Annotated in this window: 51 protein-coding genes and 1 tRNA gene (2 of these 52 cut by a window edge); 39 read left to right on the forward strand and 13 right to left on the reverse strand. The window is 64.0% G+C overall.

Translation table 11 applies throughout. The annotated features are described in order from the left end of the window. The 5 genes from D1Y85_RS06895 to D1Y85_RS06915 form a co-directional block, all read left to right on the forward strand. Positions 1–389, forward strand: partial view of a tryptophan--tRNA ligase gene (locus D1Y85_RS06895; protein ID WP_124150310.1) — the 3' end only. Its footprint begins 814 nt before the window's first position; 389 of the gene's 1203 nt are visible here — the last part of the coding sequence; its start codon lies off the left edge, out of view; it ends in the stop codon at positions 387–389. Between the two features lie 11 nt (positions 390–400). Then, the gene (locus tag D1Y85_RS06900) at positions 401–1048 is read left to right on the forward strand and encodes a class I SAM-dependent methyltransferase (protein ID WP_124150311.1); all 648 of its coding nucleotides are present in this window, start codon (positions 401–403) and stop codon (positions 1046–1048) included. Positions 1049–1092: 44 nt separating this feature from the next. Next, positions 1093–1998 (forward strand): 4-hydroxy-tetrahydrodipicolinate synthase, encoded by a 906-nt coding sequence (gene dapA / locus D1Y85_RS06905; protein ID WP_124150312.1) that lies wholly within the window; start codon positions 1093–1095, stop codon positions 1996–1998. A 105-nt stretch (positions 1999–2103) separates the two neighbouring features. Continuing rightward, on the forward strand, positions 2104–3246 hold the full coding sequence (gene bamC, locus D1Y85_RS06910; RefSeq protein ID WP_124150313.1) for an outer membrane protein assembly factor BamC: 1143 nt from the start codon (positions 2104–2106) through the stop codon (positions 3244–3246). A gap of 7 nt (positions 3247–3253) precedes the next feature. After that, positions 3254–4036 carry an MBL fold metallo-hydrolase gene (locus tag D1Y85_RS06915; RefSeq protein WP_124150314.1) on the forward strand — a complete coding sequence of 261 codons (783 nt, stop codon included), beginning with the start codon at positions 3254–3256 and terminating at the stop codon, positions 4034–4036. Between the two features lie 137 nt (positions 4037–4173). Here the strand turns inward: D1Y85_RS06915 and D1Y85_RS06920 are convergent, their stop codons facing one another. Beyond that, on the reverse strand, positions 4174–4872 hold the full coding sequence (locus D1Y85_RS06920; protein WP_124150315.1) for a Bax inhibitor-1/YccA family protein: 699 nt from the start codon (positions 4870–4872) through the stop codon (positions 4174–4176). A gap of 356 nt (positions 4873–5228) precedes the next feature. Between D1Y85_RS06920 and ndk the strand changes: the two genes are divergently transcribed. The 17 genes from ndk to D1Y85_RS07005 all read left to right on the forward strand — a co-directional run bounded on the left by ndk (position 5229) and on the right by D1Y85_RS07005 (position 24729). Then, complete coding sequence (gene ndk / locus D1Y85_RS06925) at positions 5229–5654, forward strand: nucleoside-diphosphate kinase (RefSeq protein ID WP_124150316.1); 426 nt, start codon at positions 5229–5231, stop codon at positions 5652–5654. Between the two features lie 169 nt (positions 5655–5823). After that, complete coding sequence (gene rlmN, locus D1Y85_RS06930; protein ID WP_124150317.1) at positions 5824–6978, forward strand: dual-specificity RNA methyltransferase RlmN; 1155 nt, start codon at positions 5824–5826, stop codon at positions 6976–6978. 195 nt (positions 6979–7173) lie between these two features. After that, positions 7174–8322, forward strand: a complete 1149-nt coding sequence (locus tag D1Y85_RS06935; RefSeq protein ID WP_124150318.1) for a helix-turn-helix domain-containing protein — start codon at positions 7174–7176, stop codon at positions 8320–8322. Between the two features lie 134 nt (positions 8323–8456). Next, positions 8457–9773, forward strand: a complete 1317-nt coding sequence (gene ispG / locus D1Y85_RS06940) for a flavodoxin-dependent (E)-4-hydroxy-3-methylbut-2-enyl-diphosphate synthase (RefSeq protein ID WP_185218925.1) — start codon at positions 8457–8459, stop codon at positions 9771–9773. A 70-nt stretch (positions 9774–9843) separates the two neighbouring features. Continuing rightward, positions 9844–11181 (forward strand): histidine--tRNA ligase, encoded by a 1338-nt coding sequence (gene hisS / locus D1Y85_RS06945; protein ID WP_124150320.1) that lies wholly within the window; start codon positions 9844–9846, stop codon positions 11179–11181. Positions 11182–11285: 104 nt separating this feature from the next. Beyond that, the gene (locus tag D1Y85_RS06950; RefSeq protein ID WP_124150321.1) at positions 11286–11915 is read left to right on the forward strand and encodes a tetratricopeptide repeat protein; all 630 of its coding nucleotides are present in this window, start codon (positions 11286–11288) and stop codon (positions 11913–11915) included. A 56-nt stretch (positions 11916–11971) separates the two neighbouring features. Next, the gene (bamB, locus tag D1Y85_RS06955) at positions 11972–13117 is read left to right on the forward strand and encodes an outer membrane protein assembly factor BamB (RefSeq protein ID WP_124150322.1); all 1146 of its coding nucleotides are present in this window, start codon (positions 11972–11974) and stop codon (positions 13115–13117) included. Between the two features lie 382 nt (positions 13118–13499). Next, positions 13500–14837 carry a ribosome biogenesis GTPase Der gene (der, locus tag D1Y85_RS06960; RefSeq protein ID WP_124150323.1) on the forward strand — a complete coding sequence of 446 codons (1338 nt, stop codon included), beginning with the start codon at positions 13500–13502 and terminating at the stop codon, positions 14835–14837. Between the two features lie 152 nt (positions 14838–14989). After that, entirely contained in the window at positions 14990–15226 is a 237-nt protein-coding gene (gene hfq, locus D1Y85_RS06965) for an RNA chaperone Hfq (RefSeq protein WP_124150324.1), read from the forward strand. A 73-nt stretch (positions 15227–15299) separates the two neighbouring features. Beyond that, positions 15300–16550, forward strand: a complete 1251-nt coding sequence (gene hflX, locus D1Y85_RS06970; RefSeq protein WP_124150325.1) for a GTPase HflX — start codon at positions 15300–15302, stop codon at positions 16548–16550. A gap of 98 nt (positions 16551–16648) precedes the next feature. Beyond that, positions 16649–18064, forward strand: coding sequence for an FtsH protease activity modulator HflK (gene hflK, locus D1Y85_RS06975; RefSeq protein WP_124150326.1), 1416 nt, complete (start codon positions 16649–16651; stop codon positions 18062–18064). 12 nt (positions 18065–18076) lie between these two features. Beyond that, a complete protein-coding gene (hflC, locus tag D1Y85_RS06980) occupies positions 18077–18982 on the forward strand; it encodes a protease modulator HflC (protein WP_124150327.1) in 906 nt (301 codons plus the stop codon). 52 nt (positions 18983–19034) lie between these two features. Next, positions 19035–19226 (forward strand): DUF2065 domain-containing protein, encoded by a 192-nt coding sequence (locus tag D1Y85_RS06985; protein WP_124150503.1) that lies wholly within the window; start codon positions 19035–19037, stop codon positions 19224–19226. A gap of 98 nt (positions 19227–19324) precedes the next feature. After that, on the forward strand, positions 19325–20476 hold the full coding sequence (locus D1Y85_RS06990) for an ATP phosphoribosyltransferase regulatory subunit (protein ID WP_124150328.1): 1152 nt from the start codon (positions 19325–19327) through the stop codon (positions 20474–20476). Positions 20477–20628: 152 nt separating this feature from the next. Then, positions 20629–21975 (forward strand): adenylosuccinate synthase, encoded by a 1347-nt coding sequence (locus D1Y85_RS06995; RefSeq protein ID WP_124150329.1) that lies wholly within the window; start codon positions 20629–20631, stop codon positions 21973–21975. Between the two features lie 13 nt (positions 21976–21988). Continuing rightward, positions 21989–22567, forward strand: a complete 579-nt coding sequence (locus D1Y85_RS07000) for a phosphoribosyltransferase (protein WP_124150330.1) — start codon at positions 21989–21991, stop codon at positions 22565–22567. A 275-nt stretch (positions 22568–22842) separates the two neighbouring features. After that, complete coding sequence (locus D1Y85_RS07005; protein ID WP_124150331.1) at positions 22843–24729, forward strand: potassium transporter Kup; 1887 nt, start codon at positions 22843–22845, stop codon at positions 24727–24729. A 125-nt stretch (positions 24730–24854) separates the two neighbouring features. Here the strand turns inward: D1Y85_RS07005 and D1Y85_RS07010 are convergent, their stop codons facing one another. Further along, positions 24855–27197, reverse strand: coding sequence for a Tex family protein (locus D1Y85_RS07010; RefSeq protein WP_124150332.1), 2343 nt, complete (start codon positions 27195–27197; stop codon positions 24855–24857). A 162-nt stretch (positions 27198–27359) separates the two neighbouring features. On the opposite strand from D1Y85_RS07010, the gene D1Y85_RS07015 reads away from it, so the two are divergent. The 3 genes from D1Y85_RS07015 to yoaA all read left to right on the forward strand — a co-directional run bounded on the left by D1Y85_RS07015 (position 27360) and on the right by yoaA (position 30967). Further along, complete coding sequence (locus D1Y85_RS07015; RefSeq protein ID WP_124150333.1) at positions 27360–28313, forward strand: colicin transporter; 954 nt, start codon at positions 27360–27362, stop codon at positions 28311–28313. Between the two features lie 80 nt (positions 28314–28393). After that, positions 28394–28627: a DUF465 domain-containing protein gene (locus D1Y85_RS07020; RefSeq protein WP_124150334.1), complete on the forward strand. Its 234-nt coding sequence runs from the start codon at positions 28394–28396 to the stop codon at positions 28625–28627. A gap of 174 nt (positions 28628–28801) precedes the next feature. Next, positions 28802–30967, forward strand: a complete 2166-nt coding sequence (gene yoaA, locus D1Y85_RS07025; protein WP_425466887.1) for a DNA repair helicase YoaA — start codon at positions 28802–28804, stop codon at positions 30965–30967. Positions 30968–31220: 253 nt separating this feature from the next. On the opposite strand, the gene D1Y85_RS27465 is transcribed toward yoaA, so the two are convergent. After that, the gene (locus tag D1Y85_RS27465; RefSeq protein ID WP_246024811.1) at positions 31221–31472 is read right to left on the reverse strand and encodes a hypothetical protein; all 252 of its coding nucleotides are present in this window, start codon (positions 31470–31472) and stop codon (positions 31221–31223) included. A gap of 230 nt (positions 31473–31702) precedes the next feature. Beyond that, positions 31703–32935 carry a cupin domain-containing protein gene (locus D1Y85_RS07040; RefSeq protein ID WP_124150337.1) on the reverse strand — a complete coding sequence of 411 codons (1233 nt, stop codon included), beginning with the start codon at positions 32933–32935 and terminating at the stop codon, positions 31703–31705. Between the two features lie 32 nt (positions 32936–32967). Here D1Y85_RS07040 and D1Y85_RS07045 point away from each other — a divergent pair, with 32 nt between their 5' ends. Further along, positions 32968–33513: an FKBP-type peptidyl-prolyl cis-trans isomerase gene (locus D1Y85_RS07045; protein WP_124150338.1), complete on the forward strand. Its 546-nt coding sequence runs from the start codon at positions 32968–32970 to the stop codon at positions 33511–33513. 88 nt (positions 33514–33601) lie between these two features. Here D1Y85_RS07045 and D1Y85_RS07050 read toward each other — a convergent pair whose 3' ends face one another. The 4 genes from D1Y85_RS07050 to D1Y85_RS07060 all read right to left on the reverse strand — a co-directional run bounded on the left by D1Y85_RS07050 (position 33602) and on the right by D1Y85_RS07060 (position 38885). After that, complete coding sequence (locus D1Y85_RS07050; RefSeq protein WP_124150339.1) at positions 33602–34921, reverse strand: hypothetical protein; 1320 nt, start codon at positions 34919–34921, stop codon at positions 33602–33604. Beyond that, positions 34887–37553, reverse strand: a complete 2667-nt coding sequence (gene mutS / locus D1Y85_RS07055; protein WP_124150340.1) for a DNA mismatch repair protein MutS — start codon at positions 37551–37553, stop codon at positions 34887–34889. The genes D1Y85_RS07050 and mutS overlap by 35 nt, the downstream gene beginning before the upstream one ends. 167 nt (positions 37554–37720) lie before the next feature. Further along, on the reverse strand, positions 37721–37852 hold the full coding sequence (locus tag D1Y85_RS27880; protein ID WP_281278267.1) for a hypothetical protein: 132 nt from the start codon (positions 37850–37852) through the stop codon (positions 37721–37723). A 235-nt stretch (positions 37853–38087) separates the two neighbouring features. After that, positions 38088–38885 (reverse strand): inositol monophosphatase family protein, encoded by a 798-nt coding sequence (locus D1Y85_RS07060; protein WP_124150341.1) that lies wholly within the window; start codon positions 38883–38885, stop codon positions 38088–38090. A 467-nt stretch (positions 38886–39352) separates the two neighbouring features. Between D1Y85_RS07060 and D1Y85_RS07065 the strand changes: the two genes are divergently transcribed. Then, positions 39353–40174, forward strand: coding sequence for an RNA methyltransferase (locus D1Y85_RS07065; protein ID WP_246024812.1), 822 nt, complete (start codon positions 39353–39355; stop codon positions 40172–40174). 245 nt (positions 40175–40419) lie between these two features. After that, on the forward strand, positions 40420–41277 hold the full coding sequence (cysE, locus tag D1Y85_RS07070; RefSeq protein WP_124150342.1) for a serine O-acetyltransferase: 858 nt from the start codon (positions 40420–40422) through the stop codon (positions 41275–41277). 54 nt (positions 41278–41331) lie between these two features. Here the strand turns inward: cysE and D1Y85_RS07075 are convergent, their stop codons facing one another. The 4 genes from D1Y85_RS07075 to D1Y85_RS07090 form a co-directional block, all read right to left on the reverse strand. Continuing rightward, on the reverse strand, positions 41332–42129 hold the full coding sequence (locus tag D1Y85_RS07075; RefSeq protein WP_124150343.1) for a UDP-2,3-diacylglucosamine diphosphatase: 798 nt from the start codon (positions 42127–42129) through the stop codon (positions 41332–41334). A gap of 24 nt (positions 42130–42153) precedes the next feature. Next, positions 42154–42648, reverse strand: coding sequence for a peptidylprolyl isomerase (locus D1Y85_RS07080; protein ID WP_124150344.1), 495 nt, complete (start codon positions 42646–42648; stop codon positions 42154–42156). A 119-nt stretch (positions 42649–42767) separates the two neighbouring features. After that, on the reverse strand, positions 42768–43349 hold the full coding sequence (locus D1Y85_RS07085; RefSeq protein WP_124150345.1) for a peptidylprolyl isomerase: 582 nt from the start codon (positions 43347–43349) through the stop codon (positions 42768–42770). 70 nt (positions 43350–43419) lie between these two features. Continuing rightward, entirely contained in the window at positions 43420–44130 is a 711-nt protein-coding gene (locus D1Y85_RS07090) for a tetratricopeptide repeat protein (protein WP_246024813.1), read from the reverse strand. Positions 44131–44393: 263 nt separating this feature from the next. Here D1Y85_RS07090 and cysS point away from each other — a divergent pair, with 263 nt between their 5' ends. From cysS to D1Y85_RS07125, 7 genes are all read left to right on the forward strand, one after another. Continuing rightward, complete coding sequence (gene cysS, locus D1Y85_RS07095) at positions 44394–45791, forward strand: cysteine--tRNA ligase (RefSeq protein ID WP_124150347.1); 1398 nt, start codon at positions 44394–44396, stop codon at positions 45789–45791. A 48-nt stretch (positions 45792–45839) separates the two neighbouring features. Further along, positions 45840–46835, forward strand: coding sequence for a DNA-3-methyladenine glycosylase family protein (locus D1Y85_RS07100; RefSeq protein WP_124150348.1), 996 nt, complete (start codon positions 45840–45842; stop codon positions 46833–46835). 171 nt (positions 46836–47006) lie between these two features. Then, positions 47007–47978 carry an acetyl-CoA carboxylase carboxyltransferase subunit alpha gene (locus D1Y85_RS07105; protein WP_124150349.1) on the forward strand — a complete coding sequence of 324 codons (972 nt, stop codon included), beginning with the start codon at positions 47007–47009 and terminating at the stop codon, positions 47976–47978. Positions 47979–48026: 48 nt separating this feature from the next. After that, positions 48027–49457, forward strand: coding sequence for a tRNA lysidine(34) synthetase TilS (gene tilS / locus D1Y85_RS07110; protein WP_124150350.1), 1431 nt, complete (start codon positions 48027–48029; stop codon positions 49455–49457). Between the two features lie 565 nt (positions 49458–50022). After that, the gene (locus D1Y85_RS07115) at positions 50023–51273 is read left to right on the forward strand and encodes an aspartate kinase (RefSeq protein WP_124150351.1); all 1251 of its coding nucleotides are present in this window, start codon (positions 50023–50025) and stop codon (positions 51271–51273) included. A 189-nt stretch (positions 51274–51462) separates the two neighbouring features. Then, positions 51463–51556, forward strand: a tRNA-Ser gene (locus tag D1Y85_RS07120). A gap of 421 nt (positions 51557–51977) precedes the next feature. After that, complete coding sequence (locus D1Y85_RS07125; RefSeq protein ID WP_124150352.1) at positions 51978–52331, forward strand: hypothetical protein; 354 nt, start codon at positions 51978–51980, stop codon at positions 52329–52331. Between the two features lie 105 nt (positions 52332–52436). Here D1Y85_RS07125 and fabI read toward each other — a convergent pair whose 3' ends face one another. After that, positions 52437–53228: an enoyl-ACP reductase FabI gene (gene fabI / locus D1Y85_RS07130; protein WP_124150353.1), complete on the reverse strand. Its 792-nt coding sequence runs from the start codon at positions 53226–53228 to the stop codon at positions 52437–52439. 109 nt (positions 53229–53337) lie between these two features. Between fabI and D1Y85_RS07135 the strand changes: the two genes are divergently transcribed. The 4 genes in view from D1Y85_RS07135 to D1Y85_RS07150 are tightly spaced (at most 42 nt apart) and all read left to right on the forward strand, a layout consistent with a single transcriptional unit that may run on beyond the window. Next, entirely contained in the window at positions 53338–55251 is a 1914-nt protein-coding gene (locus D1Y85_RS07135) for an extracellular solute-binding protein (RefSeq protein WP_124150354.1), read from the forward strand. Between the two features lie 42 nt (positions 55252–55293). Further along, complete coding sequence (locus tag D1Y85_RS07140; RefSeq protein WP_124150355.1) at positions 55294–56331, forward strand: microcin C ABC transporter permease YejB; 1038 nt, start codon at positions 55294–55296, stop codon at positions 56329–56331. 1 nt (position 56332) lies between these two features. Beyond that, positions 56333–57445 carry an ABC transporter permease gene (locus D1Y85_RS07145; RefSeq protein ID WP_124150356.1) on the forward strand — a complete coding sequence of 371 codons (1113 nt, stop codon included), beginning with the start codon at positions 56333–56335 and terminating at the stop codon, positions 57443–57445. Next, positions 57442–57671: the start of an ABC transporter ATP-binding protein gene (locus D1Y85_RS07150; RefSeq protein WP_124150357.1), read on the forward strand. It continues 1390 nt past the right edge of the window; only the first 230 of its 1620 coding nucleotides appear in the window; its start codon is at positions 57442–57444; the stop codon falls past the right edge of the window. The genes D1Y85_RS07145 and D1Y85_RS07150 overlap by 4 nt, the downstream gene beginning before the upstream one ends.

A 57671-nucleotide genomic window follows, 5' to 3' on the forward strand; every position in this document is an offset into this window, starting at 1 on the left:
ATACGATCGGCCTGCGCGAGGACGCCGAGTCGATCACGAAGAAGGTCCGCACCATGCCGACCGACCCGGCTCGCGTGCGCCGCACCGATCCGGGCGATCCGGACAAGTGCCCGGTGTGGCAGCTGCATGAGGTCTACACGGACGAAGCGACGCACGAGTGGGTGCAGAAGGGTTGCCGCTCGGCTGGCATCGGCTGCCTCGAATGCAAGCAGCCCGTGATCGAAGGCATCCTGCGCGAACAGCAGCCGATGCTCGAACGTGCGCAGAAGTACATGGACGACCCGTCGCTGTTGCGCGCGATCGTCGCCGATGGCTGCGACAAGGCGCGCAAGTTCGCGAACGAGACCATGCGCGACGTTCGCGAAGCAATGGGCCTCGCGTACAACTAACGGCGGTTGCCTTGACCACGACGCATACGTGTGCTGCCGGCGCGCCTCAGGGCGCGCTTGCCGAACCGTCGCGCTGGGTGCGCCGCTGGGCGCATCTGGTCGCGCCGGGTGGGGCGGTGCTCGACGTGGCGTCGGGGGGAGGGCGGCACGCGCGCTTCTTTGCTGAACGCGGGCATCCCGTGACCGCGCTCGATTGCGATGCGGCCGCGCTGGCGACGATGCGCGGCGTACCCGGCATCGAGACGCTCGAATGCGATCTCGAAGGCGCGCCCTGGCCGCTCGCGAACGAGCGCCTGGAATCGCGGTTTGCGGCGGTCGTCGTGACGAACTACCTGCATCGCCCACTAATGCCGCGTCTCATTGACGCGCTGGCGCCCGGCGGCGTGCTCATCTACGAAACCTTTGCGCAGGGGAACGGGACCGTCGGCAAACCGTCCAATCCCGCATTCCTGCTCGCGCCGGGCGAACTGCTGGAAGCATGTATGCCAGCGCTTCGGGTGATCGCGTACCAGGACGGATTTCTCTCACAGCCGCGTGAGGCATTTATCCAGCGGATCTGCGCAATACGCGAATCGCACAGCACGAATCCCGCTGAAATCAGCGGAAATCGAGATGCGACTCAGGTACTACCCGTACCGCGTTACGATCTGGCCGGCTAATCCGCTACAATCGCGCTTTAACGTACTCATTTTTTTGACGTTTCATGGCTAACGGCACTCAGGACGGCATTACGCTGCGCGGCAGCATCCCCGCGATCGTCACCCCCATGCATGAGGACGGCAGTCTCGATCTGCCGGCGTTCCGCAAACTGATCGACTGGCATGTAGAAGAGGGGACGGATGCCCTCGTCGTAGTCGGCACGAGCGGAGAGTCCGCCACGCTGGACGTCGAAGAACACATCCTGATGGTCAAGACGGCGGTCGAGCACGCCGCGGGCCGTTTCCCGATCATCGCAGGGTCGGGTGGCAATTCCACCGCCGAGGCGATCGAACTGACCCGTCAGGCCAAGGCCGTCGGCGCGCAGGCGTCGCTCCAGGTCGTGCCCTACTACAACAAGCCGACCCAGGAAGGGATGTACCGGCACTTCGCGAAGATCGCGGAGACGGTCGACCTGCCGGTCGTGCTGTACAACGTGCCGGGCCGCACGGTCGCGGACATGTCGAACGAGACGATCCTGCGCCTCGCGCAGGTGCCCGGCATCGTGGGCGTGAAGGAAGCGACGGGCAACATCGACCGCGCCGCGCACCTGATCAAGCACGCGCCGGAAGGCTTCAGGATTTTCAGCGGTGACGATCCCACTGCGATTGCGTTGATGCTGCTCGGCGGCCACGGCAACATTTCGGTGACCGCGAACGTGGCGCCGCGCCAGATGAGCGATTTGTGCAAGGCCGCGCTCGAAGGCGACGTGAAGACGGCGCGCGCGATTCACATGAAGCTTCTGTCGCTGCACAAGAACCTGTTCATCGAATCGAATCCGATTCCGGTGAAGTGGGCGCTGCAGGAACTCGGCCGCATCGAAGGCGGCATTCGCCTGCCGCTCACGCCGCTCGACGCGCGTTGTCACGACGCGGTTCGCACGGCGCTGCGCGAAGCTGGCCTGATCGGCTGACGCGTCCCAGATCTGCTGCCCAGCGCCCGATTTTTAACCGACGCCGCCACCCGCCCGTATCCACTACAGATCCCGGCTTTGCGTTCCAGTACCCCGAAGGTCCCCATGAAACGTTCCGCTCTTTCCCTCCACGCAACCCGCATGGCGGTGCTGGCACTGGCCATTGGCCCGCTCGCGGGCTGCGAATCGCTGAACGACTACTTCGCGTCCGACCGCGTCAACTATAAGGACACGCCGAGCGCGCCACCGCTCGCCGTGCCGCACGATCTCGCGGCGACGCCGACCGAACAGAAATACACCGCACCGCCGCCGCAACTGGCGCTGGGCGGCGCACCCAAGGGCTCGGTGACGACGGCGGGCAACACGACGCTCGGCACACCGACGGCACAAGACCCGCTCGGTATGCACGTCGAGCGCGACGGCGATCGTCGCTGGCTCGTGATCGACGGCCGCTCGCCCGACGATGTCTGGCCGATCCTGCAGGCCTTCTGGCCGGAAAACGGCTTCACGCTGTCCACCGACTCGGCGGCGACCGGCATCATGACGACCGACTGGGCGGAAAACCGCGCGAAAATTCCGGATGACTGGTTCCGCCGCACGATCGGCCGCGTGATCGACTTCGCGTACTCGTCGGGCACGCGCGACCGCTTCCGCACGCTCGTCACGCGCGGCCCGGACGGTCAGACCGACATTTCGATCACGCATGCCGCGATGGAAGAAATGCTGATGGGCCAGGACAAGACGCAATCGAAGTGGGTCGAGCGTCCGCGCGATCCGGCGCTCGAGGCGGAGTTCCTGTCGAAGCTGATGCAGAAGTTCGGTCTCACTGACGCTCAGTCGAAGCAACTGCTGACGGACGCGGGCACGTCGACGGCAGTCGCGCAACTCGACAAAGCCGCAGGCGGCGTCACGCTGGACTTGCCCGAGTCGTTCGACCGCGCGTGGCTGCGTGTGGGTATCGCGCTCGACCGCACGAATTTCACGGTCGATAACCGCGACCGCGCGAAGGGCATCTACTACGTTCGCTACGCCGACTCGATGCAGGAGCTGAAGGGCGACGGCCTGCTCGGCAAGCTGTTCTACAACCCGAAGACGGCTGCAAAGAACCAGGGGCCGGAGTTCCTCATCGCGGTTCGCGCGAAGAGCGACTCGCAAACGCAGATCGCCGTGCTCGACCACAACGGCCAGGTGGACACGTCGTCGGACGCGCAGCGCATCGTGGCTGCACTGCACGCCCAGCTCAACTGACGCGACCGTGCGCTTTGCTAGCCTCGGCAGCGGCAGTGAGGGCAATGCGCTGGTCGTAGAAGCAGGCCGCGGTGTCGGTGGTACGGGCGCCACGCGCGTGCTGCTGGACTGCGGTTTTTCGGCAAAGGAAGTCGAGCGGCGGCTGGCGCGAGCCGGTCTCGCCGCCGACACCCTCCACGCCATCCTCATCACCCACGAACACAGCGATCACATCGGCAGCGCACTCACACTCGCGCGTCGCTGGTCTATCCCGCTTTACATGAGCTGGGGCACGGCGCAGGCCGTTGGCGCCACTGATGCGGGCGTTGACCTGCGCGTCCTGTGGGGTGACGAGACGGTCGAAATCGGCGAAATCGGCGTGTTGCCCTATACGGTTCCGCACGACGCGCGCGAGCCGCTCCAGTTCGTGTTCAGTGACGGCGCGAGCAGGCTCGGCGTGCTGACCGATGTCGGCGAATCGACGCCGCACATCGCCTCGATCCTCTCCGGCTGCGACGCGCTCGTGCTGGAATGCAATCACGATCTCGCGATGCTTGCGGCGAGCCGTTATCCGCCTTCACTGAAGGCGCGCGTCGGCGGATCGCACGGGCACCTGAACAACGAAGCGGCCGCCGGCATTCTGTCGGCGCTCGATCGCTCAAAGTTGCGACACCTGGTCGCTGCGCACCTCAGTCAGCAAAACAACACGCCTGAACTGGCGCGCGCCGCGATGGCCGGTGTGATCGGCAACGCGGCGACGGAAATCGGGGTTGCATCGCAGGGCGAAGGGTTCGACTGGGTGGTGCTCTGAGCGGTCAACGCTCATAAGCAACTCAGAAGCAACTCACAAGCAGGCGCGGCGCGAAAAAAAAGCCCATGACGATTGTCATGGGCTTTTTTGTGCCAGCGGTACCGGCGAGCCGTCCGGCCCGCCGGACACGGCGGGGCTCAGTTGCGGTTGCCGCCGAAGATGCCGAGCAGCGCAAGCAGGTTCGTGAAGACGTTATAGAGGTCCAGATAGATCGCGAGCGTGGCCGAGATGTAGTTCGTCTCGCCACCGTTCACGACGCGCTGCACGTCGAACAGCATGTACGCCGAGAAGATCACGATGGCCAGGACCGAAAACGTGAGCATCAGCGCGGGCAGTTGCAGGAACATGTTCGCGACGCCGGCGAGCAGGAGCACGATCACGCCCATGAACAGCCACTTGCCGAGACCCGAGAAGTCGCGCTTGCTGACGGTGGCGATCGTGGCCATGGCCGCGAAAATCACGCCGGTGCCACCGAAAGCGAGCATGATGAGCGACGGGCCGTTCGAGAAGCCGAGGATGAATGACAGAAGCCGCGAGAGCATCAGGCCCATGAAGAACGTGAAACCGAGCAGCACGAAGACGCCGACCGAACTGTTCTTGGTGCGCTCAATGGCGAACATGAAGCCGAAGGCGATCGCGAAGAACGCGAGCAGGCTCATCGCCGGGCTGGTGGCCGCGAACAGGGAGAAACCGGTGGCGACGCCCACCCACGCTCCGAGCACCGTCGGCACCATCGACAGCGCGAGCAGCCAGTAGGTGTTGCGCAGTACGCGGTTGCGAGCCTCGGCCGAGATGACGGTGCCGCCGCGGCCGAAGTTATAGGGGTACTCGTTCATGCTTGCTCCTTGCGTGAGAGACGCGGGTTCTGATCTGGGCGCCACAGGCGGATGGGACGATCCGCACCTTCGTAAGATATGCGCGCCGCCCCGGAGTTTCAACGGGCCGACTCGCTCCTTCGCGGTCCAGTGTACTTCAGGCACCGTGCGCATCGCGCATGCCTTCAGTATTTTGGGGCCCGTGGCCGGGCTGACACCCCGCTTTGGGTCGCCTGGCGTCACTTCAGGCTGCTTTGCGCTACCTGGGGCGCTACTTTCGCGCCCGGCTAACAGGGTTCAATCGCAATCATACATGGGAACATGCTACAATTGCCGATTGTTTTAAACCTGTAACCTGTTAATTTTCTGGAGTTTTTATGGCGATCGAACGCACCCTGTCGATTATCAAGCCGGACGCAGTGGCGAAGAACGTGATCGGCCAGATCTACAGCCGCTTCGAAAACGCTGGCCTGAAGATCATTGCCTCGCGCATGGTCCACCTCTCGCGCGCCGACGCCGAGAAGTTCTATGCTGTTCACGCAGCGCGTCCGTTCTTCAAGGACCTCGTCGATTTCATGATTTCGGGCCCGGTGATGATACAAGTGCTCGAAGGCGAAGGCGCGATTCTGAAGAACCGCGATCTGATGGGCGCCACCGATCCGAAGAAGGCTGAGAAGGGCACGATCCGCGCCGACTTCGCCGACAGCATTGACGCCAACGCCGTGCACGGCTCGGACGCCGCTGAAACGGCCGCGGTCGAAGTCGCATTCTTCTTCCCGCAGGTCAACGTCTACTCGCGCTAAGCGAGTCGGCGCGAGTTGGATAAGCAGCACCCAGGTCGCGAACGGACATGGTGTTCACCGTCCACCCAGAGACTCGCTGGAGTCGCGTGGCCGGTCGGTGAACCCGCGGATCGACCAGCGGGTCGATCACGGGTAAACCGGGTTTCGCACTGAAATGGCAGGATTGACCATGACGAGCAGTTCCACCGTCAACCTTCTCGATCTCGACGCCCAAGGGCTCGTCGCCTATTGCGAGAGCCTGGGCGAGAAGCCGTTTCGCGCCAAACAGTTGCAGCGCTGGATCCATCAATACAACGCCGCCGATTTCGACGGCATGACGGATCTGGCGAAATCGCTGCGCGAAAAGCTCAAGGGGCGTGCCACCATCGGCATGCCGGGCGTCATCAGCGATCACGTCTCCGCTGACGGCACACGCAAGTGGCTCATCGATGTGGGCAACGGCAACGCCGTCGAAACCGTGTTCATTCCCGAAGAGACGCGCGGCACGCTGTGCGTGTCCTCGCAGGCGGGATGCGCGGTCAACTGCCGGTTTTGTTCGACCGGCAAGCAGGGATTCTCCCGCAACCTCACCACCGCCGAGATCATCGGCCAGCTGCGCATGGCGGAGTTCGCGTTGCGCGCTTCGCTGCTCGGCGAAGCTGGCGGCAAGGCTACCGGCGGCGACGGCAAGGGTGAGCGTGTCATTACGAACGTCGTGATGATGGGTATGGGGGAGCCACTCCTGAACTACGAAGCCGTTGTGCCGGCGATGCGCCTGATGCTCGACGACAACGCGTACGGTCTGTCGCGCCGGCGCGTCACGCTCTCGACCTCGGGCGTCGTGCCGATGATGGACCGTCTCGGCGCGGAATTGCCCGTGGCGCTGGCCGTCTCGCTGCACGCACCGAACGACGCGCTGCGCGACGAACTCGTGCCGCTGAACCGCAAGCATCCGCTGCGTGAACTGATGGCCGCATGCGAGCGATATCTGAAAGTCGCGCCGCGCGACTTCATCACGTTCGAGTACTGCATGCTCGACGGCGTCAACGACACGGAAAAGCACGCACACGAATTGCTCGCGGTTACGCGCGACGTTCCGTGCAAATTCAATCTGATACCGTTCAACCCGTTTCCCGAATCGGGACTCCTGCGCTCGAAGCCTGAGCAGATCAAGCGCTTCGCGCAGGTCCTGATGGATGCGGGCGTCGTCACGACTGTGCGCAAGACGCGCGGGGACGATATCGACGCGGCCTGCGGGCAGCTCGCAGGCGAAGTGAAGGACAGAACGCGCCTTGCTGAACGTACTGCGCGAAAGGTCATCGAGGTAAGGCCGGTGCAGCATTGACAGTGCCGGTGACGATGAGGCCAGGGCGGCTGCGCGGGGGGGCCGCGCCGTCATGGTTGTATTGGTCGGAAACGTTGCAAAGCGATCGGAAGCGGCACAGACGCCGCACATTTTGTTATAAACGGTCTGCGAATCGCGGGGCATGAAGCACCCGGGCGGTTCCAGGATTGAAAAGAAACGACGCAAGGATCACGGATGAGCGAGCCGCAGCACCCTTTCGGGACAGACACCAACGCAGGTCGTCCGGCGCCGGGCAGTGCGCCATCGCCGGTGCAACCCGTTCCCGACACGATGATCGCTGCCGGCGCGCGCCTTGCCCAGCTGCGCGAGGCGAAGGGTTGGGCGGTTGAGGACGTGTCGGCGCGGCTGAAGGTGTCGGTGCAGAAGTTGCGCTCGCTCGAAGCCGGCGATTTGACCCATCTGCCAGACACGACGTTCGCACTCGGCGTGGTGCGTAGCTACGCGAAGATGCTCGGTGCGGATCCCACTCCGTTCACGCAGGCGCTGCGCCGCGAACGCGGTATGCCGGAGCCGGATCTGTCGATGCCCGCTTCGGCCGGTTCCGACCTGCCGCGCGGCCGTGTCTCGCTCACCCTCGGCGGCAACGCTGCGCCACGCCATCGTTCGTGGCTGTGGGGCGTCGCGGCTGTGATCGTCGCGGTGATCGCGATCAGCATGTGGCATACGAACAGCGGTGAATCGTCGGCGTGGTTCGCGCGCCTGAAGTCGATGGCGAATGGCGCGCCTGCGCAACCTGGCGGGGCATCGGCGACGGTGGCCGAAGGCCAGACCGCTGGCGCTGCAGGCGCATCCACTGTAGAGGGCGATCAGGCGCAGACGAGCGCAAACGCTCAGGCGAGCGATGCCGCGGCAGGCACCGAAGCGGCCGCGCCGGCCGATGCGGCGCCTGCGGCCGCAGGCAGTGCGCCGCAGGCCGTGGCGCCGGTGGCGCCCGCCGCGGCAGCGAGCGCTCCGTCCGCTGCTGTGGTGAGCACCCCGAAAGCGCCGGCCGCAGCAACGCCGGCCGCGAGTGAGCCGGTCGCGCAGAGCGCGTCGGCGGCGCACGTTACGCCGACGGCGGATGCCTCGGGCGCGGATACATCGACGTTCGCGATCCGCGTGACACAGGACACCTGGGTCAACGTGCGGCAGAAGGACGGCAAGGAGGTGTTCTCCGGTATGGTTCGCGGCAGCGATGCGCGCGAGATCACGGGCACCGAGCCGTTGAAGATTACTGTGGGCAACAAGGCCGGCATCGAGTCGATGACGATCGACGGCCAGCCTGTCGATTCGTCGAAGTACGCGTCGGCGCGCGGGAATGTCGCGCGTTTCGTGTTGCCTTGATAGATACATGGCATGCGTTGCGGCCGGTCGTCGTTCACGTCATTCACGATTGGCCGGCCGCAACGCTTTTTAGCTTGATCAATTCGCGCGCGGTGGCGTTTTTTGTCGCGCGCGAGGCGTAAATGGGTTTCCCGATGCAAACCGAACAGCAATTTCCGTCCAGCACGTCCAGCACCAGCCAGATCTGTTCGAATGAACCGATCCTCGGCGGCCACGCGCCGCGCCGCAAGTCGCATGGCGTTCACGTTCGCTGGGGCGGCAACCTTGTGACGGTCGGCGGCGACGCACCTGTGCGCGTGCAGTCGATGACGAACACCGACACCGCTGATGCGATCGGCACCGCCATCCAGATCAAGGAACTCGCGCAGGCCGGTTCCGAACTCGTCCGGATCACCGTCAACACGCCCGAGGCGGCGGCCGCGGTTCCGGCAATCCGCGAGCAGCTCGATCGCATGGGCGTGTCGGTACCGCTCATTGGCGACTTCCACTACAACGGCCACCTGCTGTTGCGCGACTATCCGGGCTGTGCCGAGTCGCTTTCGAAATACCGGATCAACCCGGGCAACGTGGGTCAGGGCGCCAAGCGCGACACGCAATTCGCGCAGATGATCGAGGCCGCGGCGAAGTACGACAAACCGGTGCGCATCGGCGTGAACTGGGGCAGCCTCGATCAGGACCTGCTCGCGAAAATGATGGATGAGAACGGTGCGCGCAGCGAGCCGTGGGAAGCGCAAAGCGTGATGTACGAGGCGCTGATCCAGTCGGCGATCGGGTCGGCGGAACGCGCAGTCGAACTCGGCCTCGGTCGCGACAAGATCATCCTGTCGTGCAAGGTGAGTGGCGTGCAGGACCTGATCGCCGTGTACCAGCAGCTCGCGAAGCGTTGCGAATTCGCGCTGCACCTCGGGCTGACCGAGGCGGGCATGGGCTCGAAGGGCATTGTCGCGTCGACGGCGGCGCTTTCCGTGCTGCTGCAGCAAGGCATCGGCGACACGATCCGCATTTCGCTCACGCCGGAACCGGGTGCGTCGCGTACGGGCGAAGTCGTGGTCGGTCAGGAAATCCTGCAGACCATGGGCCTGCGTTCGTTCACGCCGATGGTCATCGCATGTCCGGGCTGCGGCCGCACGACGAGCACGCTGTTCCAGGAACTCGCGTCGCAGATCCAGAACTATCTGCGTGCGCAGATGCCCGTGTGGCGCTCCGAATATCCGGGCGTCGAGACGATGAACGTCGCCGTGATGGGTTGCATCGTGAACGGCCCGGGCGAATCGAAGCACGCGAACATCGGCATCAGCCTGCCCGGCTCGGGTGAGAACCCGGCTGCACCCGTGTTCATCGACGGCGAGAAAGTGAAGACGCTGCGCGGCGAGCGCATCGCTGAAGAATTTCAGCAGATTGTGAGCGACTACGTCGTGCGCAAGTACGGCAAGGCCGAAGCTACCGCCTGACGCAACCGGCCGCGAGCAAGCAGTCACGCACCGACGCCACGCACAACCGAATACCGCCAATCGTAATCAGATGACTGAACAGAAAAGAAAGCCCGAAAAGCTCACCGGCGTGAAGGGCATGAACGACATCCTGCCGCAGGAGGCAGGGCTGTGGGATTTCTTCGAAACGACCGTGAAGTCGATGCTCCGTTCGTACGGATACCAGAACATCCGCACGCCGATCCTCGAACACACACAACTTTTCACGCGCGGTATCGGTGAAGTGACCGACATCGTCGAGAAGGAAATGTACAGCTTCACCGATGCGCTGAACGGCGAGAATCTCACGCTGCGTCCGGAGAACACGGCTGCGGTCGTGCGCGCGTCGATCGAGCACAACATGCTCTACGACGGCCCGAAACGTCTGTGGTACGTCGGTCCGATGTTCCGCCACGAGCGTCCGCAGCGCGGTCGCTATCGCCAGTTCCACCAGGTCGGCGTCGAAGCGCTCGGCTTCGCGGGCCCGGATGCGGACGCGGAAATTATTCTGATGTGTCAGCGTCTGTGGGACGACCTCGGTCTCACCGGCATCAAGCTCGAAATCAACTCGCTGGGTCTCGCTGAAGAGCGTGCCGCGCATCGCGTTGAACTGATCAAGTATCTCGAGCAGCATGTCGACCTGCTCGACGAAGACGGCAAGCGCCGTCTCTACACGAATCCGCTGCGCGTGCTCGACACGAAGAACCCCGCGCTGCAGGAAATCGCGAACAACGCGCCCAAACTGATCGACTTCCTGGGCGAGCACTCGCGCGCGCACTTCGAAGGGCTGCAGCGCATCCTCAAGGCGAACAACATTCCGTTCACGATCAATCCGCGTCTCGTACGCGGTCTCGATTACTACAATCTGACCGTGTTCGAATGGATCACCGACAAGCTCGGCGCGCAGGGCACCGTCGCGGCGGGCGGCCGCTACGACCCGCTGATCGAGCAGCTGGGCGGCAAGCCGACGGCGGCTTGCGGCTGGGCGATGGGCGTCGAGCGCATCCTCGAATTGCTCAAGGAAGACGACCTCGTGCCGCAAGACGAAGGTTGCGATGTCTACGTTGTCCATCAAGGCGACGCCGCGCGCGACCAGGCGTTCATCGTGGCGGAGCGCCTGCGTGACACCGGCCTCGACGTGATCCTGCACTGCAGCGCCGACGGCCAGTCTGCGAGCTTCAAGTCGCAGATGAAGCGCGCGGACGCGAGCGGCGCTGCGTTTGCGGTGGTGCTCGGCGAGGACGAGGTGGCGAACGGCGTGGTCGGCGTGAAGCCGTTGCGCGGCGTGGCCGCCGACGCGCGCAACGAGCAGCAAACCATCGCGCTCGAAGACTTGACCGAATATCTAATCAATGCGATGGTTGCATCCGCCGAAGACGGCGACGACTGATCGCGTTCGGCAGAAAACACCTGCACAACACCCTCGGCGTGCCTGATTTGCGGATCAGGCGCGCGAGATGACAGGCTGGATAAAAGAGAAGGAATCGCTACGCGATGAGTTACCACGACGAACAGGAATCGATCGAGAGCTTCAAGGCATGGTGGGCGCAGTGGGGGAATCTCACTACGTGGATCGTGCTGATCGCTCTGCTCGCGCTCGCCGCGTGGAACGGCTGGAATTTCTGGCAGCGCCGCCAGGCGGCCGAGGCCTCGGTGCTGTACGACCAGGTGCAGCAGGCCGTGAACGGAAACGACAAGGCCATGCTCACGCGCGTCGCGTCCGACATGGAAGACCGCTTCGGCGGCACTGCATACGCGCAGATGACGGCCCTTGCGGTCGCGAAGGCGCTCTACGCAGCTGGCGACACGACGGGTGCGAAAGCGCAGCTGCAATGGGCCGCCGACCACGCGAAGGACGACGAATTCCGCATGATCGCGAAGCTGCGTCTCGCGGCGTTGCTGCTTGACGAAAAGGCCTACGACCAGGGCCTCGCACTGATTCCACAGCCTGATTCGGGTCCGTTCAAGGGCATCGTCGCGGACGGCCGCGGTGACCTGCTCGCCGCGCAGGGCAAGCGCGACGAAGCGCGCGCAGCCTACCAGCTCGCGCTCGACAACTTGCCGAAGAGCGACGCGTCCGAGCGTCAACTGATCCAGTTCAAGCTGGACGCGCTAGGCAGCTAAGGCGCACGTGCGCCGCGAATCTCACTAAACCAATACCATTCATGCTTCGCTCACCGATGAATCTGCTGAAACGATACGTTGTGCCCGCCGTCTGCGCCATGACGGTCCTTGCAATGGCGGCCTGCTCGTCGACCAAGGACGAGCGCCGCGTGCCGGTGCCGCTCACCGAGTTCAAGCCGGTGCTCAACGTCCAGCAGGTGTGGAAGGCGAGCGTCGGCAAGGCCGGCCGCTATCTCTTCTCGCCGGTTGCCGTCGGTGACGCCGTGTTTGCGGCGGGCGAGAACGGTTCGGTCGCGAAGATCGACGCGCAGACCGGCAAGGAAGTCTGGAGCACGAAGCTCAAGGGCGACCTGTCGGCCGGCGTGGGTAGTGACGGCAACTTCACCGCCGTCGGCGGCCTGAAGGGCGAGGTCTACGTGCTCGACGCCAACGGCAAGCTCTCGTGGCAAGCCACGGCGCCCGGCGAAATCATCTCGCCGCCGCTCGTCGGCAACGGGCTCGTGATCGTGCGCACCGTCGACGGTCAGATCGTCGCGTTCAACGCGCAGACCGGCGAACAGAAGTGGACCTATCGCAACCGTGCCGTGCCGCTCAATCTGCGGGTTTCCGCGGGCATGACGTTCGCCGGCGACCAGGCCGTGCTCGCGGGCTTCCCGGGCGGCGGTTTCGCGGCGATCAACCTGCAGACGGGCGACGTGTTCTGGGAAACGCCGGTGTCCTATCCGAAGGGCGTGACGGAAGTCGAGCGCATCAACGACGTGAGCGGTCCGCCCACGCTCGTCGGCGCGACGACGTGCGCGGTCACGTTCCAGGGGCAACTGGGTTGCTTCGATGCGAATTCGGGTCATCCGATGTGGACGAAGGCGTTCTCGAGCGTGAGCGGAATTGCCCAGAACGAGGACAGCGTAGTTGGCGCAGACGACTGGTCGGTTGTCCGCGCGTTTAGTGTGTCGACGGGAACGCCGACCTGGAGCACGGACAAGCTCAAGAGTCGCGATCTCAGCGTTCCGATGGTGCTCGGCCACGCGGTCGTGCTGGGCGACTATGAGGGCTATGTGCATTTCCTGTCGCTTGACGACGGCAGTTTCGTGGCGCGTGTGAAGACCGACGGCAATCCGATCACGGCTGCTCCGGTTCTGGCCGGCAATACGCTAGTCGTCCAGACGACGGGCGGTGCCTTGTACGGGCTGCGTCCGCAGTAAGCGGCGTTCGACAACGACGCCGGGCCCGCGCGGCCAGGCGTTTAGAAGGGCAGTTGTCTACGCAGAGTGTTCGAGCCCAGGTCTTACCCTTCCCGCGCGGGTGGTGGACCGGCGAGACCGTGCGGTGCCCGACCCAGGCCGGCTCATGCCGGCCGCACGCATTTTTGAGTTCACGGGATGAAAGAGAGCGTCGGCCGCTCGCCTTTGGTCCATCTGTCTGCCCGACGCGGGCTCAAGCCGTGCGGCTGCGTGCTGCACGCGTCGCCCAGGCATCGGGCGAATTTCGTGATAATTTGCAACTGACGCAACCCTGCAAACGCAGCGCGTTGCCGCGCAGTGCGCCGGACCACCGGGCGCCGCGCCTTACCGTAGAAAAGATCAGATGAAACCCGTAATCGCCCTCGTCGGGCGCCCCAATGTGGGGAAATCCACGCTGTTCAACCGGCTCACGCGCTCGCGCGATGCGCTGGTGGCCGATCTGCCCGGCCTCACTCGCGACCGCCACTACGGCGAGGGGCGCGTCGGCGATCGTCCCTATCTCGTGGTCGATACGGGCGGTTTCGAGCCCGTCGCGAAGGACGGCATCCTGCACGAGATGGCGCGTCAGACGCGCCAGGCGGTCGAAGAGTCGGACATCGTCGTGTTCATCTGCGACGGCCGCAACGGGCTTGCACCGCAGGACAAACACATCGCCGACTATCTGCGCAAGACCGGCCGCCCGATCTACCTCGTCGTCAACAAGGCCGAGGGCATGAAGTACAGCGCCGTGGCCGCTGACTTCTACGAGCTGGGCCTCGGCGACCCGCGCGCGATTTCGGCCGCGCATGGTGACGGCGTGACGGAGATGATCAACGAGGCGCTCGACAAGGCCTACGCGGATCAGCCGGAAGAAACTGAAGAGGAGGCCGAAAAGCATGGCGTGAAGATCGCGATCGTCGGGCGTCCGAACGTCGGCAAGTCGACGCTCGTGAACACGCTGCTCGGCGAAGACCGCGTGATCGCCTTCGACATGCCGGGCACCACGCGCGACTCGATCTATATCGACTTCGAGCGCGGCGGCAAGAAGTACACGCTCATCGATACGGCCGGTCTGCGTCGTCGAGGCAAGGTGTTCGAGGCCATCGAAAAGTTCTCGGTGGTGAAGACGCTGCAATCGATTTCGGACGCCAACGTCGTCATCCTGATGCTCGACGCGCAGCAGGAGATCTCCGATCAGGACGCGCACATCGCCGGTTTCGTCGTGGAGCAGGGTCGCGCGCTCGTGGTGGGCGTGAACAAGTGGGACGGTCTCGACGAACACGCACGCGAGCGCATCAAGCACAACCTCCAGCGCAAGCTGAAGTTCCTCGAATTTGCGAAGTTCCACTTCATCTCCGCGACGGAGAACTTCGGTATCGCCACGCTGATGCGCTCGGTGGATGCCGCCTATGCCGCGGCGATGGCCAAACTGCCCACACCGCGCCTTACACGTGCGCTGATCGAGGCCGTGGAGTTCCAGCAGCCGCGCCGTCGCGGCCCGGTTCGTCCGAAGCTGCGCTATGCGCACCAGGGGGGACAGAACCCGCCCATTATCGTGATCCACGGCAATGCGCTCGACGCGGTCACGGACACCTACAAGCGCTATCTGGAAAACCGCTTCCGGGAAACTTTCTCGCTGACCGGCACTCCATTGCGCATAGAGTTTCGTTCCTCGACGAACCCCTATACCGAGAAAAACTGAGCTGTGTTCGTTGCCGCGCATGCCCGTCCTGGCCGGACGGGCATGATCCTCGCGGCTGAACGAGAATCAGCTATAGTGTAGCGATTGACGCCGGATTTCTTTTTCTTCGGCGCCAGTCCGAGTTAAACCTGCAAAAAAATACGGAGTTTGCTATGAGCAACAAAGGGCAACTGTTACAAGACCCGTTTTTGAACGCGCTGCGCAAGGAGCACGTGCCTGTTTCGATCTACCTCGTTAACGGCATCAAGCTTCAGGGGAACATTGAATCGTTCGACCAGTACGTTGTGTTGCTCCGTAATACGGTTACGCAGATGGTGTACAAGCACGCCATTTCCACGGTCGTCCCTGCCCGTCCGGTGAATTTCCACCCGGATACGGAAGCGACCTGATCCACGGTGCGGCCGGTCCGGTGCGCCTCCCAGGCGAGCCGGACCGGCCGTTTCCATTTTGACATCCGCTAATTTGACCAACGCCGCACTTGTCGGCATCGATTTCGGCAAGACCGATTTCGAAGCCAGCCTCGAAGAACTCAGTCTGCTCGCACGGAGTGCGGGCGCACATCCCGCGGTCACGCTCACTGGCCGACGCTCGAGTCCCGACGCTGCCATGTTCATTGGCAGTGGCAAGGCCGATGAATTGCGCCTCGCATGCGAGGCGAACGACATCGATATCGTCATCTTCAATCACGCGCTGTCGCCTGGCCAGCAACGCAATCTGGAGCGCGCGCTGGACCGCCGCGTGGTGGATCGCACGAGCCTCATACTCGATATTTTCGCGCAGCGCGCGCGTAGCCATGAAGGCAAGCTCCAGGTCGAACTCGCGCAGCTCCAGTATCTCGCCACACGGCTCGTGCGCGCGTGGACCCACCTTGAGCGCCAGAAGGGCGGTATCGGCTTGCGTGGTCCCGGCGAAACACAGCTCGAAACCGACCGGCGGCTGATTGGCGAGCGCATCAAGATGCTGCAGGGGCGCCTTGCGAAGCTGCGTCGCCAGCACGGCACGCAGCGCCGCCAGCGGCAGCGCAACCAGACCATGTCGGTGTCGCTCGTCGGCTATACAAATGCGGGCAAGTCCACGCTCTTTAATGCGCTCACCAAGGCGCAGGCGTATGCCGCAGACCAGCTCTTCGCAACACTCGACACTACCTCACGGCGTGTCTGGCTGGGTGGAGAGATCGGGCAGATCGTGCTGTCGGACACCGTCGGCTTCATCCGCGAATTGCCGCACCAACTGGTTGCCGCGTTTCGCGCGACGCTTGAGGAAACCATTCAGGCCGACCTGTTGCTGCATGTGGTCGATGCGTCGAGCGCCGTGCGTCTCGACCAGATCGATCAGGTCAATGAAGTGTTGCGTGACATCGGCGCGGACGCGATCCGGCAGGTGCTCGTGTTCAACAAGATCGATGCCGTGCCTGAACTGGCGGCCCGCGGCGGCACGGTCGAGCGGGACGAATATGGTAATATTTCGCGCGTCTTTTTGAGCGCGCGCACGGGTGTCGGACTGGATGCGCTGCGTGCTGCCATCGCCGAAATTGCGTCTGCTGAGCCGCTTGCCGGCGAGGTACAGTCGTTAAGGCAACTGCAGCGACCGCTGGAATCGCTGCAATCGCTGCAATCGTTGAACTCGCCCGCCCCCGATTGGGACGCGGTACCCCATGAACTTCGCACGGAAATTGAATCCGGCGGGGAACAGGGCACGGACCGCGGCCACTGAGCCACGTCCGGGTCCATTCGACCGGCGCGGCTACGAGCCCGGTACCGGGCGAAAGCCGCACGCATTGACCCGCTGTCTACTCTGGTGAACGAACTCAGGTGAACGATTACAACAAGCGGACTGGCTGGCAGCGCGTGCGCGCCATTCTTTCGTTGAACGACCCACGTTGGGGTCGTGGCGACGGCAATGGCCAGCGCACGGACGAGCCGCGCCGCCCGCCGGGCAAGAACGGGAATAACGGCGGCGGGCAGGGCGACGGTCCTCCCGATCTCGACGAAATGTGGCGCGACTTCAATCGCCGCCTCTCGGCGTTGTTCGGCCGCAAGGGCAAGGGGCCGGGCGGCCTCGGTCCGCGCCCGGACAACGGTCACGGTGCGCGCGTCGGCGTCGGCATCGTGCTCGGCGTGCTCATCGCGATCTATCTCGGCAGCGGCGTTTTCGTGATTCCGGAAGGGCAAGCGGGTGTCGTGCTCCAGTTTGGGCAGTATCGTCAAACCGTCGGGCAGGGCGTCCATTGGCGTCTGCCGTATCCGTTCCAGTCGCACGAAGTCGTCAACGTCGGCCAGGTCCGCTCCGTCGAAATCGGCCGCAACAATCTCGTGCGCCCCGCCAACGTGAGGGACGCGTCCGTACTCACGCGCGACGGCGACATTCTCGATTTGCGCTTCACTGTGCAGTACCAGGTGAAGCAGCCCACCGATTACCTGTTCCGCAGCGTCGATCCCGACCTCACCGTCACCCAGGCCGCCCAGTCGGCTGTGCGTGCGGTGGCGGGTACGCACAGCACGACGGATCTCCTTTCCGCCGATCGCGAACCGATCCGTGCGCAGCTCACCGATACCATTCAGCACGCGCTAAACGACTACAAGACCGGCCTCACCGTGACCGGCGTGACGATCCAGAGTGTGCAGGTGCCCGACCAGGTGCAGGCCGCCTTCGACGACGTCACGCGCGCGCGTCATGACCGTGAGCGCGCGAAGCATGACGCACAGGCTTCCGCCGACCAGTTGCTGCCGCGCGCACAGGCCGACGCTGCACGCCTTATCGACGACGCCAAGGCCTACAGCGACCGCGTGGTTGCGCAGGCGCAAGGCGACGCCCAGCGCTTCACGCGGGTCTACGAGCAATACGCGAAGGCACCGGCGGTGATCCGCCAGCGCATGTATATGGAGACCATGCAGCACATCTACTCGACTACGACGAAGGTGTTCGTCGACAGCAAGTCCGGCAGCAACGTGATCAATCTGCCGGCCGAAACCCTGGTCGAGTCGGCGCGCCAGCGCGCGGCAGCAGGCGCGCCCGCGTCGGGCGTTCCGGGTGCTCCGGCCGCCGCTGCTGCGGGTTCCGAGGCCTCGGCTCCTGCCGCCGCGGGTGGTGGTGAGCCGTCAGGCGCGGCGCAGCCGGGCGCAGCCGCGCCGGGTCAGTCGGCCAGCGAGCCGGACGGGGCCGCGCGCGAGTCGTTCCGCTCGCGCGACGCGTTCCGCAGCCGCGGCCGCGAAAACGACACGCAGTAACGGAGCGCACCCATGAACCGAATCATTGCGCTTGTCGTTGTTGTCGTGGTCGCCGTGCTGGTTGCGTCGTCGTCGGTGTTCGTCGTCGATCCGCGTCACGTCGGCGTTGTTGCATCGTCGGGCGGCAGTCCAGCGACGCTCGCCGAACCCGGCATCCACGTGAAGCTGCCTCCGCCGTTCCAGACCGTGACGTTCGTCGATACGCGCGTCCGGGCACTCGCCAACCCAGACGCGGACCGCTATGCGACGTCCGACAAGACCGAACTGTTGGCGAGCCCGGTGATCCGCTATCGCGTCACGGATCCGCTCAAGCTTTTCGCGGCGACGAAGGGCGACCCGCAGACGCTCGCCGACCGGCTTGCGTCGCTCTCGCGCGACGCGCTCGGCGACGCGTTCTCGAAGGTCACGCTGAACGACGCGCTTGCGAAGCAGGAAACCATCGCGAGCGGTGCGCGCGACGCACTGCGCGAGGCGGCGACCCCGCTCGGTGTCGAGGTCATAGCCATCGAGTTCACGCGCCTCGACTTTCCGCCCGAACTTGCGGACACCGTCTACAAACGCATGAGTGCCGCGCACGAGCAGGCTGCGGCCGACGAGCGCGCGCAGGGCGCAGCTGAGGTCCAGCAGATCAAGGACGATGCCGCTCGCAAGCAGCAGGGTGTGCTCGCCGACGCGTACAGCCAGGCGCAGGCCATCAAGGGCGAAGGCGACGGCAAGGCCGCCGCCATTGCCGCCGAGGCGTTCGGGCGCGATCCGCAGTTCTATCAGTTCTACCAAAGCATGCAGGCGTATCGCGAAACCTTTAAGCCGGGCGATGTTGTCGTGGTCGATTCGTCGAGCGACTTCTTCCGCTTCATGCGTGGTCCGAACGGCGAAGCAGCGTCGGTTCCGGCTCCTGCCGCACCGCGCAGACACTGAACAACACGAGACGAATGAGACGCCGCGCCTCGCGCGCGGCATGTTCTTTAGCATGGACATGGCTGGAACCTTCTTGCTCGCGATTGCGCTGATGCTGATTATCGAGGGCATGTTCCCGTTTGTTTTCCCGACGGCATGGCGCGACACCTTTCGTAAAATTGCGGAACGGCCGCCACACCATATCCGGATCGGCGGACTGATCGTGATGGGACTCGGCCTCGTGCTCCTCATGCTCGCAACCTGATTGCAAACGAACGTACGCGCGGCCCGTCCGCGCGTTCCGGTTCCGCGGCCCGAGCGTTACGCCTCGCGCGCCGCCTTGATAGTGGTAGGACTCAACTGATGTCGACCTGGTTACTTCCCGAAAATATTGCCGACGTGCTGCCCTCCGAGGCGCGCAAGATCGAAGAGCTGCGCCGCCGGCTGCTGGACCGCTTTCGTGCGTACGGCTATGAAATGGTCATGCCGCCGCTGCTCGAGTATCTCGAATCGCTGCTCACGGGTAGCGGGGGCGACCTGAACCTGCGCACGTTCAAGCTCGTCGATCAGCTTTCGGGTCGCACACTCGGTCTGCGCGCCGATATGACGCCGCAGGTCGCGCGCATCGACGCGCACCTGCTGAACCGCCAGGGTGTGACGCGCCTTTGCTACGCGGGCAACGTGCTGCACACGCGTCCGCGCGGCCTGCATGCCACGCGCGAGCAGATGCAGACCGGAGCTGAAATCTACGGTCATGCAGGGCTCGAAGCCGACCTCGAAATCCAGCAATTGATGCTCGATGCACTGCGCCTCGCGGGTCTGGCAAAGGTGCGCCTCGACCTGTGTCACGCGGGCGTGCTCGCGGCGCTGATCGAAGCTGATCCGGCGGCCGCCGCGCTCGGCGACGCGCTCTATGAGGCACTCGCGTGCAAGGACGTGCCGGGTCTCACCGAACTCACCGCCGAACTTGCGCCACTCACGCGCGACGCGTTGCGCGCGCTCCCGTCGCTTTATGGCGACGCGAGTGTGCTCGACGAAGCGCGCAAGCGCCTGCCGGCGCTCCCGGGCATCGCCCGTGCGCTGGACGACCTCGCGTTCCTTACCGGCAAGATTGAAGGCGCGGAGTTGATGATCGATCTCGCGGATCTGGGCGGCTACGCGTATCACACGGGCGTGATGTTCTCGGCTTACGTCGATGGCGTACCGAACGCCGTTGCACGCGGTGGCCGATACGACAAGGTCGGCGAGGCCTATGGCCGGGCACGCGCTGCGACGGGTTTCTCGCTCGATCTGCGTGAGGTGGCTCGCATTTCGCCGGTCGAGGCGCGCAGTAGCGCGATACTCGCGCCGTGGCGTCACGACGAGGCGCTGTCCGCGGCCGTGGCGGCCCTGCGCGACGCGGGTGAAGTCGTGATCCAGGCGCTGCCGGGCCATGAGCACGATCTCGACGAATTCGCGTGCGACCGCGTGCTGGTCGAACGCAATGGCGTGTGGACCGTCGAAACGCACGCCTGAAAGCGACCGGGCGCGCCCGGGATACGTGTCCCGGCGCGTTTTGCCGCGCATGCCGTTGAACGCAAAGGAAATTTCCCGATAACCTGGGAAAAAAAGGCGGGCTTGCGCCCGAACCCAGGTAAAATACGTTTTTAACCAGGTAACGAAACACCATGTCTGCCAGCGCAGTGAATGTAACCCAGGGACGCAACGTCGTTGTCGTGGGCACCCAGTGGGGAGATGAAGGCAAGGGCAAGATCGTAGACTGGCTGACGGACCACGCCCAGGGCGTCGTGCGCTTCCAGGGCGGTCACAACGCCGGCCACACGCTCATCATCGGCGGCAAGAAGACCATTCTCCGCCTCATCCCGTCGGGCATCATGCGCGCCGGCGTTGCTTGCTACATCGGCAACGGCGTGGTGCTGTCGCCCGAGGCCCTGTTCAAGGAAATCGGCGAACTCGAAGACGCGGGCATCGACGTCCAGAAGCGCCTCTTCATTTCCGATGCCACCACGCTGATCCTTCCGTATCACATCGCCATCGACCAGGCGCGCGAAGCGAAGCGCGGCGCGGCGAAGATCGGCACGACGGGCCGCGGAATCGGCCCGGCATACGAAGACAAGGTCGCACGCCGTGGCCTGCGCGTGCAGGACCTGTTCGAGCCGCAAATGTTCGCAGAGCGTCTGCGCGACAACCTCGACTATCACAACTTCGTGCTCACGCAGTACCTGGGCGCGGCGCCGGTGGACTTCCAGCAGACGCTCGACACGATGCTCAGCTATGCCGACCGTCTGAAGCCGATGGTGACGGACGTTTCGCGTCGTCTTTACGATGTGAACCAAACGGGCGGCAACCTGCTGTTTGAAGGCGCGCAAGGCACGCTGCTCGATATCGACCACGGCACCTATCCGTACGTCACGTCGAGCAACTGTGTGGCAGGTGCGGCAACGGCGGGCGCGGGCGTCGGTCCGCAGCGACTCAATTACATCCTCGGCATCACGAAGGCGTACTGCACGCGCGTCGGCTCGGGTCCGTTCCCGAGCGAACTCTACGATGCGGATAACCCCAACCGGCAGGAGCAGGTGGGCGTCACGCTCGCTAACGTCGGCAAGGAATTCGGCTCGGTCACGGGCCGTCCGCGTCGCACCGGCTGGCTCGACGCCGCCGCGCTGCGCCGTTCGATCCAGATCAACGGCGTGACCGGTCTCTGTATCACGAAGCTCGATGTGCTCGACGGACTCGACGAAGTGAAGCTGTGCGTCGGCTACAAGGTCGATGGAAAGGATGTCGATATCCTGCCGCGCGGCGCGTCGCAGGTTGCGGCGTGCGAGCCGGTTTATGAAACCTTTCCGGGCTGGAAGGAAAGCACGATCGGTATCACGCAGTGGGATGCGCTGCCGCAGAGCGCGCAGGCCTACCTCACCCGTGTGCAGGAAGTCGCCGGCGTGCCGATCGACATGGTTTCGACCGGTCCGGATCGTGACGAGACGATCCTGCTGCGTCATCCGTTCAAGGTGTGAGGGGCCGGGTACGATGATTCAGATGACGGACCCGCGCAACGACGAGAAGAACCTGTGGGTCGGCTGGGATGAGTATCACCGGCTGATCGAAGTGCTTGCGCTCACAGTGCATGACTCGCGCTGGAAATTCGACCAGATTCTCTGTCTCGCACGCGGCGGGCTGCGCGTGGGCGACCAGCTTTCGCGCATCTACGACCTGCCACTCGCGATCCTCGCGACCAGTTCGTATCGCGAAGCCGCCGGCACCGAGCAGGGCGAACTCGACATCGCGCAGTACATCACGATGACGCGCGGCGAACTGTCGGGCAACGTGCTGCTCGTCGACGATCTCGTCGATTCGGGTGTCACGCTTGCACGTGTGCAGGAGCACCTCAAGGAGCGTTATCCGGCCGTGACGGGCGTGCGTTCGGCAGTGCTCTGGTACAAGGGGTGCTCGAAGGTCAAGCCCGATTACTTCGTGCAGCACCTGCCGACCAACCCGTGGATCCACCAGCCGTTCGAGGAGTGGGACACGGTGCGTCCTCACAATCTCGGCGCGTGGATCAAGCGCGGCCTTCAGGAGGCGGACCAGGCGAACCAGGGCACGCCCTGACGCGATCGCGCCACGCCTGTCGTGCCCGCTTGTGACGGCATGCAACGAACCAGAAACGGAGCCTTTTCGAGGCTCCGTTTTTTTTGAGGGGGCGTGACGCCGGTCCGATACGCGCCGGTGCGACGCGCAGGATCGGCAGGTCGGGGCGCGAATGCTACACTTCGCCGGAGCGAACGGCGTGGCATCGCCACAACGAGGGTCATACTCCGCCGCGCGGCCCGGTTTAGAATAGCGGTCGCTTTTTAGTTCCGCCTCGAAAACGGATTTGCGCGTATATGACAACTAGCACACACGTGGCAAAGCAGCCTCTGCCGACTCTGGCCGTTGCGGCGATCGGCGTGGTATTCGGCGATATCGGCACCAGCCCGCTCTATTCGCTGAAAGAGGCCTTTAGCCCGTCTCACGGGATTCCGCTCAACGACGCTTCCATCCTCGGCGTCATCTCGCTTCTCTTCTGGGCGATCATCATCGTCGTGAGCGTCAAGTACGTGCTGTTCGTGATGCGCGCCGACAATAATGGCGAAGGCGGCGTGCTCGCGTTGATGGCGCTCGCGTTGCGCCCGTTGGACCGCTCAAGCCGTGCAGCCATTGTGCTCACGGGGCTCGGCATCTTCGGCGCGTGCATGTTTTACGGCGACGCGGTCATCACGCCCGCGATCTCGGTGATTTCGGCGGTCGAAGGTCTCGAAATCGCGGCGCCTCACCTCAGTCACCTCGTGCTGCCGATCACCATGGTGATCCTGGTCGCGCTCTTCTGGATCCAGCGGCATGGCACCGCACTGGTGGGCCGCCTTTTCGGGCCGATCATGGTGCTGTGGTTCGTGACCATCGCCGTGCTCGGGTTTTCGCGCATCGTGCAGGCACCCGGGGTCATCGCCGCGCTCAATCCGTATTACGCGGTCAGCTTCATGGGCGAGCACCTGTTGCAGGCCTACGTCGTGCTCGGCTCGGTCGTTCTCGTGCTGACCGGCGCGGAAGCGCTCTACGCGGACATGGGCCACTTCGGCGCGAAGCCGATCCGCATGGCCTGGTACGCGCTGGTGATGCCATCGCTCGTGCTCAACTATTTTGGTCAGGGCGCGCTCCTGATGCAGGATCACCGAGCCATCGAGAATCCGTTCTTCCTGCTCGCCCCCGAATGGGCGCTGCTGCCGCTCGTCGTGCTCTCGACGGTTGCGACGGTGATCGCCTCGCAGGCTGTGATTTCGGGCGCGTACTCGCTCACGAGCCAGGCCATCCTGCTCGGCTACGTGCCGCGCATGAAGGTGTTGCACACATCGGATCTCGCGATCGGTCAGATCTACGTGCCGCTCGTCAACTGGATGCTGCTGTTCATCATCTTGTGCATCGTGCTCGGCTTCCAGAGTTCGGATAATCTCGCCGCCGCTTACGGTATCGCCGTGACCGCGACGATGGTTATCACCACCGTGCTGGCGTGCGTCGTGATGGTGAAAGTCTGGAACTGGAACAAGGCGCTTGTCGCTTTGATCATCGGGGGCTTGTTGACCGTCGATCTCGGCTTCTTCGGCGCGAACCTTCTGAAGGTCAAAGAGGGCGGCTGGCTGCCGCTTGGGATCGGTGCACTGTTGTTCTTCCTGCTGATGACCTGGTACAAGGGACGCATGATCGTCAAGGAGCGCACGGCCGCCGACGGTATTCCGTTGATGCCGTTCCTGCAAGGGCTGCTCGCGCATCCACCGCATCGCGTTTCGGGTACGGCGATCTATCTAACGGGCAGCGATGCACTCGTGCCGGTGAGCCTGCTGCACAACCTCAAGCACAACAAGGTGTTGCACGAGCGGACGATCTTCCTGACTTTCGTGATACGTGACATTCCTTACGTGAGCGACGCCGAGCGCGTACACGTGACGGACGTCGGCGGCGGGCTATTTGTTGTGACGGCCGACTACGGTTTTAACGAAACGCCCGACGTGCAAGCTGTGCTGGAGGACGTCGGCCGCAAGGAAGGCATGATGTTCGAGATGATGGACACGTCTTTCTTCCTCGCGCGCGAGACCGTGGTGCCGACGCAGTTGCCGGGGATGTCGATTTTCCGCGAGCGCGTATTCGCGTGGATGCACCAGAACGCGGCGAAGCCCACCGACTTTTTCAGCATTCCCGCGAATCGCGTGGTGGAACTGGGGACGAAGATCGAGATCTGATGGCTCGTCTTTCGCAGCAACAAAAAACGGCACCTCGGTGCCGTTTTTTGTTGGTACATACCGCGTGGGCCGATGCGGGCCCACGCGTATTACTGGCTATCGATCCGCGTGACCTGGCGTGACAGTTAGCGTGACTTCAGCTTCGCAAATGCGGCTGCCATCGCGCCGGCAGCCTCCGGCTCGCGCGAACGCAGTCCACGGCCCGCGTTGCCGCCGCCGTTGCGGTTGCCCGCGCCGCTGCCGGCATTGCCGCTGCTTCGCTGGGCGGTGGCGCTTGCGGGGTCGTCGTCGAGGCGCATCGTCAGTGCGATCCGCTGGCGCTTCACATCGACGTCGAGCACCTTCACCTTCACGACCTGGCCGGCCTTCACGACTTCGTGCGGGTCCTTGATGAACTTGGTAGACATCGCGGAAACGTGTACGAGGCCGTCCTGGTGCACGCCGATATCGATGAACGCGCCGAACGCGGCCACGTTCGTGACGACGCCTTCGAGCAGCATGCCGGGCACGAGATCGGAGACCTTCTCGACACCATCGCGGAACGTAGCGGTCTTGAATTCGGGACGCGGATCGCGGCCCGGTTTTTCAAGCTCGGTGAGGATGTCGCGCACGGTGGGCAGTCCGAAGCGTTCGTCGACGAACTCGGCCGGTGAGAGACCCGAGAGGGCTTCGCGGCTGCCGAGCACGTCGCCGATCGTGCGTTTGATCTTCGCGAGCATGCGCTCGACGACCGGATAGGCTTCCGGGTGCACCGACGACCGGTCGAGCGGATTCTCACCGCCATTGATGCGCAGGAAGCCCGCGGCCTGTTCGAACGTCTTGTCGCCGAGGCGCGGCACTTTACGCAGATGATCGCGCGACGGGAACGGCCCGTTGCTGTCGCGATAATCGACGATATTGCGTGCGAGCGTGGCGTTCAGGCCCGAGACCCGCGCGAGCAGGGCGACGGAAGCCGTGTTCGCATCGACACCCACGGCGTTCACGCAGTCCTCGACGACGGCGTCGAGCGAGCGCGCAAGTTCGCGCTGATTGACGTCGTGCTGGTACTGGCCGACGCCGATGGCCTTTGGCTCGATCTTCACGAGTTCGGCGAGCGGATCCTGCAGACGGCGCGCGATGGAGACGGCGCCACGCAGCGAGACGTCGAGTTCGGGGAATTCCTTCGCAGCCAGTTCGGATGCCGAATAAACCGATGCCCCTGCTTCGGACACGACGATCTTCTGCAGCTTCAGTTCCGGATGGCGCGAGATCAGTTCGCTCGCGAGCTTGTCGGTCTCGCGCGAGGCCGTGCCGTTGCCGATGCTGATGAGTTCCGCCTGCGTCTGTGCGGCGATCCGCGCGAGCTTGGCGAGCGAGCCGTCCCAGTCGCGACGTGGCTCGTGCGGGTAGATGGTGTCGGTGGCGAGCAGCTTGCCGGTACGGTCCACGACGGCCACCTTCACGCCCGTGCGCAGGCCCGGGTCGAGGCCGATCACAGCCTTAGGCCCGGCCGGTGCGGCCAGCAGCAGGTCCTTGAGGTTGCGCGCGAACACGCGGATCGCTTCGGCCTCAGCCTGCTCGCGCAGGTTGGTCAAAAGTTCGCTCTCGAGGTGAGGCTGCACCTTCACGCGCCAGCACCAGCGACACACATCGGAGAGCCACTTGTCGGCCGGCCGGCCCTGATTTGCGATGCCGAAGTGGCGCGCGATCCTGCCCTCGCCGGGATGCGGCACGAGCGCGTCCTGTTCCGCGCCGAGGCCCAGCTTGATCATCAGCACGCCGGCGTTGCGGCCACGAAACAGCGCGAGCGCGCGATGCGACGGCACCGTCTTGATGGTCTCCGAATAGTCGTAGTAGTCGCGGAATTTCTCGCCTTCCTCGCCTTCCTTGCCCTCGACCACGCTCGAGCTCACGATGCCCTCGCTATGCAGCCAGTCTCGGAGCTTGCCGAGCAGTTCGGCCGTTTCGCCGAATTGCTCCGAAAGGATGTCGCGTGCACCGTCGAGGGCGGCCTTTACGTCGGCGACACCCTTTTCGGCGTCGACGTATTGGGCGGCTTCCGTCTGCGGATCGAGCAGCGGATTCGCGAGCAGTGCGTCGGCGAGCGGCTGTAGCCCGGCTTCGCGCGCAATCTGGGCACGCGTACGGCGCTTCGGCTTGTAGGGCAAATAAAGGTCTTCGAGGACCTGCTTGCTGTCCGCCGTTTCGATCGCGACGCGCAACTCATCGGTGAGCTTGCCTTGTTCTTCGATGCTTGCGAGGATCGTGGCGCGCCGTTCTTCGAGTTCGCGCAGATACAGAAGCCGCTCTTCGAGCGTGCGCAGTTGGGTATCGTCGAGATTGTCCGTGACTTCCTTGCGGTAGCGGGCGATGAACGGAACAGTCGCGCCTTCATCGAGAAGCTGCACGGCGGCTGCCACCTGGCGCGGCTGAACGGTCAGTTCGGTGGCGATACGCTGGACGATCTTGAGTGCTACGGTTTCCGTCATAGGGTCTGGATATTCCTGCGAGGATCGGGTTGCGGTTCAGAGGCCTACGGCGGCTATGCCCCTTGTGGTACGGGTACGATAGCGCGCCAGCGGGCCGGTGAAGCGGGGCATTTTGCCATAAATGCCGGAGCGCTCAACCCGGGGGGTGTTAGAATTTCAGGCATGTCCCGCTGCCCTCAGAAGACGTTGACGATCTCCCGCTTGCTCTCCGGTTTGTCCCCCGTCCCGACCAGTACGCGTAAAGGCGCGCGCTGGCGGGTTGTCATCGGTCGGACGGCGTGCGCTGTCGCGCTGTGCGCGTGCGTGCCGGGTATGGCGCAGGAGAGTGCGGCGCCTGGAGGCGCGCCTTCAGCGAATGCGGTAGCGCCGGGCGCATCGCCGGCTGATTCGGCTGCCGGTGTACAGGCTGGTTTTGCCGCGCGCCAGCAGGAGCTTGACCGGCGCACGGCTGAAAATAATTATCGCTTTGCGGTTGCACAACACGACTGCTACAGCACGTTCTTCGTGAATCGTTGCATCGGCCGCGCGCGTGACCAGATGCGGACCGTTCAGGCGGATATCCGCAGCCAGCAACTCAAGCTCGACGCTGAGCAGCGCGCAGAGCGCGCACGCAATCGCGACCAGCAGATCGCGCTGCAACGCGCGAGAGACGAGGCTGAAGCGCCGCAGCGCGCCGCTGATGATGCGCGCAATGTGGCAGCGTACGAGCAGAAACAGCAGCAACACGCGCTCGACGTGCAGCAGCGCGCGGCCGAAGCGCCGCAGCGTGCCGCTAACGCACAGGCGTACGAGCAGAAGCAGCAACAGCACGCGCTTGATGAAGCGCACCGCGCCGGGGAACAATCGCAGGCGCAGCATGCGGCGAACCAGGCGGCGTACGACCAGAAGCAGTCGGATTTTCAGAAGAAGATGGCTGAGGCCCGTGCGCAGGGCGAGCAGAAGGCGCAGGAGCGCGAACAGAAAGCCGAGCGTTACCAGCAGAAGCAGGAAGACGCGGCGAAGCATAAGGCTGACGTCGAAGCACGTCAGAAGCAGGCGGCTGAAAAGGCGCAGCAGAAGCAGCAACAAGAGCAGCAACAGCAGCAACAGACGAAGACGCAACAGCAGGACCAGTAGCAAAACGCTTTTTGGCCAGACAGCAACCTCAGGCGTGCCATCTTACGCAGGGGCACGCCGCTCAGGACGAGGAGGCGAGCATGCGCGAGCAACGTGAAGTCAGGACCGCGGTCCTTCGTGACCGTATTCTGCAATTGGAGTCGGAGCACGGCGATCTGGATCGCATGATCGAGCGGATCGCCGGGACACCCGGAAGTGACGATCTCGAATTGCAGCGGCTCAAGAAGCGCAAGCTCAAGGTCAAGGACAACATCATCCTGCTGCAACTGCAGCTGGACCCCGATTCAACGAAGACTTCGGACGGGCACGCCTGATTCCGGGTCCTGGCAGGCGCCGGGGCGCGGCATCGAGGTTGCCGCGCCCGCAGGACCGAGCAGGAACCGCTTGCCTTGAATTCAACGACCGTATCCCGATCGCGGCCTGCGCCCGAAGGCGGCGCGCCGGCTGGTGACGCACGTCCCGCGCCGGGCTCCGCGACGTCCGCCACAGTGGCACCACTTTCCGCGCGCCGCGTCGCTGAACTCGAGGATCTTTTTGCCGCTGACGGGTTGCTCGCCCGGGAAATCGACGGCTATCGGCCGCGTGCCTCGCAGGTCGAAATGGCGCGCGCCGTAGCGGCTGCGATGGAGGCGGCCGCACAGGCGCTGCCGGATCCCGCGATGTTCGAGCTGCAGTCGCGCCCGGCGCGGCGCAAGCAGGGCGGCGCGGAGCAGGCCGCGGCTCCCGGGCCCATGGACGAGGCGGCAAAGGCCATTGCGGAGGCGGGCGACAACACGCTGATCGTCGAAGCGGGTACCGGCACCGGGAAGACCTACGCGTACCTCGTGCCGGCAATGCTATGGGGCGGCAAGGTGGTCGTCTCGACAGGTACCAAGCACCTCCAGGACCAGTTGTTCCAGCGCGACATCCCAACGGTGCGCGACGCGCTTGCGGTTCCAGTCAGCGTTGCGATGCTCAAGGGCCGCTCGAACTACCTGTGTCATTACTACCTGCAACGCACGGCCGATAACGGACGTTTGCCGTCGCGCCAGGAGACGGCGTATCTGCAGGAGATCGTGCGCTTCGCGAAGATCACGCGTTCCGGCGACAAAGCGGAACTTGCGAGCGTGCCGGAGACGGCGGCGGTCTGGTCGATGGTGACCTCGACACGCGAGAACTGCCTCGGCCAGGAATGTCCGCATTACAAGGACTGCTTCGTGATGCAGGCTCGGCGCGAGGCACAGCAGGCTGACATTGTCGTCGTGAATCACCACCTGTTTTTCGCCGACATCATGCTGCGCGATACGGGCATGGCCGAACTGCTCCCGAGCGCAAACACGATCATCTTCGACGAAGCGCACCAGTTACCCGAGACGGCGACGTTGTTCTTCGGCGAGACGCTCTCGACCTCGCAGTTTCTCGAACTCGCACGCGATTGCGTGGCCGAAGGCCTGAGCCACGCGCGCGACGCAGTCGAGTGGGTGAAGCTCGGCGCCGCGCTGGAGCGCGCGGCGCGCGACGTGCGGCTTGCATTCAAGGAAGACTCGCTACGCGTGTCGATCACGCAACTGAGCGTCGACCATCCGCTCTACGATTCACTCGATGCACTGCAGACCGAGCTTGGTGCGCTCGCGACGGCGCTCGCAGGTCAGGCTGAGCGCGCCGAATCGCTCGGCGCGTGTCTGCGCCGCGCGCGCGAGCTGCAGGGTGTGCTGTCAGGCTGGACTGCGCCCGCCGCGCCGTCGCACGATGTACGCAAGGCCGGAGCGCAAGGTGAGGAGGACGAGCCGGCTGACGCCGACGAAAAGGTCCGCTGGGTCGAAGTGTTCTCGCACACGGTGCAACTGCATGAAACGCCGCTGTCGGTCGCACCGATTTTCGCGAAGCAGCGCGCCGGCGTGCCGCGCACGTGGATCTTCACATCGGCGACGCTGTCCGTGCGTGGCGACTTCACGCACTACGCGGCGCAGATGGGGCTCAGTTCGCGCCGTTCGATGACGCTGCCAAGCCCGTTCGACTACCCGCAGCAAGGGCTTTTGTACGTGCCGCGAAACATGCCGCAGCCGTCCTCGCCCCAGTTTACCGATGCCGTGTTCGACGCTGCGCTGCCCGCCATCGAGGCCTCCGGCGGGGGGGTGTTCATGCTTTGCACGACCTTGCGCGCGGTGGACCGGATCGCGTCGAAGCTGCGAGAAACGATCGATGCGCGTGGCTGGAACACGCCGCTCCTGGTGCAGGGCGATGCGAGCCGTACGGAGTTGCTGGAGCGCTTTCGCGCGTATGGCAATGCGATCCTCGTAGGGAGTCAGAGCTTCTGGGAGGGCGTCGACGTGCGCGGCGATGCGCTGTCGTTGGTCGTGATCGACAAGCTGCCGTTTGCCCCGCCGGACGATCCCGTGCTCGCGGCGCGTCTCGATGCGCTTTCAAAGAAGGGCTTGAGCCCATTTGCGGTCCATCAGTTGCCCCAGGCAGTCATTACGCTGAAGCAGGGCGCAGGCCGGCTCATCCGCGCGGAAACGGATCGCGGTGTACTGATGATCTGCGACACACGTATCGTCGATAAACCGTACGGCCGCCGCATCTGGCAAAGTCTGCCGCCGTTCAAGCGCACGCGCGAGATCGAGGTGGTGAGAGCGTTCTTTGGGAGCGAGGAGGCCGGAGCCGATCAGGCTTGACGGGGCTTTGCTCACGACGGGGGCGCCGGCTTGGCTGCGAGCCGCACGGCGCTTCCGCGAGGCTCGCTACGGGTTGTGCACAAATTGTGTGCGCCGCAGCACGAAAGCGCTGTAAAACAAAAAAGCCACGAACTGACGTTCGTGGCTTTTTTGCGTGCCCGACACAAGCCTGACGATTCTGTCAGGCTGCGCGTCGGTTCGCTGCAATGCCCGCTGGAGCAGGGCTCCAGCGCGAGCGTTGCGCGAAGGCAGCTTACTGGCTAGCGCCAGCTGCCGGCGAAGCGGCATCAGCCGGCGATGCGGCGACTGCCGGCGAAGCGGCTTCAGCCGGCGACGCAGCTTCAGCCGGGGATGCAGCAACTGCCGGCGAAGCGGCTTCAGCCGGGGATGCAGCAGCAGCCGGGGACGCAGCATCTGCCGGAGCAGCAGCTTGGTCGCTGCTCTTGTTGCACGCAGCCAGTGCAACAGCTGCCAGCAGGGATGCTACGAGGAGGGATTTCTTCATGATCACGTCCTTTTATGGTTAAAGGTAAGCAACAGCGCAAATAAAACCGGTAATGTGCTCCAACACCGACCTGAGCCGCTGGTGGATACGCACTGCAAGAGCGTGAATCTTCCCTACGGCTTGGGCGGAAATTATAGGCACTTTCGTATCGACCGTCGACAAATCCGGGGACAATACGTTGTCTTTCTCATACTAGCACTATCTCAGTACGGTATAACAGTCCAGAGTGCTTAAGCAAGCACTCCGACCCGTATCCAGCCCGCACAATACCACTCGTGCAGCAAAGCTGTCATCGACGAATCGGGCGAGAGTGTTACAAACCGTTTCCCGTCCATCGAGCGGCTGTCAGCCAAAGCAGGCAGCCACTTTCTCGCTTCCTTAAGCACGTACTGTTCACCGTTCAGGTAGTACGAGCGCGAATCGTAAAGCAGGATCGTCCTGCGGTCGAGCGTTAATCCACTTTTTGCCGCGCGCGCCGCGAATCGTACCTCATCGAGCGGCCGCTCGGGTGTATCGAAGACAACATTTGACTTTGGTTCACTTAACCACGAGCCCACGAAGGAAGATACATCAGCTTCGCCCCAGCGGATTTTTGAGATTACATGTCCCACGCGTTCGACAAGCATGGGCGGCAACTGCGCCGGGTGCTCGACGGCCGGCTGGTCGGGGTCGCGATAAAGCTCCGGCGTGGCCGGCGGTGTGCCCATGCCGCGTTCGGCGAGCCAGTACAGAAACTGGCTCGTCAGCTCGTTCGTGGACGGCGTGCGAAAGCCGATCGAACACGTCATGCATTCGCCCTCGGCGATGCCGTCGTGCGCGATGTGCGGCGGCAGGTAGAGCATGTCGCCCGGTTCCAGCACCCATTCCTCTTCGGGCTGAAAATTCGCAAGAATCTTCAGCGGCAGCCCGTCCACCAACGAGAGGTCGCGCTGCGCCCCAATGCGCCAGCGACGCTTCCCATGAACCTGGAGCAGGAAAACATCATACGAATCGAAATGCGGACCGACGCCACCGCCATCGGTTGCGTACGAAATCATCAGATCGTCGAGGCGGGCATCTGGCGCAAAGCGAAAGCGCTCCATCAGGGCGCGCGCGCGGTCGTTATGCAGGTCGACGCCCTGTACCAGCAGCGTCCACTGGCGCTGGGCCGGCGAAGGCAATTCGTCGGGCGAGAACGGTCCGTGTCCGAGCGACCAGCGTCGGCGGAAATGCTTGATGAGACGCGACTCGACATCGTCATCGTCTGCGAGCGCGAAAAGCTCGTCACGCGAGAGCGGCGGCTCGATGTCCGGTATCGCCTGACGGATCAGGAGCGGTTTTTTCTGCCAGTAGCGCTTCATGAACTGCGCCGGGCTCAGGCCGCCTAGCAACGGCGTGGGAGCGTCGGGAGCGGGACTTGCCGGGAGGCGGGATGCGCGCCGCTGGCGGGCGCCCACGGGGTGATCAGGGGACCGCTTGGGCATCGTATAATGTGGGCTGTATTCTGGAGGATCGAATGAAAATCGCAAAGGACACCGTCGTGTCGGTCGCTTACAAGCTATCGGATGCGCAGGGCAATCTGATCGAGGAGAGCGACGAGCCGATGGTCTATCTGCACGGCGGCTATGATGGCACGTTCCCCAAGATCGAGGAAGTGCTGGACGGCCAGGAGCCGGGCTTCGAGACCCAGATCCAGCTTGAGCCGTCAGACGCGTTCGGGGAATACGATCCCGATCTCGTGAAGATCGAGCCGCGCACTCGCTTTCCGGAGCCGCTCGAAGTCGGCATGCAGTTCGAGGGCACCCCGGAAGAGGGTGACGAAGACCTCGATTCGCTCATCTACACCGTCACCGATGTTGCCGAGGACAAGGTTGTGCTCGACGGCAATCACCCGCTCGCGGGCATGGCCCTGCGGTTCGCGCTGACCGTCAAGGAAGTGCGCCAGGCGACCGACGACGAAATCGAGCACGAGCATGCGCACGGTGCGGACGGTCTCGAAGTCGTCGACGAAGATGAGGACGAAGACGACGGCGACGCAGATTCGAAGCCTACGCTCCACTAATCAATTGGGTTGCGCGCCGGTTCAGTCCGGCGCCTCCCGTGCCGGACGCGGCAGAACGCCCGTCCTGTTCGGCTGAATACCTCTGGTTTTACGGCGCCTGTCGTACCGAGGGCTCGCTATTCGGTACCGCACCGGGCGCTGGCGGCGTCGGCGGGGACACTTCTCCGTTCGCAGGCGTTGCTCCGCTTTCCGGCAGGACGCCTGGCACCTGCTGCATGCCGGGAATTTCCGTGACATCGGGCATCGACGACACCTCGGGCATCTCGGGCTGAGGCGTTGATGCTTTGCTATCCAGGGAGGGTGGTGGCAAGAGCGGCGAGTGCTTCGGCACATCGTGCACGCTGACGCGCAACGGCGTGCGCCGGGTCGTATCCACATCGAATTGCAGCCACTGCGTGAGCGGATCGTGCAGGGCAAAGGCGATCCGCGTGACGTTGGCCACTCTCACACCTTTTTCATTGCGCAGCGGCTGGTCGATCACGAAGCCGTGTGCGAGCTTCGTGTCGGCAGTGTGAACAAGCACAACCGGACCGCGGAATGTCTCAGCCAGCTTGATGAGGCTCTTCCTGAATTCGAGGTAACCGTCGCGCGTGCGATGCCCAAAACGCAGCCACGCGAAGCGGTCCGCCCGCTCCTCGCGTTCCGGCAGCGGGTTGGCCTGGATGAAGATCACGATCGCGCGTGCGTTGCGGCGCTTCGCGTATTCAGCGGCATGTTCAAGCCAGAAGCCGTTGGCGATCACGCGGTCCTCGAACTCGCCATTGCGCCCGCCCGCATTCAGAAAGTGGTTGTTGCCGTCCGGCACGTTCATCGCCACGAACACGGTGTCGCCAAACTGCCAGCGCACATTTTCCCGATATGGCCTGAAACGCGGCACCTCGCTCTCACGCGTAACAGCGAGCGTGCTCTGGCCTAGCATCGTGGGATCGGAGAAGAACGTCTGGCGCAGCAGATCGAGCCGCTCGAGCGGCTCGTATGCGCCCGATCCGCTCGCGCCACAACTAACCCAGTCCTGCTGTCCCGGCACGAAGACCAGCGGTGTACGCGACGCGTCGAGCATCGCATGGCGTTGCTCGTACAGGGAGTCCGAGCAGACTTCGCGCGAGCCCTTCAGGTTCCCGTCGTAGACGAGGAATGCGCTTTGCGGGTCGAGGCCGATCGCGTCGATGAGCCGTTGCGCGGCCGGTTCATCGCGTTGCGACGTCACGACGTTCGCAACGACCGAGAACGCGTATCGAGGCGTCTGCGCCCGCGCGGCGATGCCGAACGGCAGCGTCAGGACGATCGCTGCAGCAAGGCTATGCAACGCGTGCGCGCGTGACAACGCGCCACCGCCGAGGTGGGCCAGCCGTGGTGAAGACGCCTCGCGGCGCTCAGTTGTTCGCGTCCGGCGACGTAGCCAGCTCATGTAGTTCGTACAACAGATCGAGTGCATCGCGCGGGCGCAGTTCGTTTGGATCGAGGGCACGCAGCCGTTCGGCGACGCGCGTCGCGAGCGGGTCCGGCGCATGCGGCGCGTCTTCGGCTTCGAGCGATGCGTCGTCGGGCTGCGATAGCGCGAACAGATCGAGCTGTGGCGCGGGCTGCCCCGCCGACATCTGTTCGAGATGCACGAGATGCTTGCGTGCCGCGCGGATCACGGGTGCCGGCACGCCTGCGAGCTGGGCGACCTGCAGGCCATAGCTCTGGTTTGCCGGACCGTCCTGCACCGCATGCAGGAACACGATGCCGTGCCCGTGCTCGACCGCCGAAAGATGGACGTTGGCCGCCTGCGCAAACTCCGAAGGCAACTGCGTCAGTTCGAAGTAGTGCGTGGCGAAGAGCGTGTGGCAGCCGTTGCTCGCGAGTAGATGCCGCGCGATGGCCCAGGCCAGCGCGAGGCCGTCGAACGTCGACGTTCCACGCCCGATCTCGTCCATCAGCACGAGGCTCTGCGGCGTGGCGCCGTTGAGGATCGCCGCGGCTTCGGTCATTTCGACCATGAAGGTCGAGCGGCCGCCCGCGAGATCGTCGGCGGCGCCGATGCGCGTAAAAATGCGGTCGATCGGACCGAAGCGCGCGCGTTTCGCAGGCACGTAGCTGCCCACATAGGCAAGCAGCGAGATCAGCGCCGTCTGGCGCATGAAGGTTGACTTGCCGCCCATGTTCGGGCCGGTGATGAGCAGCAGCTTGCGCTCGGCGTTGAGTGTGCAGTCGTTCGCGATGAACTGCTCGACTTGCGCCTCGACGACTGGGTGGCGGCCCTGTTCGATCTCGATGCCGGGCGCAGCCGAAAACTCGGGCGCGTTCCAGTCGAGCGCACGGGCACGTTCTGCGAATGCCGCGAGCAGGTCGAGTTCGGCAAGTGCCGCCGCCACGCGCTGGCAGTCGGGGATGAAAGGCAACAGCGCCTGCAGCAGTGCGTCGTAAAGCGCGCGCTCGCGTGCGAGTGCGCGCTCCTGCGCCGATAGTGCCTTGTCCTCGAACACCTTCAGCTCGGGCGTGATGTAGCGCTCGGCGTTCTTGAGCGTCTGGCGGCGGCGGTAGTCGTCGGGGACCTTGTCGGTCTGGCCGCGCGTCACTTCGATGTAGAAGCCATGGACCTTGTTGTACTCGACGCGCAGATTGCCGATGCCCGTACGCGTGCGCTCACGCGTTTCGAGATCGAGCAGGAACTGGCCACAGTTCTCCGACATGTCGCGCAGTTCGTCGAGTTCGGCGTCGTAGCCGCGTGCGATTACGCCGCCATCGCGCACCATCGCCGCAGGTTCCGGCGCGACTGCGCGCTGCAGCAGATCGGCGCAGTCGGCGGGCGGCTCCAGTGCCTCAGCAATGCGCGCGAGCGAGGCCGCCGCGCCGCTGGCTGACGCGACTTGCTCTCGCAGCGCCGGCAGGGCGGCGAAAGTATCACGCAGGCTCGACAAGTCGCGCGGACGCGCCGAGAGCAGGGCAAGACGGCCGGTGATGCGCTCGACGTCGGCGATCTGGCGCAGCGCGGCGCGCAAGGTGTCCACACTGGCGCCCGGCGGCGCTTCGAGCAGCGCGCCGATCGCTTGCTGGCGCATCTGTGCAATCGACGCATCGCGCGGTGGATGATGGAGCCAGTGCCGCAAGAGGCGGCTGCCCATTGCCGTGCTGCAGGTATCGAGCAGCGAACAGAGCGTCGGCGATTCGGTGCCGCGCAGCGTTTCGGTGAGTTCGAGATTGCGGCGCGTGGCAGGGTCGAGGCCGATGTATTCCGACTCGACTTCCACCTTCAGGCTGCGCACGTGACGCAACTGCTGGCCCTGGGTGGCCGCTGCGTAGAGCAGCAGCGCGCCAGCGGCGCCACATGCGCTCGTGAGCGATCCGGCGCCGAAGCCGTCGAGACCCGCGACGTCCAGCTGGTCGCACAGACGTTGCTTGCCCGAAGAGACATCGAAGTGCCACGCCGGTACGCGCGTGAATGCTCCGACACCGCCTGGTGGCGTCCAGTCCGACGATTCGGCGGGCATTTCTGCGACGAGAATTTCCGCCGGCCGGATCCGTTCGAAGGCCGCCGCGGTCTGCTCGGGTGCGATTTCGGCGAGGCGCAACGCGCCGCTTGCAAGATTGAGCCACGCGAGGCCGACGTTCACCGTGACACCGCGCCGGTTGTGACCGGGGCAGACCGCCATCAGATAGACATCGTTCTTGTCGGACAGCAGTGCTGCATCCGTCAGCGTGCCGGGCGTCACTACGCGCACGACCTTGCGTTCGACCGGTCCCTTCGAGGTGGCCGGGTCGCCGATCTGTTCGCAGATGGCCACCGACTCGCCGAGCTTCACGAGCTTCGCGAGGTACTGTTCGACAGCGTGATGTGGCACGCCGGCCATCTTGATTGGTGTGCCCGCGGACGCGCCACGCTGCGTAAGCGTGAGATCGAGCAGGCGCGCGGCTTTTTCGGCGTCCTCGAAGAACAGCTCGTAAAAGTCGCCCATCCGGTAGAACACGAGCGTGCCCGGGTGATCTGCCTTGATGCTCAGGTACTGGCGCATCATCGGCGTGTGTTGCGCGATGTCGCCTTCGGTGTGTGTAGCCATCCTCGGTGTCAAGCTTAGGGTTCAGGGCGTGAGTTTAACCCGCTCCGTGTGTGTGTCTACCTGGCCGAATGGCCAACGACGCACGTGCACATGCACTTACGTGTTTTCGGGTGCGCACGGGTTCGCCAGGCGAGCATTTGCGGCGCAGCGCCGCATGACGAGCGCGATCATCGCGGCAACAAACGTGCCGGCATGGCGATGATCTGCTGCACGGGTCTCCTGCGGGAGAGCGCCAGCACATTGTCCGCAAGTGATGAGCCGAACCGCACCGCGATCATCGCGAAGAAACCCTTTTTCATCGAATGCAGGCGCCACATGCTGCAGGCAAAACAAAAAAGCGGCCGAAGCCGCTCATTAATGCCGGACGTTTTGCGATGAAGCTTCCGGTTGCCCGCGCCGGCTTGCCGGTACGGTGCGCTCGCGCCACGTCTGATGGACCGCGGGCTTAACCGCGGCGAGGCGGGCACAGTCGATGTACTGCGCCGCACCTGAATCAAATGAAATGAGGCGCGATTACGTGATTGCGCGATGACTTTACGCGGCGTTGACGTGGGTGTACTTCGAGAGGATCGGCACCATCTGCGCGTACACCTTCGGATTGCCCGCGACAACTTCCCCTACGTGGAGGAAGTCAGAGTCACCGGTGTAGTTACCGATGAGGCCACCCGCCTCCGTCACGAGCAATGCGCCCGCAGCGACGTCCCACGCGCTGAGACCCTGCTCGAAGAACCCGTCCATGCGGCCGGCGGCGACGTTCGCCAGGTCGAGCGCGGCCGCGCCCGGACGACGCAGGCCCGCGCAGGCGCGGGTCATATCGGCGAACAGATCGGTGTAGCGCTCGATGCCATCCTTCTCGCGGAACGGGAAGCCGGTGCCGATCAGCGCGTCGGCGAGCCGGTCGCGGCGGCCGACGCGGATGCGGCGGTCGTTCAGGTAGGCGCCGCGGCCGCGCGAGGCGGTGAAGAGGTCGTTACGGGTCGGATCGTAGACCACGGCCTGCGTGACGATGCCCTTGTGCGTGAGCGCGATCGAGACGCAGTAATACGGGAAGCCGTGGATGAAGTTCGTGGTGCCGTCGAGCGGGTCGATGATCCACTGATATTCGGATTCATTCTCCGAATGGCCCGACTCTTCGGCGAGGATGGCGTGATCGGGGTAGGCGGTCTTGAGCGTGTCGATGATCGCCGCTTCCGACGCCTTGTCGACCTCCGTGACGAAATCGTTGTGCTGCTTCTTCGAGACCTGTATGAGATCGAGATCGAGCGACGCGCGGTTGATGATCTGTCCGGCGCGGCGCGCGGCCTTGACAGCGATGTTGAGCATGGGATGCATGAGCCAGGATCCTTTTTATCCGACGCGCGCCAAAGGCACCGAGCCGGTCTGCAGAAGATAAAAGCGTCTAACGATGGACAGGGCCTTCTCGCGAGACCTGTCCCGCCAACGGAGACGAATTGAATAAGAGCGGGGCGCGGCTGGCAAACGCCTCGTGGATAACCAGAGGGGCCTTTACCTTTACCGCGCGCGAATTTCAGCATTTTACCCGAGTCCGGGCCGGTCTTGCTGTGCGAGCGCCGAAGCGGGCCGGCGGCTGCCCCCTTCGGGACGGCAACGTGCCGGGTTAGGGGCGCTGGGCGGGATGCTCCGCGGCCCTGGCAGCCTGCGCGCAGGGCTGCGGATGTGCAGTGAGCGCACAGCGAGCCATGCCTGACCGGCCGGCGTGCGATGTCGTCACCGGACGCCGGCAAGCGGCGAGGCGCGCTAACATAGAGTTTTCATTGCGCTGCCGTTCGAGACTTATCTTGGTGCACTCCGATCATCACGCCGCCTCAGGCGACGCCCACGAGCCGCTGCGCGGCGGCTTCACTTCCACGCGTTTCGTCCTCGTCGAGCCGAGCCATCCGGGCAACATCGGCGCCGCGGCGCGCGCGCTCAAGACGATGGGCTTCTCGCGGCTCGTGCTCGTCGCGCCGCGCGTGCCGCAGGCGCAGCGCGACCCGGAGGCCATAGCGATGGCGAGCGGCGCCGACGATGTGCTCGCGGGCGCCCACGTCGTGCCGACGCTCGCGGATGCCCTCGCGGGCACGCAATGGTCGCTTGCGATGACGGCGCGCATGCGCGAGTACGGCCCGCCGCCGGGCACACCGCGCGAGGCGGCGCTCGACGCTTGCCGCCAGGTGGCGGCGCACGGCGACATCGCGATCGTTTTCGGCAACGAACGCACGGGCCTTTCGAACGATGACGTCGAGCGGTGCAGCGCGCTCGCGCATATCCCTGCGAATCCGGCGTACAGTTCGCTCAATCTTGCGCAGGCGGTTCAGTTGCTCTCCTACGAACTGCGCCTCGCGTATCTTGCCTCGGGCGAGCCAGGCGCGGCGCTGCCCACTGCGGGTCCTGCACCCGTGAGCTCGCCGCTTGCCTCGAGCGAGGACATCGAGCGGATGTACGTCCACCTCGAAAACGCGCTGATCGCGCTCGACTTTCTCGATCCGGCCAATCCGAAGAAGCTGATGTCGCGACTGCGGCGGCTCTTCGCGCGCTCCGGCCTCGAGCGCGAGGAGGTCAACATCGTGCGAGGGATCGCGAAACGCATCCTCCTGCTCAAGGGCAAGGACGACGCATAAGGGCGCCAGGCGCGCATCGCGTGTGCGTCACGGCGGGTACGCGCTCGCGCATGCGCGCTGCAGTCCTGCGCGCTCGACCTTGACGGCTTCGGGGGCATGGCGGCACGTGCTGGCGGTTGCGCCTACAATCGATACAATCCACTCCCCGTTATAAGCAATTCAACGTTCCTTCCGATGCGGCGACGTCGTGCTGCGCGCACCTCATACGCGCGCAGCAGTCCCCAACGCAACGCATGGCAGCCATCATGTTCAAGAGACTCCGCGAAGACATCGCCACTATCCGCGAGCGCGATCCCGCCGCCCGCAGCGCGTGGGAAGTCCTGACGTGTTATCCCGGTCTGCACGCGCTCGTGCTGCATCGCGCGGCGCACGCTTGCTGGCTCGCGAAGCGACGCTGGCTCGCGCGCTACATTTCGCAGCTCGCGCGCTTTCTGACCGGCATCGAAATCCATCCAGGCGCGACGCTCGGCCGGCGCGTGTTCATCGATCACGGGATGGGCGTCGTGATCGGCGAGACGGCCGTGGTCGGCGATGACTGCACGATTTACCAGGGTGTGACGCTCGGCGGCACTTCGCTCACGCGCGGTGCGAAGCGTCACCCCACGCTCGGCGCGGGCGTGATCGTCGGCGCGGGGGCGAAGGTGCTCGGCAGCTTTACGGTGGGCGCGCAGGCGAAGATCGGCTCGAACGCGGTGGTCGTGAAGCCGGTGCCCGCAGGCGCGACGGCCGTTGGCAATCCGGCGCGAATCGTCATGCCCGCGAATGCCGCGCAACCGGAGGCGAAGCCGAAGTCCGCGAGCGAGTCATTCTGCGCATACGGCATCACGCCAAATGCCGACGATCCGGTGTCGCTTGCGATTCACGGCCTGATTGATCACGCGGCCAAGGAGACGCAGCGCGTGGATGCGATCGTCGATGCGATGGAGCGGCTCGGCGCACGGCTTGAGGCGCTCAATGGCGCCGATGCGGCGCTCTTCGATCTGCGACGCCTGTGTGCGGGACTGGAGGGTGGGGCGCCTGCAAGCGAAACAGCGCACGAAACAGCGAAGCGGGCAGAAGCTGGGAACGACGAAAGCGTTGCTGACGTCGACGCGCGCACATGATCGTCGTCTGCGAGTGACGAAACGCGCGGATCCTTTTCCTTCCATCGATGCCACTCAATCGAGCGGCATCATCCTGAATCCTTCTGCATCGACGCGCAGATAGCCGCCGCGTGGCTTGCCGTGATCGAGTTCCCAGTCGGGTAACACCCATCGCACGCCGCCAGGTTCCTGGTGGCGCGCCGGGCGGTGCGTATGGCCGTGAACGATTGTCGTCGCACGGCTGCGCCTGAAAAGCGCGGCGACGCCGCGCGCGGTCACATCATAGCGCGGCAAGGCGGGCCGTTCGCGACCTGCCTCGCTCTTGCGGCGCATGTTCTCGGCGAGCGCACGACGCCACCGCAGCGGCCACGCGAGAAAGAGCAGTTGCGCGAGGCGATTGCGCGCGAACGTGCGAAAGATCTGATAGCCGCGATCGTCGGTGCATAGCGCGTCGCCGTGCGCAAGCGCGATGCGCGTGCCAAATGCCGTAATCGCGATCGGGTCCGGCAGCCAGATTGCGCCCGCGGCTTTCATGAAGCGCTTGCCCATGAGGAAGTCGCGGTTGCCGTGCATGACGTAGAGCGCGATGCCGCGCTCGGAGAGCGTGTGCATCAGCGCGGTCATACGTGCGATGAACGGATCGGCGAGCATGTCGTCGCCGATCCAGTATTCGAAGAGGTCGCCGAGGATGAACACCGAGTCCGCCTGATCGGCGGTGACGCGGATGAAACGCTCGAACGCGGCGACCGTGTGCGGGATCGCGTCACTCAGATGCAGGTCCGACACGAACAGAAACGGGCGTGCCGCGTGCGGGCGTTTGCCCTCGCCGGGCACGCCCGCAGCGGCGTGTCGTAGTGCTTTCTCCTGCAGCATGAATGAAGCGCGCGCCCGGTGTCGTTATTCGACGACGACAGCTTTTTCGATCACGACGTCGTCGGCCGGCACGTCCTGATGAAATCCCTTCGAGCCCGTCTTGACCTTCTTGATCTTGTCGACGACGTCGAGGCCGTCGACAACCTTGCCGAACACGGCGTAGCCCCAGCCTTGCGGCGTCGGCGACGAATGGTTCAGGAAGTCGTTGTCGGCGACGTTGATGAAGAATTGCGCCGATGCCGAATGCGGGTCGTTGGTGCGCGCCATGGCGATCGAGCCGCGCTCGTTCTTCAGGCCGTTGTTCGCTTCGTTTTCGATCGGGGCATCGGTGGGACGTTGCTTCATGCCGGCTTCGAAACCGCCGCCCTGGATCATGAAGCCGTCGATGACACGGTGGAACACGGTGCCGTCGTAGTGGCCCTTCTTCACGTAAGCGAGAAAGTTCGCGACGGTTTTCGGCGCTTTTTCGGCGTTGAGTTCGAGCTTGATGACGCCGTGATTCGTATGCAGTTCGACCATGATGGAATCCTTTGCTGTGGCTGGGGTGAGTGAGCAGTGTGGCAGCGGCACGAGGCGTGGCGTTGCGCCCTCGCGTGTGCCGGTGCCGCACCGCGCGATGAGAGGAGTGCTAGTGCGTGTTATTTGCCGATGACCGTTGCCGACTCGATCACGACTGCCGTTTGCGGCACGTCCGACATCGGGCCGCGCGAGGTGGTGGGCACGGCTTCGATCCGCTTCACGACGTCCATGCCCTGTGTGACTTTGCCGAATACCGCATAGCCGTTGCCGTCTGGATTCGGGTAGTCGAGCCCCGCGTTATCCACCGTGTTGATGAAGAACTGCGCCGTGGCCGAATCGGGGTCGCCGGTGCGCGCCATCGCAATCGTGCCGGTCTGATTCTTCAGTCCGTTTCTGCTTTCGAGCGGGATCGGTGCGCGCGTCGGTTTCTCGACGAAGCTCGTCGTATAGCCGCCGCCCTGGATCATGAAGCCGCGAATCACGCGATGGAAAATCGTGCCGTTGTACTGGCCGGCCTTCACGTACTGGAGGAAGTTGTCGACGGTCTTCGGCGCCTTCTCAGGATAGAGTTCGACGCGAATGTCGCCCTCGCTGGTCTTGATGAGCACCTGCGGATGCGCGGCTTGAGCGGCCGGTTGCGCAAAGGCGGGAGCGTTCGCGATCAGGGCGGCGCTGCCGAGCGCCAACATCAACCATTTCATGAGTGTCCTCGGTAAAGCGGATTGGAAGGGGATTGGGAAACGACGTGCGCCGCTGCCTGAGCGGCGCGGCTTATTGCGAAGGCGCCACGTACGGCGGCGTCGCGAAGGGTCCCGACGGGCCGCCGAACTGGAACGAGGGATTGCTCAGCGTGGGCGCGATGAGGTTTGTCGTCTCCCCTTCGTTCGTAGCGGCGGGCGACACTGCCGGTTTTTTCGGCGCGGCAGACGGCGTGACGATGGTCTGGATGCTGGCGAGGCGCTGCTGCGTGGTGCCGCTCGCGTGACCTAGCGCAGTTGCGCGTCGGTATGACGCATCGGCGAGGCGCAGATACAGGTCACCGAGGTTCTCCCATGCAAGGCCGTACGACGGGTTCGCCTTCACCGCGGTTTCCAGTGCGACGCGCGCCTCTTCAAATCGGCCGTGCTTCGCGAAAAGCGCGGCGAGATTGTTGTAGGGCTCGGGCAATTCGGGGTACAGCTGCGTGAGCTCGGTAAATGCCGCGATCGCGTCGTCGTCGCGATTCAGACGCGCGAGGATCGTGGCACGCTTGAATTTCGCCTGCACGTCGTGCGGGTTCGTCTTGATACGCGCGTCGAGCGCCTCGAGCGCCGCCGCCCAGTTATGCTGCGCGATGGCGGCGTCCGCTTCGGGCGTGCCGTCGGCGGTTGCGGGGGGCGCAGCATGGGTCATCTGCGCACTGCCGAAGACGAACGCGATGCTCGCAAGCGCCGCTGCGGCAAGGGTCGCGACGCGATGCGTGCGGCCGCTGGAAGGTTTCATAGGGTGAGGTCGCGGTGTTATACTCCGAGCCATTCTAACAAAAGGTCCGTGCGTTTTCGTCGCGCGCTTGTTCCGGCCGCATCCGGTAAGTTCCGGGCAACCTCCGGACAACTTCTGGGCGCGACGCGTGAGACGCCGGGCTGTCTTCGCCCCTCGTGGTCGTCTCTGTCCAGATCGTAGCCTGAGTGCCGCGGTGCGTCGCACCGGCCGGCCACGGTCGGCGCCGTTGCAGATTTTCTTCGAACCACGTATCCAGCGTCCTTATGGAATCACTGCGCATCTACAACACGCTCGCGCGTGACAAGCAAGTTTTCGTGCCCCTCGAGCCCGGCGTCGTACGCATGTACGTCTGTGGCATGACGGTGTACGACTATTGTCACGTGGGCCACGCGCGTGTGATGGTGGTGTTCGACATCGTGCAACGATGGCTGCGCGCGCTCGGTTACAAGGTAACGTATGTCCGCAATATTACCGACATCGACGACAAGATCATTCGCCGCGCGGTAGAGAACGGCGAGACGATCAAGTCGCTCACCAGCCGTTTCATCGATGCACTTCACGAAGACGCGGACGCACTCGGCGTGGCGCGCCCCGATCTCGAGCCGCGTGCCACGCAATACATTGCGCAGATGCTCGACATGATCGGTATGCTGGAGAAAAACGGCTACGCGTATCAGGGCACGGACGGCGACGTCAACTACGCGGTGCGCAAGTTCGCGAACTATGGTGCGCTCTCGGGCAAATCGATCGAAGACTTGCGTACCGGCGAGCGTGTGGCTGCCAACGATGCCAAGCAGGATCCGCTCGACTTCGTCCTGTGGAAACAGGCGAAGGCGCATGAACCTGCTGATACGAGCTGGGATTCGAAGTACGGCCGTGGGCGCCCGGGCTGGCACATCGAATGTTCCGCGATGGGGTGCACGCTGCTCGGAGAGCATTTCGACATTCATGGCGGCGGGCAGGATCTGCAGTTTCCGCACCATGAGAACGAGATTGCGCAGAGCGAAGGGGCGACCGGCAAGACGTTCGTGAATTACTGGATGCACAACGGGTTCGTGCAGATCGACAATGAGAAGATGTCGAAGTCGCTCGGCAACTTCTTCACGATCCGCGACGTGCTCGCGAAGTACGATGCCGAAGTGGTGCGTTTCTTCATGGCACGCGCGCACTATCGGTCGCCGTTGAATTACAGCGACGTGCACCTCGACGATGCACGCAACGCGCTCACGCGTCTTTACACGGCGTTGAAAGATGTGACGCCGGATGCGGGCGAACTCGACTGGAACGAACCGTTCGCGCAACGCTTTAGCGCGGCGATGAACGACGACTTCAACACACCGGTTGCGATCGCCGTGCTGTTCGATCTCGCGACGGAAGTGAACCGCACACGTGATGCGGTGCTCGCGCGTCAGTTGCAGTGCCTCGCGCGCGTGCTCGGGTTGCTCGTGCGTGAGCCGCGCGTGTTCCTGCAACAGGCGGCTGGTGCACAAGATGCAGGGGCGCTCGACGTGGCCGGGATCGAAGCGAAGATCGCCGCGCGCCAGGAAGCGAAGAAGGCTAAACAATATGCGGAGGCGGACCGGATCAGGGCCGAGCTGCTTGATGCCGGTATCGCGCTCGAAGACAAACCGGGCGGATTGACCGAGTGGCGCCGCGTTTGAGCGGGCTATCCAGTTTCCACTGATCGATTCGCGAGGGCAGGAGGCAGGATGGCAACGGCCACGAAGGCGCAGGCCAGGCGGTCTGCGTCGATGACGAGCACGGCAGGTGAGGCGGGCAAGCGCACGGTGCGCGGCGCCGCGGCGGCGAAGACCGCAAAAGACGTGCTCGACGGCAAGATGGCGTCGGCGAGGAAGACGGTCGCCAGAAATTCGAAGACTGCGCTCGACGGCGCCGCTGGTACGACCGGCGCTGCAGTCAAACGCTCTCTCAAACGTTCGGTCAAGCCGGGCGCGAAACCGGTTCGCTCGAAGGTCAACGGCGTACCGGTAACGCCCGACGCACAGGCGCTGCATGCCGTGCCCGCAGTGCAGCCCGATGGCGCCGCCGCGCCCGACGTGGCCGCAGAGAATCTGTCCGGTGCGTTCGGGCTTGATGTGCAGCGTCCCGACTACTGGGATCGCGCGTGCGCCGATCTCGTCAAGCGCGACCGCATTCTCAAGAAGCTGATTCCGAAGTTCGGCCCCGTGCATCTCTTGAGCAAGGACGATCCGTTCGTCACGCTCGCGCGCTCGGTGGTCGGCCAGCAGATCTCGACGGCGGCTGCGCAGGCGCTCTGGCAGCGCGTCGAGGATGCATGTCCGAAGCTCGCGCCGCAGCAGTTCCTCAAGCTCGGTCACGAGAAGCTGGCCGCGTGCGGGCTCTCGAAGCGCAAGGCGGAATACATTCTGGATCTCGCGCAGCACTTCGTGTCGGGCGCATTGCATGTCGGCAAGTGGACATCGATGGACGACGAGGAAGTCATCGCCGAGCTCACGCAGATTCGCGGCATCGGCCGTTGGACCGCGGAGATGTTCCTGATCTTCAACCTCGCGCGCCCGAATGTGCTGCCGCTCGACGACCTCAGCCTGATCCGCGCGATCAGCATCAACTATTTCAGCGGCGAGCCCGTCACGCGCAGCGAAGCCCGCGAAGTCGCGGCGAACTGGGAGCCGTGGCGTACTGTCGCGACATGGTATATGTGGCGCAGCCTTGAGCCTGCTTGAACTCCCAGCGGGGGAGACGTTGTTGCGCCCCCGGTTTGAAGGTATGAAGAAGGTGCTAGAGCAGTTAAGGGTTGGCTATCGCCATCTCTTAATTGATAGTTCTGCGCCGATTCCGACACTGGCAGTCGCGGTTAGAATACGCGCTGCCGGTAAGTGCAAGGATTCCAACACATGAAGACCACGTTTCTGGATTTCGAACAGCCGATCGCTGAACTCGAAGCAAAAATCGAAGAACTACGCTTCGTTCAGGACGATTCGGCCGTCGATATTTCGGAAGAGATCGACCGGCTCTCGAAGAAGAGCCAGCAGCTCACGAAGGACCTCTATGCGAACCTGAGCCCGTGGCAGGTCTCGCAGATCGCGCGCCATCCACAGCGACCGTATACGCTCGATTACATTCACGAGCTGTTCACCGATTTTCATGAACTGCACGGTGACCGCTCGTATGCGGACGACCTGTCGGTCGTCGGCGGTCTCGCTCGATTCAATGGCCAGGCCTGCATGATCATCGGCCATCAGAAGGGCCGTGACACGAAGGAGCGCGCCGCGCGCAACTTCGGCATGCCGCGTCCTGAAGGCTATCGCAAGGCCGAGCGCCTGATGCGCCTCGCCGAAAAATTCGGTCTGCCGATCTTCACGTTTGTCGATACCCCGGGCGCGTATCCGGGCATCGGCGCGGAAGAGCGCGGCCAATCGGAGGCGATCGGCCGCAATCTCTACGTGATGTCCGAACTGAAGACGCCGATCATCACGACGATCATCGGCGAAGGCGGTTCGGGCGGCGCGCTCGCGATTGCCGTGGCCGACACTGTGATGATGCTGCAGTTCTCGACCTACTCGGTCATTTCGCCGGAGGGTTGCGCGTCGATCCTGTGGAAGAGCGCCGCGAAGGCGCCCGAGGCCGCTGAAGCGCTCGGTCTGACCGCTCACCGCCTGAAGGCGCTCGGTCTCATCGACAAGATCGTGAACGAGCCGCTTGGCGGCGCGCATCGCGATCCGAAGGGCATGGCTGCGCTGCTGCGCCGCGCGCTCTCCGACTCGCTGCGCCAGTTCCAGGGCATGAGCATTGCCGACCTCAAGGAGCGTCGTCACGAGCGCTTGATGGCCTACGGCAAGTTCAAGGAAACGACGCCGGGCGCGTAAGCCTCGCGTCCCGGTTCCCGATCACCGGCGCAAGCGCGCCGTCAAACCGTGACTGCCCATTCAGACTCCGACGCCGGGCGCATCGTTCTCGATGCGCTCGGCGTTGCGCTTTCTACACGCCCGAACGACAGCCTGATCGCGATCGCGTATAGCGGCGGCCTCGATTCGTCCGTGCTGCTCGATGCTGCCGTGCGGCTGGCGGGCGCGTCTCGTTGTGTTGCGTTGCATGTGCATCACGGTCTGAGCCCGAATGCCGATGCGTGGCTCGCGCATTGTGCGGCGACGGCGAGTGCGCTCGGCGTGGCGTTCGACGCGCGGCGCGTCGAACTGGCGCCCGACAATCCCGCTGGCGTCGAGGCAGCGGCGCGCGAGGCGCGCTATGGCGCGCTCGGCGAGATGTGCGCGCCGCACGGCGCGCAATCGCTCTGGCTTGCGCAGCACGCCGACGATCAGGCGGAGACCGTGCTGCTGCAATTGCTGCGAGGGGCGGGGCTCGCGGGACTGGCGGCGATGGCGCCGGTGCGCGCGCCGGCTGGTGGCGTACCGCGCGTGCGGCCGCTTCTGCATGTGTTGCGCGTGCAACTGGAGGCGTATGCACACGCGCATGGCGTGCGCTGGATCGACGACGAATCGAACGCGGACACACGCTACGCTCGCAACGCATTGCGGCACGATGTGTTGCCCGCGTTGGCGGCGCAGTTTCCGGGTTATCGCGAGGCGCTTGCGCGTACGGCGGCGCATGCGGCGTCGGCGCAACGTTTGCTCGACGAGCTTGCGCAGATCGACCTTCGTGAACTCGCCGTTGGCGATGGCGTGCGTTCGATCTCGCACGAGAAACTCGTGGCACTCGACGACGATCGCGCGCTGAACGTGCTGCGCTTCTGGATGCGAGAAACCGGCTTGCCGGCGGCATCGAGCGCGCGTCTCGCGGATGCATTGCGCCAGCTGCGTGAGATCGCACGCGACGATGGCACGGGCGGCGATCACGCCCTGCGTGTCGATCACGCGGGACAGCGGCTGCGCTGCTATCGGGGAGAGGTTTTCTGGGGCATGGCGCGCGAACCGATGCCCACACACGCGGCGCGTGAGCCGGCCGAACTGGTCTGGCGCGGTCAGGAAATCTGGCGCTTGCCGCAGTGGCGCGGCACGTTCGTGTTCGCCCCCGCCGATGCGGCCGATCCCGACGCGGTGCCCGAAGTACTGCTCACGCGCGCGCCACTTGTCGCGCGGGAGCGCTCAGGTGGAGAGCGCGTGCGCGACGCGGCGGCGGACGTTAGCCGCACGCTCAAGCATCTGTTTCAGCGACACGGCGTTCCTGCTTGGGAGCGCGACGTGCCGCTGCTCTTCAGCGGCGAGACACTGTTGTTCGTGCCGCGCATCGGTGTGAATCGGGCGGCGTTTCCAGAATGCGAGGCGAACGCGTCCTCGCTGGCGTCGTGGCGGCGTATCGAATGGCGTGATGACTTGCAGATCGCCTGACGTCGGTAAATGGGCTTCTGTTCCGCTTCTTGCTTCTTGCCTCTTTTCTGCCTCACGCCCGGATGAAAGCAAAAAGGGCGTTATCACCGCGCCAATTTGTCCTCAGTCGACCGCAAATCCTTGCTGCGCAAGCGTTTTTTACCCGCCATCGGCCAGTTTTGGCTTGAAATTTCCGTATCGATCGGGTAGGTTAACTCGTTTGTCCAGCTCGCTTTTTCGCGTTCACGGGCGCTGCCAAAAGCGGCATGCAGTGAAGCCAAGGGCCAAGCAAAGTGCAACAGGCACAAGCAGGCACGAGCCAAGCGCAAACAGGCGCAACAGGCACAAGCAGGCACGGGCGAGCGCAAGCGGTTGCGATCTCCCCCTCGGCGGTTAAGTACCGCTCGCAGGGACGACATTGCGGCATGCGGGCAGGGGCACCGGAACAACTCTGGTGTCGGACAAATTCCGCGCGTGCTGCACGCGCTGCATGCAAGCGGTCGCCGGGGCCTTGGTAAGGTTAAGGCCGGACGGCGTCGCCGTTTTCAGTGCGCCAGCGCGGTAACATCTCCAGTTCAGAACGACAATGGCACTCATCGTACACAAATACGGCGGCACCTCGATGGGCTCGGTCGAGCGCATCAAGAACGTCGCCAAGCGCGTCGCCAAATGGCACAAGGCTGGCCACAAGATGGTCGTCGTGCCGTCGGCGATGTCCGGCGAAACCAACCGTCTGCTCGGTCTCGCGAAAGAAATTTCGCCGCAGCCGAGCCCGCGCGAACTCGACATGATCGCGTCGACCGGCGAGCAGGTCAGCGTCGGCCTTCTGTCGATCGCGCTGCAGGAAGCCGGCGTCGATGCCATCAGCTACACCGGCTGGCAAGTGCCGGTCAAAACCGACAGTGCGTTCACGAAGGCGCGCATCAGCGAAATCGACGGCGATCGCGTGCTCGCCGATCTCGACGAGGGCAAGGTCGTCGTGATCACGGGCTTCCAGGGCATCGATCCGGAAGGCCATATCACGACGCTCGGCCGCGGCGGTTCGGACACGTCGGCGGTCGCGGTGGCCGCGGCGCTGAAGGCCGACGAATGCCTCATCTACACGGATGTCGACGGCGTCTACACGACCGACCCGCGCGTGGTGGACGACGCGCGCCGGCTCGATCGCATCACGTTCGAAGAGATGCTGGAAATGGCCAGCCTCGGCTCGAAGGTGCTGCAGATCCGCTCGGTCGAATTCGCGGGCAAATATCAGGTGAAGACGCGCGTGCTCTCCAGCCTGACCGACCCGCTGATGCCGCTCGACGCGGAAATGTCCTCGGGCACCCTGATTACTTTTGAAGAAGACGACACCATGGAAAAGGCAGTCATTTCGGGCATCGCGTTCCAGCGCGACGAGGCTCGGATCATCGTGATGGGCGTTCCCGACAAGCCGGGCATCGCATATCAGATCCTCGGCCCGGTAGCCGAAGCGAACATCGATGTCGACATGATCATCCAGAACCAGAGCGTGGCCGGCAAGACCGATTTCACGTTCACGGTCGGCCGTGGCGATTACACGCGCGCGATGGACATCCTCACGAACCAGGTGAAGGGCCACGTGAACGCGGAACAGGTGCTGGGCGATCCGAAGGTGTCGAAGGTCTCGGTCGTCGGCGTGGGCATGCGCTCGCACGTGGGCGTCGCGAGCAAGATGTTCCGCACGCTTTCGGAAGAGGGCATCAACATCCAGATGATCTCGACCTCCGAAATCAAGATCTCGGTGCTGATCGACGAGAAGTACATGGAACTGGCCGTGCGCGCGCTGCACAAGGCGTTCGATCTGGAACACGCTTAAGTGTCGATGTGGGCGCGGGTGACAGGTCTCACGGCCTTTGGGACGCAGTAGGCGGTATTTGTTGCACGGTTTGTCGCAAGCATGTGAAATATCCGCGAAAAAGTGCGTCCCAAAAATTGACCTTAACTCGCGAACCCGCTATTATCTTGGCTTCGTCGCGCTGCCTCCCTGGCGCGAGCGAAATTTTCGGGAGACGTGGCCGAGAGGTCGAAGGCACTCCCCTGCTAAGGGAGCATCTGGGCCAAAACCTGGATCGAGGGTTCGAATCCCTCCGTCTCCGCCAGTAATGGCGGCGAAACCCCGCAAGTTTTCGGACTTGCGGGGTTTTTGTTTTTCGGTCAGGCAGTCCGTGCATGACTGGAACTTCAGGACTGCAGAGCGCACGGCAACGTTCTGTACCTCCGCAATTCTCGGCACTACGGCCAGGCGTGCGATGTTATGCTTCCTCGCGTCGCAAACGGACACTGACAGACAAAAGCGGACACAAGCGCGGGCGGCCTGGCCGCATGCTGCGAACTCCGTGCATCGAATATACCCATGCGTTCTGGGCCCTACCGACTGAACAACGCGCGGCAGTGTTACGAGACGTTACGGTGGTCCGCGCACATGCCGTTTGTGCATTAGTTCTTACAAACCTGAAATATGCCGCTCGCGAGCCTGCGCTATATTTCATGCAACAAAATCTTTTGCAGAAAGGTGACTCAATGAAGTTCCCACGTGTTTTAGCAATGCTCGTCGGAGGGCTGGCTATCGGAGCGTCGGGTGCGGCCGTGGCTGGCGTGAGCGTTGGCGTCAATATCGGCGTTCCAGCCCCGGTTTATGTCGCACCGGTGCCTGTCTACGCACCTCCTCCGCCACCGCCCGTCGTTTATCAGCCCGCGCCGGTTTATGCCGCGCCGGTCTATGGCGGGCCTGCCATCGTGATTGGCTGGCACGGTGACCGCTATTGGGATGGCCGCCGCTATTGGGGGCGCGACGACTGGTATCGCCATCACGGCCACGGATACGGTCATGAATACGGCCACGGCGGCCCTCCGGGACACGAGCACTGGCACTGAGCGTCACTCGTGCCGCAATTTGTGCCGCAAAAGAAAAGCCGCCCCCGAGGGGCGGCTTTTTCATGCCTTGCCGTTGCCTGCGCAACGAAGCGCGGGCGGTGCGAGTTATTCGTCGAGACCGGCCCTGACGCCGACCACGGCGTTAAAGCCACCATCGACGTGCAGGATCTCGGCGGTCACGCCGCCTGCGAGGTCCGAAAGCAGGAATGCGGTTGAATTGCCGACCTGTTCGATCGTCACATTACGCTGCAGCGGCGCGTTCGCCTCGACAAAGCCGAGAAGCTTGCCGAAGCTCTTGATGCCGCTCGCCGCGAGCGTCTTGATCGGGCCAGCCGAAATGCCGTTTACACGGATGCCCTTCGCGCCGAGCGACACCGCGAGGTAGCGCACGCTCGCTTCGAGCGAAGCCTTCGCGAGGCCCATCGTGTTGTAGTTCGGGATCGCGCGTTCGGCGCCGAGGTACGTGAGCGTGACGAGCGATGCGTTATCGGCGAGCATCGGCAGTGCCGCTTTCGCGAGCGCCGGGAAGCTGTAAGCCGAAATGTCGTGCGCGATGCGGAAGTTCTCGCGCGTCATGCCCTCGAGAAAATCGCCCGCGATTGCCTCGCGCGGCGCAAAACCGATCGAGTGAACGATGCCGTCGAGCGTGTCCCAGTGCTGCTTGAGATCGGTGAACAGGGCTTCGATTTGCGCGTCGTCCGCGACGTCGCAGGGAAACACCAGATTGCTGTCGAACTCGTTTGCGAATTCGACGATGCGGTCCTTGAAACGTTCGCCGACGTACGTGAACGCCAGCTCTGCGCCTTCGCGTCTGCAGGCCTGCGCGATGCCGTATGCAATCGAACGGTTCGACAGCAGGCCGGTCAGCAGGATGCGTTTGCCAGCGAGGAAGCCCATGGATTCTCCTAATCAGGTCAATGCGTCGCGCGCCTCCAAATGTCGCGCCGCGCGGTTTGGGTAGAATTCTCTCACAATTGACGCGGCACACTCGGCAAATCACTTATCCATGACAACAGGAACGCCCGCCAGGGCAACGCGCGCGCGGCGCGGGCACAGGGTTGCGACGTGGCTTTGCGCGTGGTCAAAGACGGGCGCGGCTTGCTGTGTGGCGCTTGCCTTGACACTCACGGCGATGCCGTTCGCCCACGCGGCTCACGCGATTGCGCAGTTCGGCGAACCGAAATACCCGCCCGACTTCAAGCACTTCGACTACGTGAACCCGGACGCGCCCAAGGGCGGCACGCTCGTGCTCGCGAATCCGGACCGCCTCACGAGCTTTGACAAGTTCAATCCGTTCACGATGCGCGGCAACGCGGCGCCGGGCCTCGGCCTGCTGTTCGAGAGCCTGACCACGGGAAGCATGGATGAGGTGGCGTCGGCGTACGGCCTGCTGGCCGACGACATCCGCATTGCACCCGATGGGATGTCGGTGACGTTCCACCTGAATCCGCGTGCACGGTTTTCGAATGGCGACGCCGTCACCGCAGCCGACGTCAAGTTTTCGCTCGATACGCTCAAAAGCCCGCAGGCCTCGCCGCCGGTACAGGCGGCGTACGCCGAAATCACCCGCGCGGTGGTGGTCGACCCGGCGACGATCCGCTTCGAGTTCCGCAACCGCAGCCGCGAACTGCCGCTGATCGCGGGCGGCATGCCCGTGTTCTCGCACAAGTGGGGATTGCGCGCTGACGGAACCCGCATCCCGTTCGACCAGCTTGCGTTCGAGGAGCCGATCGGCAGCGGGCCGTATGTGATCGAGCGTTATTCGACCGGCCGCACGATCACCTACAAGCTCGATCCGCGCTACTGGGGCGGGGACTTGCCGGTGCGCGTTGGCACGAACAACTTCGAGCGCATCACATACAAGCTCTATTCCGACGATGTGGCCCGTCTCGAAGCGTTCAAGGCCGGCGAGTACGACGTGCTCGTCGAATACATTGCGCGCAACTGGGTGCGGCGCGACGTCGGCAAGCGTTTCGACAGCGCCGAACTGATCAAGCGCGAGTTCCCGCATCACAACGGCACAGGCATGCAGGGATTCGTCATGAACCAGCGCAAGCCGCTGTTTCAGGACGTGCGTGTGCGTGCAGCGTTCGATCTCGCGCTCGATTTCCAGTGGCTCAACCGCATGCTGTTTTACGGTCAGTACAGGCGCCTCGACAGCTGGTTCGCGAATACGGACATGCAGGCGAGGGGGCTGCCGTCGCCGGGCGAGCTGGCGCTGCTCGATCCGTGGCGCGACGAACTCGATCCGGTGGTGTTCGGTCCGCTGCCGCTGCAGCCGAGCACCGATCCGCCCGGCTCGCTGCGGGCAAACCTGCTCAAGGCGCGCGAGCTGCTTGGTGAGGCGGGCTGGACGTATCGCGACGGCGCGCTGCGCAACGCACAGGGCCAGCCGTTCGTGTTCGAAGTGCTCGACGATACGAGTTCGTCGGCGTCGTGGGCGTCGGTCATGGCGCAGTACACGCAGGCGCTCGGTCGCCTTGGCATTCGCGTGAACTATCGCGCGGTGGATTTCGCGCTCTACCAGAAGCGGCTCGACGCCTTCGACTTCGACATGACGACTATCCGCTTTCCCGACTCGCAGGTGCCAGGGACGGAACTGATCGACCGCTTCGGCAGCAAGGCCGCGGGCGAACCTGGTTCGGGTAATTCCATTGGCCTGAAGTCGCCGGCCGTCGACGCGATCCTCAAGGCGCTGACGCAGGCGCAGACGCTCCCGCAACTGCTCGATGCCACGCATGCGCTCGACCGGGTGCTGATGCACGGCTACTATGTCGTACCGCAGTGGTACAACGCGACGCACCGCGTCGCGTTCCGCAACACGCTCGCGTACCCGGCGACGCTGCCGCGATACTACGGCGCAATCGACTGGATCATCACGACATGGTGGTTCAAGCCGCAACCGGGCACGACGCCCTGACGCGGTCTCGCTACGTTGCCCCAACCCACGGACGCCAGGACCATGTGGAGCTATATCGTCAAACGCCTGCTGCTGATGATCCCGACGCTGCTCGGCGTGCTCACGCTGACCTTCGCCGTGATCCAGTTCGTGCCGGGTGGCCCCGTCGAGCAGGCGGTCCGCGAGTTACGCCGCGGCGCGGAGCAGGGCATGCCGTTCGGCATGCGCGCACACTCCGGTGTCGACGCGCAGCAGGTCGCGCAGCTCAAAGCGCTCTACGGCTTCGACAAGCCGCCGCTCCAGCGCTATGTGCTGATGCTCGGGCGCTTCGCGCGTTTTGACCTCGGGCAGAGCTACTTTCATCACCAGAGCGTGTGGTCGCTGATCGTCTCGAAGCTGCCGGTGTCGATCAGCATCGGGCTCTGGACGTTCTTTTTCACGTACCTGATATCGGTGCCGTTGGGTATCGCGAAAGCGGTGCGCAACGGCTCGCGCTTCGACCTCGTGACGAGCCTGATCGTGCTGATCGGCTATGCGATTCCGGGCTTCGTGCTAGGTGTGCTGCTGCTCGTGCTGTTCGGCGGCGGCACGTTCCTGCAGTTGTTCCCGCTGCGCAATCTCACCTCCGACAACTGGGACACCTTGTCGTGGGGCGGCAAGATTCTCGACTACCTGTGGCATATCACGCTGCCCGTGACGGCGTCGGTGGTGGGCAGTTTCGCCGTGACCACGATGCTGACGAAAAACGCGTTTCTCGAAGAGATCCGCCGGCAATACGTGCTGACTGCCCGCGCGAAGGGGCTCGCTGAGCGCACCGTGCTCTGGAAGCACGTGTTCCGCAACGCGCTTTTACCACTCGTCGTGGGCTTTCCTGCAGCGTTTATCGGCGCGTTCTTTACTGGAAGCCTGCTGATCGAAACACTTTTTTCGCTCGATGGACTGGGGCTGCTCTCGTACGAGTCGGTGGTGCGGCGCGACTATCCGGTCGTGCTCGGCACGCTTTATCTCTTCACATTGATCGGACTGCTGACGAAACTGATCTCCGATCTCTGTTACGTGTGGGTCGATCCCCGCATCCAATTCGAACAACTGGAGCGCTGAGTTGAACCGAGTCCGCCCCAGCATCGACACCGATTCCGAACCGCGCACCGAGTCCGTGAAGGCCTTCCGGTCGCCCACGCCCGCACGGCGTGTGTGGTCGCGCTTCAGGCAGCAGCGGCTCGGCTACTGGAGCCTGATTGTGTTTCTCGTCGCGTTCGCGGCGAGCCTCGCAGCGCCGCTCTGGAGCAACGACAAGCCGCTCGCGGTGCGCTACGATGGCCATCTGTATTTCCCGCTCTTCAAGGACTACCCGGAGACCGTGTTCGGCGGCGACTTCCCGTCGCCCGCCGACTATCTCGATCCGTATATTCGCCACCGGTTCGACACGCCCGGCAATTTTGCGATCTATCCGCCGAATCCGTACTACTACGACACGCTCAACTACTTCGCAAAGGTGCCGAACCCGGCGCCGCCGTCGCGGCAGAACTGGCTCGGCACGGACCAGAACGGCCGCGACCTGTTTGCGCGGCTCGTCTACGGCTTTCGTGTGTCGGTGGAATTCGGGCTAGTGCTCACCGCCATCGGCACGATTCTCGGGGTGCTGGCGGGGGCGGTGCAGGGGTACTTCGGTGGCAGGGTCGATATCGTCGGGCAGCGGCTCATCGAAATCTGGAGCGCGATGCCGGAGCTTTATCTGCTCATCATTTTTGCCTCGATCTTCGAGCCCGGCTTCATCCTGCTGATCGTGTTGCTGTCACTCTTCGGCTGGATCGGGCTCTCCGATTACGTGCGGGCCGAATTCCTGCGCAACCGCAACCAGGACTACGTGCTTGCCGCACGCGCGATGGGCCTGTCGAACTGGCAGATCATCTGGCGCCACGTCCTGCCTAACAGCCTTACGCCCGTTATCACGTTCCTTCCGTTCCGCATGAGCGGCTCGATCCTTGCGTTGACGAGCCTCGATTTTCTCGGCCTTGGCGTACCGCCGCCGACGCCGAGCCTCGGCGAACTGCTCGCCCAGGGCAAGGGCAATCTGGACGCGTGGTGGATCTCGATGTCGACGTTCGGCGTGCTGGTCGTCACGCTCCTTTTGCTTACGTTCATGGGCGACGCGCTGCGCAATGCACTGGACACGCGCATTTCCGACGCGATGAAAGCGGGAGGCAACCAGTGAGCGCGCAACAACTGGCAGGCACTGCGCCGCTGCTCGAAATCGAACGCCTTTCCGTGCGCTTCGGGGAGACGCTCGCCGTCGATGACGTCTCGCTCGCCATCGGGCGTGGCGAACGCGTCGCTCTGGTCGGCGAATCAGGCTCAGGCAAGACCGTGACGGCGCTCGCCGTATTGCGCCTCTTGCGCGATGCGCAGGTGACAGGGACGATCCGGCTCGACGGTGAGGA

Source organism: Paraburkholderia dinghuensis (assembly GCF_003837865.1).
Lineage (GTDB): Bacteria > Pseudomonadota > Gammaproteobacteria > Burkholderiales > Burkholderiaceae > Paraburkholderia > Paraburkholderia dinghuensis.

Bases quoted from the DNA above. Each gene is read 5' to 3' on its own strand.
- D1Y85_RS07040 (WP_124150337.1), bottom strand. From the start codon at position 32,935: ATGCCCAAGCGGTCCCCTGATCACCCCGTGGGCGCCCGCCAGCGGCGC.
- D1Y85_RS07015 (WP_124150333.1), top strand. From the start codon at position 27,360: ATGTCCCGCTGCCCTCAGAAGACGTTGACGATCTCCCGCTTGCTCTCC.
- cysE (WP_124150342.1), top strand. From the start codon at position 40,420: ATGTTCAAGAGACTCCGCGAAGACATCGCCACTATCCGCGAGCGCGAT.
- D1Y85_RS27465 (WP_246024811.1), bottom strand. From the start codon at position 31,472: ATGAAGAAATCCCTCCTCGTAGCATCCCTGCTGGCAGCTGTTGCACTG.
- fabI (WP_124150353.1), bottom strand. From the start codon at position 53,228: ATGGGCTTCCTCGCTGGCAAACGCATCCTGCTGACCGGCCTGCTGTCG.
- ndk (WP_124150316.1), top strand. From the start codon at position 5,229: ATGGCGATCGAACGCACCCTGTCGATTATCAAGCCGGACGCAGTGGCG.
- rlmN (WP_124150317.1), top strand. From the start codon at position 5,824: ATGACGAGCAGTTCCACCGTCAACCTTCTCGATCTCGACGCCCAAGGG.
- hisS (WP_124150320.1), top strand. From the start codon at position 9,844: ATGACTGAACAGAAAAGAAAGCCCGAAAAGCTCACCGGCGTGAAGGGC.
- D1Y85_RS07045 (WP_124150338.1), top strand. From the start codon at position 32,968: ATGAAAATCGCAAAGGACACCGTCGTGTCGGTCGCTTACAAGCTATCG.
- D1Y85_RS07085 (WP_124150345.1), bottom strand. From the start codon at position 43,349: ATGAAATGGTTGATGTTGGCGCTCGGCAGCGCCGCCCTGATCGCGAAC.
- D1Y85_RS07010 (WP_124150332.1), bottom strand. From the start codon at position 27,197: ATGACGGAAACCGTAGCACTCAAGATCGTCCAGCGTATCGCCACCGAA.
- D1Y85_RS07000 (WP_124150330.1), top strand. From the start codon at position 21,989: ATGATTCAGATGACGGACCCGCGCAACGACGAGAAGAACCTGTGGGTC.
- bamB (WP_124150322.1), top strand. From the start codon at position 11,972: ATGAATCTGCTGAAACGATACGTTGTGCCCGCCGTCTGCGCCATGACG.
- hfq (WP_124150324.1), top strand. From the start codon at position 14,990: ATGAGCAACAAAGGGCAACTGTTACAAGACCCGTTTTTGAACGCGCTG.
- D1Y85_RS07140 (WP_124150355.1), top strand. From the start codon at position 55,294: ATGTGGAGCTATATCGTCAAACGCCTGCTGCTGATGATCCCGACGCTG.
- der (WP_124150323.1), top strand. From the start codon at position 13,500: ATGAAACCCGTAATCGCCCTCGTCGGGCGCCCCAATGTGGGGAAATCC.
- D1Y85_RS07080 (WP_124150344.1), bottom strand. From the start codon at position 42,648: ATGGTCGAACTGCATACGAATCACGGCGTCATCAAGCTCGAACTCAAC.
- D1Y85_RS27880 (WP_281278267.1), bottom strand. From the start codon at position 37,852: ATGAAAAAGGGTTTCTTCGCGATGATCGCGGTGCGGTTCGGCTCATCA.
- ispG (WP_185218925.1), top strand. From the start codon at position 8,457: ATGCAAACCGAACAGCAATTTCCGTCCAGCACGTCCAGCACCAGCCAG.
- D1Y85_RS07135 (WP_124150354.1), top strand. From the start codon at position 53,338: ATGACAACAGGAACGCCCGCCAGGGCAACGCGCGCGCGGCGCGGGCAC.
- dapA (WP_124150312.1), top strand. From the start codon at position 1,093: ATGGCTAACGGCACTCAGGACGGCATTACGCTGCGCGGCAGCATCCCC.
- D1Y85_RS07100 (WP_124150348.1), top strand. From the start codon at position 45,840: ATGGCAACGGCCACGAAGGCGCAGGCCAGGCGGTCTGCGTCGATGACG.
- hflC (WP_124150327.1), top strand. From the start codon at position 18,077: ATGAACCGAATCATTGCGCTTGTCGTTGTTGTCGTGGTCGCCGTGCTG.
- cysS (WP_124150347.1), top strand. From the start codon at position 44,394: ATGGAATCACTGCGCATCTACAACACGCTCGCGCGTGACAAGCAAGTT.
- D1Y85_RS07090 (WP_246024813.1), bottom strand. From the start codon at position 44,130: ATGAAACCTTCCAGCGGCCGCACGCATCGCGTCGCGACCCTTGCCGCA.
- D1Y85_RS06935 (WP_124150318.1), top strand. From the start codon at position 7,174: ATGAGCGAGCCGCAGCACCCTTTCGGGACAGACACCAACGCAGGTCGT.
- D1Y85_RS06990 (WP_124150328.1), top strand. From the start codon at position 19,325: ATGTCGACCTGGTTACTTCCCGAAAATATTGCCGACGTGCTGCCCTCC.
- D1Y85_RS07115 (WP_124150351.1), top strand. From the start codon at position 50,023: ATGGCACTCATCGTACACAAATACGGCGGCACCTCGATGGGCTCGGTC.
- D1Y85_RS06950 (WP_124150321.1), top strand. From the start codon at position 11,286: ATGAGTTACCACGACGAACAGGAATCGATCGAGAGCTTCAAGGCATGG.
- mutS (WP_124150340.1), bottom strand. From the start codon at position 37,553: ATGGCTACACACACCGAAGGCGACATCGCGCAACACACGCCGATGATG.
- D1Y85_RS07075 (WP_124150343.1), bottom strand. From the start codon at position 42,129: ATGCTGCAGGAGAAAGCACTACGACACGCCGCTGCGGGCGTGCCCGGC.
- D1Y85_RS07005 (WP_124150331.1), top strand. From the start codon at position 22,843: ATGACAACTAGCACACACGTGGCAAAGCAGCCTCTGCCGACTCTGGCC.
- D1Y85_RS07060 (WP_124150341.1), bottom strand. From the start codon at position 38,885: ATGCATCCCATGCTCAACATCGCTGTCAAGGCCGCGCGCCGCGCCGGA.
- D1Y85_RS06995 (WP_124150329.1), top strand. From the start codon at position 20,629: ATGTCTGCCAGCGCAGTGAATGTAACCCAGGGACGCAACGTCGTTGTC.
- D1Y85_RS06920 (WP_124150315.1), bottom strand. From the start codon at position 4,872: ATGAACGAGTACCCCTATAACTTCGGCCGCGGCGGCACCGTCATCTCG.
- D1Y85_RS06985 (WP_124150503.1), top strand. From the start codon at position 19,035: ATGGACATGGCTGGAACCTTCTTGCTCGCGATTGCGCTGATGCTGATT.
- D1Y85_RS07125 (WP_124150352.1), top strand. From the start codon at position 51,978: ATGAAGTTCCCACGTGTTTTAGCAATGCTCGTCGGAGGGCTGGCTATC.
- D1Y85_RS07050 (WP_124150339.1), bottom strand. From the start codon at position 34,921: ATGAGCTGGCTACGTCGCCGGACGCGAACAACTGAGCGCCGCGAGGCG.
- bamC (WP_124150313.1), top strand. From the start codon at position 2,104: ATGAAACGTTCCGCTCTTTCCCTCCACGCAACCCGCATGGCGGTGCTG.
- D1Y85_RS07105 (WP_124150349.1), top strand. From the start codon at position 47,007: ATGAAGACCACGTTTCTGGATTTCGAACAGCCGATCGCTGAACTCGAA.
- D1Y85_RS07020 (WP_124150334.1), top strand. From the start codon at position 28,394: ATGCGCGAGCAACGTGAAGTCAGGACCGCGGTCCTTCGTGACCGTATT.